A 55,051-nucleotide genomic window follows, 5' to 3' on the forward strand; every position below is an offset into this window, starting at 1 on the left:
TTGGGTTTCCGTTCCGGGTAGCGGTTGGCCATGTCGCGGCCCACCATGTCGCGGATGATCCGGTCCTCGGTGATCTCGTGCTTGTCCATGGTCGAAATCGAGGTGCCGTCGCGGATCACGGTGACCCTGTCCGCCACGCGGGCGATTTCGTTCAGCTTGTGAGAGATGATGATCTGCGTGACGCCCTGGGCCTTGAGTTCAAGCATCAGGTCCAGAAGCTTCGCCGAATCGTTCTCCTGCAAGGCGGCCGTGGGCTCGTCCAGGATCAAGAGCCGCACGTCTTTCGCAAGCGCCTTGGCGATCTCGATCAGCTGCTGCTTGCCCACGCCCAGCTTGCCCACGACGGCCGAAGGCGGCTCGGTCAGGCCGACCTTCTTCAGCCAGCCTTCCGCCTCCTTGAAGGCCTTGGGCCAGTTCATCACGCCGTTCTTGGCGATCTCGTTGCCCAGGAACATGTTCTCGGCGATCGAGAGCAATGGCACGAGGGCCAGCTCCTGGTGGATGATGATGATCCCCTTGGCCTCGGACTCCTTGATGTCGCGCAGGGCCAGCGGCCCGCCGTCATAGACGATCTCGCCCTCGTAGGAGCCATGCGGATAGACGCCCGAAAGCACCTTCATCAGCGTGGATTTCCCCGCGCCATTCTCTCCGCAGATTGCGTGAATCTCGCCCTGTTCCACCGTCAGGTTGACGTTGTCCAAGGCCTTGACGCCGGGGAAGGTCTTGGTGATCCCCCGCATCTCCAAAAGTGTCGGCATTGCGCATTCCCCCAAATCGGCCTTTGCGGCCCTTGTTACGGCAAGACCGCCGCCGGGAGCAGGGCGGCGGTCGAACTCCGTGAAGTGATGATAGCGCCAGCATGAGAGCCGACCAAGCGGCTTTCATACTGGCTCAAATATCCCACGGGAGGGTCCGGGAGGGCGTGAAGCCCTCCCGGGGGGCTGATCACTGCAGCTGGTCTTCGGTGTAGTAGCCGGCGCCGACCAGGACTTCCTTCCAGTTGGTGCCATCGACCGCGACGGGGGTCAGCAGGTAGGACGGAACCACCTTGTTGCCGTTGTCATAGGTCTTGGTGTCGTTGATCTCGGGCGTGCCGCCGGTCAGGACGGCGTCGACCAGAGCCACGGTGACCTTGGCCAGCTCGCGGGTGTCCTTGAAGACGGTCGAATACTGCTCGCCCGCGATGATCGACTTGACGGAGGGGATTTCCGCGTCCTGGCCGGTCACGATCGGCATCTTCATGTCGCCCGAGCCATAGCCCACGCCCTTGACCGAGGAGAGGATCCCGATCGACAGGCCATCATAGGGCGACAGCGCGCCATGCAGCGCCTTGTCGGCATAGTTCGAGGCCAGCAGGTTGTCCATGCGGGCCTGGGCGACCGAACCGTCCCAACGCAGGGTGCCGCAGACTTCCATGGTCATCTGACCCGACGGAATGGCGATCTCGCCCGCGTCGATCATCGGCTGCAGGACCGACATGGCGCCGTCGAAGAAGAAGAAGGCGTTGTTGTCGTCCGGCGAGCCGCCAAACAGTTCGACATTCCACGGCTTCACGTCGCCGAAGCGCTCTTTCAGACCGGCGACCAGCGAGTTGGCCTGCAGGACGCCCACCTGGAAGTTGTCGAAGGTGGTGTAATAGTCCACGTCCGGCGACTGGCGGATCAGGCGGTCATAGGCGATGACCTTGATGCCCGCAGCGGCGGCATTGGCCAGGGCGTTCGACAGGGTCGTGCCGTCGATCGCGGCGATGATCAGGGCCTTGACGCCCGAGGTGATCATGTTCTCGATCTGGGACAGCTGGGTCGGAATGTCGTCTTCGGCATATTGCAGGTCGGTGGCATAGCCAGCCGCCTGGAACTGCGCCACCATCGAATCGCCGTCCGAGATCCAGCGGGTCGAGGACTTGGTCGGCATGGCGATGCCAACGGTGCCCTTGTCCTGCGCCAAGAGCGCGGTCGGCAGAATCGAAGAAGCGGTGGTGGCACCAGCCAGCGCCAGAAGGGCGCGACGAGAAAGTTGCATTGTTGTCCTCCCATGCCGCAGAATGCGGCGACAAACAGCGGCCGGGATTTTGCCTCTCCGGTCGCGGATCGCAGGTTGCAGATTTGCGTCATATCCGTCAAATCATGTTTTGGGATGAAAACATGACAGGTTTGTGATGATTGCAACCGGAAGGCCTGATGCGCTGCTGCGCAAGGGCTTGAAGCTGAACCACCTGCGGCTCTTGGCCGCCCTGGCCGAGACCGGGCAGCTGACCCAGGCGGCGGGGATCGTGGGGATTTCGCAGCCCGCTGCCTCGCGGCTCGTGGCGGAAATCGAGGCGATCATTGACGCGCCTGTCCACCAGCGCACGGGGCGCGGCCTTGGTCTCACCGCCGAGGGCCGCGCGCTGGCGCAGCGCGCCCAACGCATCCGGCTGGAACTGGACGACGCCGCCCGCGACCTGGCCGAAATCGCCATGGGCGGCGTGGGCCAGGTCCGCATCGGCGCGGTGACGGGCCCCGCCATGGACCGCGTCCTGCCCGCCCTGCAAGCCGAGCGCCTGAACCATCCCAATGTCTCGGTCGAAGTCGTGGTCCAGCCCTCCGACCAGCTGTGCGAGCAGCTCCTCGCGGGCCGTCTGGATTTCGCCGTGGGCCGCCTGCCCGAGGGCCTGCGCGCCGAGCCCCTGACCTTCCGCCCCATCGAGGCCGAGCCCATCGCCCTGATCGCCCGCCGCGGTCACCCGCTCTTCTCGCGCCAAAGCCTGCGTCCGATCGAGGCCCTGGCCCATGACTGGGTCATGCCCGGCCCCGACAGCCTCCTGACCCGGGCCGTCCTGACCCGGCTCCAGGCCCTGGGCCTGCCGCGTCCGATGCAGCGGCTTTACACCTCGTCCTTCCTTCTGACGCTCGCCATGATCCAGCAATCCGATGCGGTGGCCGCCATCGCCCTCGCCTCGGCGCTTCAGGTCGCGCAGGGCGACAGTGCAGTGGTCGGCATCCTCCCCCTCGACCTCGGCATCGAGGTCGAACCCTTCGGCCTGATCACCCGCGAACGCGTCTCCCTCACCCCCGCCTCCCAACGCCTCGCCGACATCATCCTGGAAGGGTGAGGTCCGGAGAGGGGCAAGCCCCTCTCCGGGCAGGGGGTGCGGGGGGCGGCAGCCCCCCGCTTCCCTCGGAAAGCGCCCCCGCAGGCCCGCCTTCCACCAGACTGCAAAGCCCGCTCTAACGGAACCGATCCACCCGCAAGGCCGCCACCAACTCCGCCGCCAATCCCGGCGCCCGCCCAAGGGCCAGGTCCGCCACCAGCTGCGACGCCGCCGGAGAGGTCTGGAACCCATAGCCCCCCTGACCCGCCGACCAGATGAAATCGCGGTCCAGGGGATCGGGCCCCAGGCACAGCACCCGGTCCGGCGCAAAGGTCCTGAGGCCCGCCCAGGAGGAGATCAACCGCGTCACGGGCTCGCTCACCATCTCTTCGTACCGCGCCAGGCCCTCGGCCAGGACCATGTCATCGGCCCAGGCGTCATGCGGCTCCATCAGGTGCTCCTCCGCCGGAGACACGATCAGGGCCCCCGCATCGGGCTTGGCATACCAGCTCTCCCCGCAGCCAAAGAGCATCGGCCAGCGGCTGACATCATGGCCCCCCGGCGCCGGGATCCGCGCCATGGAGCGCCGATAGGGCGTGAAGCCGATGGCCGGCAGCCCCGCCATGACCGCGACCTGGTCCACCCAGGCTCCCGCCGCATTCACCAGCCGTCGGGCCGAGATCACCTCGCCCCCCGCCGTCACCCCCCAGCCCCCCGCGACCCGCGCGATCGCCGTCACCGGGGACTTCACCCGCACCTCGGCCCCATGGCCCCGCGCCGTCCGCAAGAACCCCTGCAACAACAGGTCGGTATCGATGTCCCAGGCATGATCGGCAAAGGCCGCAAAGGCCACCGCTTCGCCCAGCACCGGCACGATCTCCCGCGCCGCCGCGACCGAGATGCGCTCCATGCCAAAGCCCGTGATCTCGGTGGCGAACTCCGCCTCCTGGTCCGCCCGCGCAACGACCATCAGCCCCCGGGGCGACAGAACCCCCTCCGCCGCGCGAAAATACGCTTCCGATTCCAGCGACAGGCCCACCACCGGCGCCAGCCCATAGCGCGGCTCATAGAGCGCCGCCGACCGCCCCGAGGCGTGGTGCGCCAAGGCGCCCTCGGCCTCGACCAGCACGACCCGCCCCTCGGGCGCCAACCGCGCCGCTGCCGAGACCCCGGCAATCCCGCCGCCAATCACCAGGAAATCGCAGTCCATCCGCCCACCTTCGTCTTTCACCTTGGCCCAAATACTCCACGGGGGTCCGGGGGTGTGAAACCCCCGGGCCTTCCGCCCAAGCACCCTGACCAGATATGATCAAACCTTCAACCCCGCATGGCCGGGAAAACCAAAGCAAAAGGCCCGGGGTCTCCCCCGGGCCCAAAGCCAAAGCGAAACGGCTTACGAGGCGCTTTCGACGCCCTTGACGAACCAGTCCATGACCGCCAGCTCGCCGAGCGTCATCTTGACCCCCGCCGCGACGCGCTCGACCCCGTCCTGGTCGAAGATCGGCCCGGTGAAGATGTCGAAGGACCCGTCCATATAGCCCGCCTTGACCTTGTCGGCCTCGGCCGCAGCCTCGGGCGTCACGGCGGCGCTATAGGGCGAGATCACGACTTCGCCCTGGGCCATGCCGTCCCAGGTGTCGGTCGAGGCCCAGGTCCCGTCCAGGATCGCCTGGGCGCGCTGGATGTAATAGGGGCCCCAGATGTCCTCGATCGCGGTCAGGTGGGCATTGGGCGCAAAGGCCGACATGTCCGCACCCTGGCCGAAGCCGTAAAGCCCCTTCTGCTCCAGGATCTGCAGCGCGGCGGGGCTGTCGGTATGGGTCGTGACGATGTCGCAGCCCAGGTTGATCAGAGTTTCGGTCGCGGCGGCTTCTTTCGGCGGGTCGAACCAGCTGTCGATCATCACGACCTTGACCTTGGCATCGGGGTTCATCCGCTGCGCCGACAGGGCGAAGGAGTTCACGCCCAGGACCACTTCCGGGATCTTGAACGAGCCCAGGTAACCCAGCGTGCCCGACTTCGACATCTTGCCCGCGATGGTGCCCAGGACCGCGCGGCCCTCGTGGAAGCGCGAGTTGTAGGTCGCGACATTGTCGGCCCGCTTGTAGCCCGTGCAATGCTCGAACTTCACATCGGGGAACTCGGCCGCCACGGCAAGCGTCTGGTCCATGTAACCGAAGGAGGTCGTGAAGATCAGCTTGCAGCCCGCATTGCACAGGTCGCGGATCGCGGCCTCGGCCGAGGCGTCTTCGGGCACATTCTCGGTGTAGATCGTCTCGACCTTGTCACCCAGCGCGGCCTCGACGGCTTCGCGGCCCTTGTTGTGGGCCCAGGTCCAGCCATAGTCGCCGATCGGACCAAGGAAGATGAAGCCGATCTTGACCTTTTCCTGTGCGAAGGCGGGCAGGGCCATGCTGGCCAAGGGAGCCGCAGCGGCGCCCTTCAGAAGGTTGCGGCGGGAAATCGACATGGCAGTCTCCTCAGGTTGATGGGGTGAAGGGTTTGCCGAGACAGGCGGGCGCCGATGCGCCAGCCGTGCCACGGGAAGAGATGATGGCAAGGGCCACGACCGTCATGGCATAGGGCATAGCGGCCCAGAATTGCGACGGCAAGAACGAGAAGCCGGCTGCCTTGGCGTAAAGCTCCAAGGCCATCAGGATGCCGAAAAAATAGGCGCCCGCGAGAAGGCGCCCGGTGCGCCAGCCGGCAAAGACCACCAGGGCCAGCGCGATCCAGCCACGGCCCGCGGTCATCTTCTCGGCCCACATCGGCGTGATGACGAGCGAGAAATAGGCCCCCCCGATCCCCGCCATGGCCCCGCCAAAGGCGATGGCCATGTAGCGCACCTTGATGACCGAATAGCCGATGGAATGGGCGGAGAGGTCGTTTTCCCCGACCGCGCGCAGGATCAGCCCGGCGCGGGTCTTCTTCAGGAACCAGCCCACGACGAAGACCATGAGGATGGCGAAGTAGACGATGGGGGAATAGCCGAAGAAAAGCTTCCAGAACGGGTCCTTGGCCAGGACATCGGGAAAGACCGACCCGAAGGGTGCCACGATCCGGCCGGTGAAATTCACCCCGATCAAGGACGACAACCCGGTGCCGAAGATCGTCAACGCCAGCCCCGTGGCCACCTGGTTCGAGTTCAGCTGCAGGACCAGGACGGCAAAGATCAAGGAGGCGAGCGCGCCTCCGACCGCCGCCCCCACAACCCCCGCCCAGGGGTTGAAGGTAAAGACCGTGACGGCAAATCCGCTGATGGCGCCCACCAGCATCAGCCCCTCCACCCCCAGGTTCAGAACGCCCGATTTTTCAACGACCAGCTCGCCCAGGCCCGCCAAAAGAATGGGCGTCGTCAGGCCCACGATGGTGATGATGGCCGCAATCATGAAATCCATGGCTCAGGCCCTTTTCGCGATGCGATAGCGGATGAGGATGTCGGAGGCGAGGATCAGAAAAAGCATCATCGCCTGGAAGATCCCCGCCGTTGAATCGGGGATATGCACCGTGGTCTTGGCCAGTTGCCCGCCGACCGAGGTCACCGCCAGCACGATCCCCGCCAGGAGGCAGCCGAAGGGGTTCAAGCGGCCGAGGAAGGCCACGATGATCGCGGTAAAGCCGTAGCCGCTGGGAAAGCCAAGGTCGATCTTGTGCAGCGCGCCGGTCAGCTCCAAGGACCCTGCCAGCCCCGCCATGGCCCCGCCGATCAGCATGGTCGCCCAGATCGTTTGCTTGGCGTCAAACCCGCCATGCCGCGCCGCGTTGGGCGAAGAGCCCACGACCCGGACCTGGTAGCCAAAGGTCGAGCGCGACATCAAGAGCCAGAAGGCAAAGGGCAGGATCAGCGCCACGATGATGCCGAGATGCATGGTCGACCCTTCGAGGCTCGGCAGCATCTGGCTCTCGGGCAGGGGGGCGGTGGCGGGGAAGTTGCGCCCGTTGGGGTCCTTCCAGGGCCCGCCCACCAGGTAGCCCAGGACCTGGAGCGAGACATAGGTCAACATCAGCGAGGACAGGACCTCGTTGACCGAAAAGCGCGTGCGCAGGACCGCCGGGATCAAGGCCCAAAGGGCGCCGCCGATCACCCCGGCGGCGATCATCAGGAGGATGACGAAGAAGCCCCCGGCCTGCCCGAAGGCCAGCCCGACGCCCGCCGCACAAAGCGCGCCGATGATATACTGCCCCTCGGCCCCGATGTTCCAGACCTGCGCCCGGTTCCCCAAGGACAGCCCCAGCGCGATGATGACCAAAGGCGCGGCCTTGACCGCCACGTCCTGCCATTTGTGGCTGGCGAGAAGCGGCGTCAGGAAGATATCGCGCACCGCAGCCCAGCCATCGACGCCCAAGGCGTCAAAGGCCAGGATGCCGATCAGCATGGTGACGATGACCGAGGCCACCGGCGTCACGACCAGCATCGTGGTCGAGGGCTCGCGGCGTTTCTCGAGCTTATACCGCATGGGCAACCTCTCCCGGAGTTTGTTCGCCGTGAATGCCGCCCATGAGCAGGCCGATTTCGTCGATCTTGGCGTCAGAGACCGCCATCGGGGTCGAAAGCCTGCCGCCATTGATCACCGCCAGGGTGTCGCAGAGGGACAGAAGCTCGTCCAGGTCCTGGGAGATCACCACGATGGCCGAGCCCTCGGCCGCCAGGTCCACCAGGGCCTGGTGGATCGCCGCAGCCGCCCCGGCATCGACGCCCCAGGTCGGCTGGCTGACCACCAGAACCTGCGGTTTTTGCAGGATTTCCCGCCCCATGATGTATTTCTGAAGGTTCCCGCCCGAGAGGCTTTCGGCCATGGCCCCCGGCCCCGTGGCCTTGACCGAGAAAGCCTCGATGACCTCTCCGGCATAGGTCCGCGCGGCCTTGGCGTCCAGAAGACCGCGGTTCACCATCCCCAGCCGATCCCGCGCCGTCAGGATCGCATTGTCGGCCAAGGTAAAGACCGGCACCGCCGCATGGCCATTGCGCTCCTCGGGCACGGAAGAGACGCCTTGCCCCCGCCGATCCCGCGCCCGCATATGGCCGACCTCGGTGCCGTTGACCGTTACGGCATGGCGCGCCGTGGGCTCCTCGCCCGACAGCGCGAGGAGCAGCGCATTCTGCCCGTTCCCCGCCACGCCCGCGACGCCAAAGATCTCGCCCGCCCGCACGGTGAAGGAGATATCCTTCAAGGCCGTGCCAAAGGGCCCATCGGCGGGAAGGTTCAGACCCTTGACCACCAGCTTCTCGCCGCCAAGGCCGCGCCCCTCGCGCTTGATGTCCTTGAGACTGCCGCCGATCATCTTCTCGGCCATCGAGCGCGAGGTCTCGACCTTGGGTTCACAGGTATCGACCAGCTTGCCCCCGCGCAGGATCGTCGCCGTATCGCACAAGGCTTTGATTTCATGCAGCTTGTGGGAGATATAAAGGATCGAGCACCCTTCCGAGGCCAGCTTCCGCAGCACCACGAAAAGCTGATCGACCTCCTGCGGGGTCAGCACCGAGGTCGGCTCGTCCATGATCAGAAGCGAGGGGTTCAAGAGGAGCGCCCGCACGATCTCGATCCGCTGACGCTCGCCCACCGACAGGGTCGAGACCACGCGGGAGGGGTCGAGGAGAAGCCCGTATTGCGTCATGACGGCGCGGATCTTCGCTTCCAGCTCGCGGGCGGGGATATTGGCGTCCATGCCAAGGGCGATGTTTTCCAAGACCGTCAGCGCCTCGAAGAGCGAGAAGTGCTGAAAGACCATGCCGATGCCGAGCTTGCGCGCGGCCTTGGGGTTGGCGACCGTGATCCGGGCGCCGTTCCACAGGATCTCGCCCTCGTCGGGCTGCATGATGCCGTAGATCATCTTGACGAGGGTGGACTTGCCCGCCCCGTTCTCGCCCAGAAGCGCATGAATCTCTCCGGGCTGAACCGCAAAGCCCACATGGTCATTGGCCAGGACGCCCGGAAAGCGCTTGGTGATGCCCTTCAACTCCAGCCTTGCCGTCATGTGGCCCCCTTGGTTCGGCCCACAGGAGAAAGCGGATCGGCGGTTCTGACTATGCCGGTCGCATTTGAAGCAGCTTCACAAAAGCGCAACAAACCGCCGCAATTCCGGGCAAATGCCCCGATGCCGTGCCGCAAACCGTCCCCCTGGGTTTCGTCAGCCCTCTGATGTGACTGATCTTTGCCCAAAGGCTAGCCCCAGAGCCGGTGCGAGACAAGCAAAACCGCCCGATCTGCTCAAAGCCAAGGCAAAGGGCACCAGGCTGCCCGGGCTTTAGGCAAAGCCCCTTGCCGGGCGGGCGGGGGCGCGGCAGGCTGGCGGGAAAGGAGGCCCCCATGCCCGAACTTGACCACAAGGCCCTGTTGCGCCGCGCCATCGCCGAATCCGCCAAGGCACGCGAGGCGGGAAACCATCCCTTCGCCTGCATCCTGGTGGGGCCGGAGGGCGATGTGCTGATGGTGCAGCACAATGCCTATATGCCCGACCATGACATGACGGGCCATGCCGAGCGCGTGCTGATGACCCGCGCCTCGACCCAGTTGCCGCATGAGCTGTTGAAGGACTGCACGATCTATACCTCGGCCGAGCCCTGCGCCATGTGTTCGGGGGCGATCTATTGGACGGGGCTGAAACGGGTGGTCTATGGCCTGACGGAAAAGGCGCTGAAGGAGATCACCGGCAACCACCCCGAGAACCCGACGCTGGACCTGCCCTGCGAGGTCGTTTTCGCGGCTGGTCAGCGCAAGGTCGAGGTGATCGGTCCGATGCTGGAAGACGAGGCGGCGGCCGTCCACAAGGGCTTCTGGGGCTGATCCAGGGCCCCGGCCAGGCGGCGCGCCTGCCCCGTCCCGACGGTTCCGCTTGCGGCACGGTCGGACCTCGGGGCAGACCCGGTCAGGGGAGAAAGGCGGGGGCGCGGGGGGGCCTTGGCCCCCCCGCGCCCCCGCCTCCCCCCGCCCCCTGGGTCGGGGGCCATGAGAGAGGGGCAGCGCTGCGGCACGCGCGGAGGCCTAGATCTTGGACAGCAGCGCCGCTATGGCGCGGGCCTGGCCGTCGAGCTCTTCGGCCAGTTTCGCATGTTCTGATTTCCACAAGGGCGCCGCCTCGGTCACCACCTTGCGCCCCTCTTCGGTCAAGACCGGGCGGCGGATGCGGCCATCGGCCTCGTCGGGGGCCAGGGTCAGAAGCCCCCGCTTCTCCAGCGTCTTGACCGCCGCCGTCATCGTCGCCTGGTCCATGGCCAGGAACTGCGCCAGCTCTGAGAGCTTGGGCCGCCACTGCCCCGTCAGCGCCACCATCATCGAGAACTGCCCATTGGTGATCCCCAAGGGCGCGAAGAGCCGGTCGAAGCGCCGCGCCAGAACCCGGGCCGCGCGCTGTGTCGCCAGGCACAGGCAGCTGTCGCGGATCTGGTGGACCAGTTCGATGGTCAGCGGCGGAGCGCCGGGGCTTGCGTCAGTCATGTTCGTTTGATATCAAAGTTCGGCGCCCCGCACAAGCTTGACCCCCCGCGAGGGTGTCTCAGCCATGCGGCGCGTCAAGGTCATTCTGCTTTGGGGCCATAATTCATCGGGCCGCGAGACGAAAGGGCCCGGAATTCAGGGGCTGCAGTTTTGGGCCCTGGTGTCCTGGAAGGGGGGGAGATGGAACCGCGCTATCGTTGGGTCGTCGTGGTCGCAGGCGGCCTCATGGGCTGCGTCGCCATGGGCGCGCTTTTCGCCCTGCCGGTGGTCTTGCAATCGATGGACAAGGCCACGGGCTGGGGCGCGGCGGGGATCGGCTCGGCCATGACCTTCGCCTTCCTGGCCATGGCCGTGACCTCGATGGTCTGGGGCGGCCTTTCGGACCGCTTCGGCGCAAGGCCGGTCGTCCTGGTGGGGGCGGGCCTCTTTGCTGCAAGCCTCTGGGCGGCGGGGCAGGCGCAGACGCTGTGGCAGTTCCAGGTGATCTTCGGCCTCTGCGCAGGGGGCGCGGTCGCGGCCTTCTTCGCGCCGATGATGTCGACGGTCACGGGCTGGTTCACCACGAACCGGGGGCTTGCGGTCTCGCTCGTCTCGGCCGGCATGGGGCTGGCACCGGTCACCATGTCGCCCCTGGCGGCCAAGCTGATCGAAAGCCAAGACTGGCGCGGCGTCTTCACCACCATGGCCTTGATCGTGGCCGTCATCACCCTTCCCGCAGCGCTTTTCCTGCGCCGCCCGCCCGCCCAGACCGCGGCCCCCACCGAAGACGCCCCGCCCGAGACCATGACGGTGCGTGAGGCCGTGACCTCGGCCCCCTTCCTGACCTTGGTCCTGACCAATTTCTTCTGCTGCGCCACCCATGCCGGGCCGATCTTCCACACCGTCTCTTACGCCCAACTCTGCGGCCTGTCGGTCATGGCCGCCGTCTCGATCTATTCGGTCGAGGGCGTGGCGGGGATGTTCGGGCGCCTGGGCTTTGGCCTGATGGGAGACCGCTGGGGCGCCAAGCGCGTCCTGGCCACGGGGCTCATGGCCCAGGCCATCGGGGCGGCGGCCTATGCCTTTGCGGGCAGCCTCTGGCAGTTCTACGCCGTCGGAGCGCTGTTCGGCTTCATCTACGCAGGCATCATGCCGCTTTACGCCGTGCTGATCCGCGAGAATTTCCCGATGCGGATCATGGGGACGCTGATGGGCGGGACGGGCATGGCGGGGAGCCTCGGCATGGCCTCGGGGCCCTGGCTGGGGGGCTGGATCTACGACACGACGGGCGGCTATGGCGCGATGTATGCGACCTGCTTCGTCTTTGGCCTCGCCGCCTTTGCCATCATGATGACCTTCCGGCCCTTTCCGAAGCGCGAGATGTCGGCGCATCCGGCGGAGTGAGCAATCCCGGGGTATACCCCGGGCTACGGGGCGGAGAGCGCGCGCTTTCAGCCAGGCGCCGCGAGCGCGATGGCCGCATCGAAGAGCCCCCGGGCCGTCGGCTCATCCAGTGCTGTCCGGGCCAGGGCCAGGCCGGCCCGGTGGCGCAGGACCGGCAGATGGAGGACCCCTGCCGCCTTCGCAAGGCAGTCAAGGCCCTCAGGACCGTATCCCCCCAAGTCCTGGGTCAGCGCTGCGCGCAGGGTTTGCCGCGCCCATTCTCTCTCGCCGTCAGAGGCGCGGGCCTGGGCGGCGCAGGCTTGCAGGTCGGCCCTTTGGCCCGGCTCCAGCACCTTGGCGGCCTCGGCCAGAACAGCGGGGACGACCGCATCGGGCATGGGCCTTTCCAGCACCTCGAGCCAGTCCCAGAAGGGTCGCCTGTCGCCCGTGATCCAGGCGGCGGCCTGGCCCACCTCACCCAGCGCGGCGTGAAGGGCGGCCAGGTCCCGCCGCGCGCTGCGCGTCTCCCTGTCCCGTGCGGTCTGGCCCCCGGGCATCGCGGCCTCGGCCCGGGCCAGCGCGGCGCGTACCTCTTCCGGAGGCGCCCCCTTGGCCAGGAGCAACTTCGTCACGGTCAGATGGGGAAACTCCGCAGGGCCGCCCGGCAGCGCCTCGGCCAGCACCTCCAGACCGCGGGCAAGGATCAACCCGGCCTCGGGGCTGGCCCGGGCGACGAGGCGGCCAAGCCTGTCGATGTCCGGTCCGGGGGGGATTGCTGCGATCCGATCAAAGGCACGGTTCAGGGCGGCGAGGTCGCCCGGGTCCAGTGCGATGCGCATGGCATCCCGGCAGGTCTCGTCGTGGCAAAGCGTCAGGGCCTCGGGGCCGATGGCGCGGAGGGTCTCGGGGTCGAGGAGTTGGGGAAGCTCGGCCGCCTCGATCTTGCGCAGGGCGGCAAGGGCTTGCGCGGGCTGGCCCAAGAGGGCGCGGAGCCGGGCAGCATTGGCCAGCTGGGAGAGTCCTCTGGAGCGGGTTTCGACCAACCCGGCGAGGGTCGCCGCCTGGTCGGGGGAACCTGGAGCTTGGGCGACTTTGGGGCTGTAGGGCTCTTGGCCCAGAAGGTCGAGGGCGGCAAGATAGAGCTGGTCGGAGTTCAAGCCGCGGGCGGCGGTTTCGACGCCCTGGCCCTGCCGGATGGCAAAGGCCAGGAGGGGGGCGGCGAAGCGCCTGTCCGCCCGTCCGATGGCCTCGGCCGAGGAAAGCCCCTGCGCCTGCAAGAGCCTGATCTCCAGCGCCCGCGCCTGATCGCCGTAGCCAAGGGTGGCCAAGGCGTCGAGTTCGGGCAGGTGACTCGGCAGGGGAATGCGCATGGCCTCGGTGAAGCCGGCCTCGATCAGGCAATCGACCGTGGGGGCGGCGCGGCAGGCGGCGAGGGCCGCGCGGCGGGCGCGCTCGGCGGGCAGGAGGGCCTGCGCCAGGGGGAGGAGGGCAAGGGCAAGGAGCAGGACAAAGAAGAGCCGCGCGGGGCGCAAGGGAATGCCTTTCCACGAAACCCCCGGGCGCGCCGAGGTTAACAATTTCCTAACGAGACAGAGAAAACTGCTCTGTGTCAAGCACTTGTGCCCTCTTGCACGCGTGCAATCAATACTCGGGCGCAAAGCCCTGGCCCGGGTCGATCAGGGCCTCGCGGCCCGGAATCATCAGCTCCCCGATCCGGGGGGCGGTGCGGGCGATGACGCGGCCGCGCCGGATGACATGCAGCTTCACTGCCTTCAGCCGCAGGGCCTCGGCCGGGTCGCGGGCCTGAAGGACCACGAGATCGGCCTTGCAGCCCTTGTGCAGGCCATAGTCCTCCAGCCCCATGGTCCGCGCCGAATTCACCGTCAGCGCGTCGAAGATCGCGCTCTTGTCCGCGAGCGAGCCCATCTGCGCCACATGGATCGCCATGTGGCCGACCTCGAGCATGTCGCCCGAGCCCATCGCATACCAGGGGTCCATGACGCAGTCGTGCCCGAAGGAGACATTGAGCCCCGCCGCCATCAGCTCGCGCACCCGCGTCATGCCGCGCCTTTTGGGGTAAGTGTCGTGGCGGCCCTGGAGCATGATGTTGATCAAGGGGTTGGGGATGACATTCATCCGCGCCTCGACCATCAGGGGGATCAGCTTGGACACGTAGTAATTGTCCATCGAATGCATCGAGGTCAGGTGCGAGCCCGCGACGCGGCCTTGCAGCCCGTGGCGGATCGTCTCTGACGCCAGGGTCTCGACATGGCGCGAGAGGGGGTCGTCGGTCTCGTCGCAATGCATGTCGACGGGAAGGCCGCGGTCGGCGGCCAGGCGGCAAAGCGCTTCGACCGAGGCGCGGCCCGCCTCCATCGTGCGTTCGAAATGCGGGATGCCGCCGACGATATCGCATCCCATGTCCAGTGCGCGCGCCAGGGAGGCCACGCCGTCCTTGGCGCGGAAGTAGCCATCCTGCGGGAAGGCCACGACTTGCAGGTCGAGATAGGGCTTCACGAGGTCGCGGACCTCGAGCATGGCCTCGACCGTCACGAGGCGGGGGTCGGAGGTATCGACATGGGTGCGGATCGCCCCCATCCCTTGGGTGACGGCCAGGTCGATGTATTTCAGCGCCCTTTGGACCAGGGCCTCGCGGGTGAGACTGGGGCGCAATTCCCCCCAGAGCGCGATCCCCTCGAGGAGCGTGCCCGAGCGGTTCATCCGCGGCAGGCCCAAGGAGAGCGTCGCGTCCATGTGGAAATGCGGGTCGCAGAATTGCGGGCTGACGAGGCGGCCGGTGGCGTCGATGACCTCGCGCGCCTCGGCCGTGATGGCGGGCTCGATTGCGGCGATCCGGGTCCCGGAGATCGCGATGTCGATGTCGCGGCGACCGTCGGGGAGATTGGCGTGGCGGAGGATCAGGTCGAACATCAGGGTGCTTTCTTGCGGTTCCGTCCGGGGGGCACACCCCCGGACCCGAGGGAAAGCCGGGGGTTTCACACCCCCGGACCCCCGTGGGATATTTGGGCCAAGGTGAAAGGGGAAGAGGCGCGGGTGAGAAGGGTCCGCATCAGCTGATGCGCGACGCCGATGGCGATGGCCTGGGGATGTTTGCCAAGGCGCGGGTCGCCGATCGGGCAGGTGATGGCGGTGGGGTCCTGTCCCAGGGCCTGCAAGCGCGACCGGAATCGGGCCCATTTGGTTTCGCTGCCGATCAGGCCGCAGGAGGCGAACCCATGGGCAAGGAGGCGGTGGCAGAGTTCCAGGTCAAGCTGGTGCGAGAAGGTGACGATCAGGTGATGGGCCTCCCTGGGGGCCAGGGTCACGGCTGTCGCGGGGTCGGGGACCGGGAGTTGGGTCGTGTTCGGCTGCCTTGGGAAGCGGTCCTGGGCGATGTCGATCCAGGTGATACCCAGGTTTGGCAGGGGGGAGAGGGTGGCTGCGATGGCCCGGCCGACATGGCCCGCGCCCCAGAGCCAGACGGGGATGCGCGGCGGGGCGATGGGGTCGATCAGCCAGCCTTGCAGGATCTGCGTCTCGGGCAGGGCGCCTTGGGCGCGGGCCTGGGCCATGAGGCGCTTGACGGCCAGGGGCATGGGCGAGCCGTCCAGAGAGACGGCGTGCAGCGGGCCCTTGGGCAGCTCGGCCAGGGTCTCGGTCACGAGCGTCACGGCGCCGCCGCAGCATTGGCCCAGCGCGGGGCCGAGGGGGATGCGGCTGACCTGCGGCGGTCCCAGGTGGCGCCTTGCGGCCTGGGTCGCCTGATGCTCCAGCGCTCCGCCGCCGATCGTGCCATGGGTCCTCGTCGGGGTCACCAGCATCGAGGTGCCCGGCTCGCGCGGGGAGGAGCCGTCATGGGCGGCGATCAGGACCCGGGTCACCGGGCCTTCGCGCAGGGCATCCTGGAGGGCGGTCAGATCAAGCATTCAGCCCCCCTGTCGCCGGGGCTGGGCCGGGCCCGACCGCGCCGCGCAAAGACGGGTGCCGCGCGAAAGGGGCCGCGCCGCCCGGGCAAGGGCACTCAGCCATGGCGGACCCTTTCCACCGCCATCAGCACGCGCTCGGCCGTGGCGGGGGCGTCCAGCGCAGGATAAGCGGTTCCGCAGAAGGAAAGCGCGTGGCTCAGCGCCATCAGCGCCGAGATGCCAAGGTTGAAGGGCGGCTCGCCCACGGCTTTCGACTTGCCGACCGTGTCCTCCTGGTTGGGCTCGGTCCAGAGCGCGACGTTGAAGATGGCGGGGCGGTCGGAAACGGCGGGGATCTTGTAGGTCGAGGGCGCATGGGTCGCCAGGCGACCCTTCGCGTCCCAGACCAGTTCCTCGGTGGTCAGCCAGCCTGCGCCCTGGACATAGGCGCCCTCGACCTGGCCGATATCCAGCGCCGGGTTCAGCGACCTGCCACAGTCGTGCAGGATGTCCGTGCGCAGGATGCGGTTCTCGCCGGTCAGCGTGTCGATCACCACCTCGGTGACCGCCGCGCCATAGGCGAAATAGAGGAAGGGCCGGCCCTGGCCCCGCACCCGGTCCCAGGTGATCTTGGGCGTGGCGTAGAAGCCGGTGGAGGAGAGCGAAATCCGCGCCTGCCAGACCCATTCGGCGACGCGGGCGAAGGCGTGGCTTTCGCCCGCCACCAGGACCTCGCCGCCCTTGAAGCGCACTGTATCGGCGGCGACTCCGTATTTGCCCGCAAGGAACTCCGCCATCCGGGCGCGGATCGTCAGGGCAGCCGCCTCGGCCGCCTTGCCGTTCAGATCCGACCCCGAAGAGGCCGCCGTGGCCGAGGTATTGGGCACCTTGCCCGTATCGGCCGCCGTGATCTGGATGTCGCGCGCCGATAGCCCGAACACCTCGGCCACGACCTGGGCCACCTTCTGGTTCAGCCCCTGTCCCATCTCGGTCCCGCCATGGGACAGATGGACCGAGCCATCCTGGTAGACATGGACCAGGGCCCCCGCCTGGTTCAGGAAGGTCAGCGTGAAGGAGATCCCGAACTTCACCGGCGTCACCGCGATCCCGCGCTTTAACACCGGGCTGCCCGCATTCCACTCCGCAATCGCGGCCTTGCGGGCGTGGTAATCGCAATCCGCCAGAAGCTTGCCCACCAGCCGCCCCGAGACCGAATCCTCGACCTCCATCCCGTATTGCGTGGTCTGAACCTCGCCTTTCAACTTGGCGGAAATATCCTGGGGGCCCGGGGGTGAAACCCCCGGACTTGCCTTTGCGGGTGAACCCCCCGGCCGTTCCGCATAGAAATTCGCCTGCATGATCGCGACCGGATCCCGCCCCGTCGCATGGGCGAGGTGGTCGATGATCCGCTCCATCCCCACGATGCCCTGCGGCCCGCCAAAGCCGCGATAGGCCGTGGCGCTTTGGGTGTTGGTCTTCAGCCTGTGGCTTTCGATGCGGATGTTGGGAATGAAATAGGCGTTGTCGGCATGCAGCATGGCGCGGTCGGCCACCGCGAGGCTCAGGTCCTGGCTCCAGCCGCAGCGCATCAGATGCACGACCTCCATGGCGGTGATGCGGCCCTGCGCATCGCAGCCCGCCCGGTAGCGGATCTTCAGGTCATGACGCTTGCCGGTGATCATCATGTCGTCGTCACGGTCATAGCGCATCTTGGCGGGCCGCCCGGTGCGCGAGGCCACCACGGCGCAAGCCACGGCCAAGGCATTGCCCTGGCTCTCTTTCCCGCCAAAGCCGCCGCCCATCCGCCGCATCTCGACCCGGACCGCCGCCATGGGCAGGTGCAGGGCATGGGCGACCTTGTGCTGGATCTCGGTCGGGTGCTGGGTCGAGGCCATGACCTGGACCCCATCCTCCGTCGGGATCGCGGCGGCGACCTGGCCTTCCAGGTAGAAATGCTCCTGGCCGCCCACTTCCATCTCGCCCTCGACCACCGTCTTTGCCGCCGCAAAACCCGTGGAAAGGTCGCCGCGTGCCCAGGTGATCGGCCCGGTTTCAAAGCGGGAGCCCGCCGCAAGGGCCTCTTCGACCGTCAGGATGGCGGGCCTTTCGCGGTAGGTCACCTTTGCCAGCCGCGCGGCCTTGCGGGCCGCAAGGTGGCTGGTCGCGGCCACCAGGAAGACCGCCTGGCCAAGGTAATGGACGGTGCCATCGGCCAAGAGCGGCTCGTCCCCCGCCACGGGCGAGACATCCGGCACATGGTCGAAATCCTGCGCGGTCAGGACCAGAACCACGCCGGGGGCGGCGCGGACGGCCGAGAGGTCCAGGGCTTCGATCTCGGCATGGGCCACGGTCGAAAGGCCGAAGGCCAGGTGCAGGGCATCGCCGGGCAGCTTCAGGTCATCGACATAGGGCGCGCGGCCCGTCACATGCAGGGGGGCGCTGTCATGGGGAAGGGCGGCCCCGAGGGCTCCGGCTTGCTTTCTCATGGCGCGACCTCCAGCACCGAGGTGGGGATTCCCCCTGCCTCGAGCGCATAGCGGGTCAGGAGGTTTTGGGCGACCTTGAGCCGATAGGCGGCGGAGGCGCGCATGTCGGAAAGGGGCTGGAAGTCTTGGGCGAAGGCGGGCAGGGCGGGGGCGATGCCCTCTGGCGTCAAGGCGCGGCCGATGAGGGCTTGTTCCACCGCAAGGGCGCGTTTCGGCGTGCCCGCCATGCCGCCAAAGGCGATGCGGGCGGATCGGATGATGCCGCCCTCTGCCGCCAGGTCGAAACAGCCGAGAACCGCCGAAATGTCCTGGTCGAAGCGCTTGGAGACCTTGTAGCAGCGCAGGTTGGGCGCCGAGGCGGGGATCGTGACGCTTTCGACGAACTCGCCGGGCTGGCGGTCCTGTTTGCGGTAGGCGAGGAAGAAGTCCTCCAGCGGGATGGTCCTGCGGCTGGCGCCCTTGCGCAGGGTGAGCGTGGCGCCCATGGCGATCAGCGCGGGCGGGCCGTCGCCGATGGGCGAGCCATTGGCGATATTGCCGCCGATGGTCGCGGCGTTCCTCACCTGGAGCGAGGCATAGCGGCGCAGCATCCGGGCAAAACCGGGGTGAGAGGCGCTCAGCGCCTTGCGCAGGGTCTCGATGGTGACGCCCGCGCCAATGGTGAGGGCGGCGCCATCGGAGGTGATCTGGTTGAGTTCGGAAAGGGGGGCGAGGAAGACGGGTTTCGGCAGGTCGCGCAGTTGTTTCGTCACCCAGAGGCCGACATCGGTGGCCCCGGCGATCAGGGTGGCGTCGGGGTTCTCTTCATACCAGGTGGCGAAAGCGTCCAGCGAGGTCGGGGGGCTGCTCGCCCCCCGAACCCCCTCGCCCAAGGGGGGCACGCCCCCCTTGGGGAACCCCGTGGATATTTCGGCCAAATTGAAAGCGATATGCGGCGGTGAGGGGAGGTCTTTTGCGGCCTCGGCGGCCCTTATGATCGGCGCATAGCCCGTGCAGCGGCAGAGGTTGCCGGCCAGAACCATGTCGTGGTCGCGCTCGCCCGTCAGGTGGGCGGTGGCCAGCGACATGACGAAGCCTGGGGTGCAAAAGCCGCATTGCGACCCGTGATGGGTCACCATCGCCTCTTGCACCGGGTGGGGGGAGCCGTCGGGCGCGGTCAGGCCCTCGACCGTGGTGATCGCCTTGCCGTCGAGCTGGCCCATGAAGAGGATGCAGGCGTTCAGCGCCCTTGGCCCCTGGTCGTCCTGCACCATGACCGTGCAGGCGCCGCAATCGCCCTCGTTGCAGCCCTCCTTGGTGCCTTTCAACCCGCGGCTCTCGCGCAGCCAGTCGAGGAGCGTCACGGTGGGGGGGACATCCGTCAGACGGACCGGCGTTCCGTTCAGGAGAAACGCAAGCTCTGCCATGGTTCTGCCTCGCCGCGGTCTGGTCCTGCGCTTCGCCCCCCGATGCGGCGGAAAGGGGCGTGGCGCCTCCATTGGGCGATGGATTGGGCCGCTTGTCCAGCCTTGCCTGCGGGGGGCCTGCGAAAGCACTTTCCGGGAATGCCGGAAAATCGGGCAGGGGATGAAAAAACCGGCCCGAGTTTCCTCGGGCCGGAGGGACGCCAGGCGCTTTCGCGCCCAACAGGGAGACGGGATGGCCTGGCCTTGCGGCTCAGGCCACCTTTTCCAGCGCCACTTCCGGGGCCAGCCCCAGGGCGCGCACCACTTCCCGCGTCAGATGCGGGCGGTTGAGCGTGTAGAAATGCAAGGCGCCCACGCCCTCGGAGATCAGCCGGTCGCAGAGCGTCGTGCATTGCGCCAGCGCGAAGAGGTCTTCGCGGCCGTCGCGGGTGGCGACGGTGAAGCCCTCGTCCAGGCGGCCGGGGACATGGGCGCCGCAGCGCTGGGCGAAGCGTTTCGCGCCCTCCCAGGACTGGATCGGCAGGATGCCGGGGATGAGTTCGGCGGTGATGCCCTCCTTCACGCAGGCATCGCGGAAGCGCAGGAAGGTCTCGGCCTCGAAGAAGAATTGCGTGATGGCGGAAGTGGCGCCGGCATCGAGCTTGGCCTTCAGCCAGTGGATATCGGCGCGGGCGTCGGCCGCATCGGGGTGACGCTCGGGATAGGCGCCGACGCGGACCTTGAAGCCCTTGGCCGCCAGCGCGCCCACCAGTTCCGCCGCATGGGCAAAGCCCTGGGGATGGGGGGTGAAGCGGGGGGCGCCCTTGGGGGCATCGCCGCGCAGCGCCACGATCTCGGTCACGCCCTCGGCCTTGTAGGCATCGGCGATTTCCAGCGTTTCCGCCTTGGTCGCATCGACACAGGTCAGGTGGGCGGCCACGTTCAGCCCGTAGTTCCGGCGGATCGTGCCCACCGCCTCATGGGTCAGTTTCCGCGTCGTGCCGCCCGCGCCATAGGTGACCGAGACGAATTCGGGGGCCATCGGGGCCAGGGCCTGCACGGTCTCGAACAGCCGGAAGGAAGCGTCCAGCGTCTGGGGCGGGAAGAATTCGAACGAGATACGGGTCATGGCAGGCTCCTTTGCTTGACCCCTTATCCCAGATCGACGATTGTGAATCCAATTCATAGTTTTCACGAAGATGATGAGGTTGGACTCATGTACCTGGAGCTGCGGCACTTCCGGACGCTGCGGGCGATCCACCAGGCGGGGGGCTTGGCCAAGGCCGCCGATATCCTGAACACGACGCAATCGGCGCTGTCGCACCAGGTGGCGGGGCTGGAGGCGCAGGTCGGGATGGAGCTTTTCGTGCGCCGCTCCAAACCCATGCGGCTTTCGGCGGCGGGGGTCAGGATGCTGCGGGCGGCCGAACGGATCCTGCCCGAGGTGGCGGCGCTGGAGGAAGAGTTCCGCGCGCTGCAATCGGGCAAGACGGGGCGGCTGCATATCGCCATCCAGTGCCATGCCTGTTTCGACTGGCTGTTTCCGGTCCTGGAGATGTTCCGCCACGCCTGGCCCGAGGTCGATGTCGATATCCGCGCGGGGCTTGCCTTTGACAGCTTCCCGGCCCTGGTGCGGGAGGAGGTCGACCTGGTGATCTCCTCCAACCCCGAGGGGCTGGAGGGGCTGACCGCCCATCCGCTTTTTGACTATCACCCGACCTTCGTGGCCTCGTCGAAGAACCCGCTGGCCGCCAAGCCCATGATCGAGGCCGAGGATTTCCGCGACCAGGTCCTGATCACCTATCCCGTGGGCCGCGACAAGCTGGACATCTTCACCGAAATGCTCACCGAGGCGCGGGTAGAGCCCCGGGCGCATCGGACGGTGGAGCTGACGGCGGTGATCCTGATGCTGGTGGGATCGGATCGCGGTGTGGCGGTCTTGCCCGACTGGGTGATCCGCGATGTGAAGGCCCATGCGGACTATGTCACGCGCCCCCTTGGCCCCCAGGTCATCACCAAGCGCCTCTGCGCCGTGACCCGGGAAGAGGATGCGGCCAAACCCTATATGGCGCATTTCCTGCGGCTCTGCCGGTCAGAGCCGGTGAAGTTGCAAAGGGGGTAACAGAGAACCCGGGGTATACCCCGGGCTACGCAGCGCCACGGTATCACAATCTCCCCGCCGTCCCGGGCCTGACCCGGGACCTCGACGGCTTGGGGCAGCGCCTTGGGTCGAGGCCCCGGGGCACAAGCCCGGGGCGGCGGGGAGAGAGAGCTCAGGTCCAGGCCCCCAGCACCGCCGCCAGGTTCTCTCCGAGTTCGGGGCAAAGATAGCCGCCCTCCTGGACAATCAAGGTCGGCAGGCCCAAGGCGCGGATGTCGCGGCCGATTTGTGCAAAGCCCGGCGTCGTCACGGCGAGCCCCGCGAAAGGGTCTCCGATGAAGGCATCGAGCCCCAGGGCCAGGACCAGCGTATCCGCGCCCCAAAGCGTGATCCGCTCCAAGGCTTGCGCCAGCGCCCGGCGGAAGGGATCATCCGCGCTGCCCCGCTCCAGCGCGAGGTTCAGGTTCGCGCCCTCTCCGGCGCCGGAGCCATGCTCCCCGGGATAGCCCCAGAAGAAGGGGTAGAACCGCTCGGGATGGGCATGGAGCGAGACGGTCAGCACATCGGGCCGGTCATAGAAGATGCCCTGGGTGCCGTTGCCGTGGTGCAGGTCGATGTCGAGGATTGCCACCTTGCGGCCCGAAAGCGTCAGGGACTGCGCCGCAATCGCCGTGTTGTTCAGGTAGCAAAAGCCCCCCGCGAGTTCCGCGAAACAATGGTGGCCGGGGGGGCGGCAGAGCGCATAGGCGGCGCGGGCTCCGGCCATGATCTCCTCGGCCCCGGCGATGGCGCATTGGGCGGAGAGATAGGCGGCCTCATGGGTCTGCGGCCCGATGGGGCAGGAGGTGTCGGTCTGGTGGAACCCCGCCTGGCCCACGGCCGAGAGCGGGTAGCCATCGGTGCGGTTGGCGGGGTGGATATTGGGGATGACCTCGGGAGAGGCGCCTTCGATCTTCGTCCAGCGCTGGTGGATGGTCTGCAGGAAGGTCAGATAGCGGGAGGGGTGGATGGCGGCGATCGGGTCCAGGCCGAAGTCCTGGGGGAGGTCCGGCGTGATGGACAGCCGCGCGAGGCCGGAGAGGAGCGCATCGATCCGGGCGGGTTTCTCGGGGCAGGGGCGCGGGGCGCCGCTGGAGAGGAAGAACTGCGGGTCATGGGCGCGCTGGCCGGGGTGGTGGAAGGCTTTCACAGGGACTCGGGCTCCATATGGATCAGGGCCTCGGAGCCTCGGGATGCGAAGCCCGCCTTGGCATAGAAGGCGCGGGCGAGGTCGTTGTCATGGGAAACGGTCAGGGCGATGAAGCGCGCGCCCCAGTCCTGGTGGGCGAGCGTGGCTTTCAGAAGCGCCCGCGCCAGGCCCTGGCCGCGCGCCTGAGGTGCGACGTAGAGGTCCTGGACGAAGACACCGGGGAGGCCGCGATGGGTCGAGAACTCGGGGAAGTAGATCACCATGCCATGCTCGGCGATCAGGGCGCGGATCAGGGGGCGGGGGCCGAAAGCTGCGGCCTCCAGAGCCTCGAGGCTGGCCACGGCGGTCCCGCCCTCGTGGTCGGCCAGGGCCTGGAGCATCTCGCGCAGGCGGGGGAGGTCGGAAGGGGTGATGGGGCGGATCATGGGGTGGGGAGCATCTTGCAGATTGAGTGATCCCACTTGGCTAGGTCATCCATGCAGGCAACGATCAACTCTCGGATGTATCCGACTTGCAAGGCGCGCATCGCTACGAGAGGCAGAGTGTTTTCCAAGCCTCTGTTCAGACTTCGAAAGTTCGTCTCTTCATGGTCGAAAGGAAAGGTCATCTGGACATAGCTTGTCCATGCGGCCTGCTGCTCGTCGAAAGCTCGCCGCGCTGGGCCATCTGGGAGCCACTCCCGGATGTCCTTGATATCGCTCTCCAGCCTTTCGTTCCACACCTTCAGTTCTGCCTCGTAACACCAGTTCCAAGGCTCTATGGAGGGTTTGGGCGCCAGGAACACCGGCTTGATCGGCGCAAGCTCGGTTCTCAGACATGCCATCGCGGCCTGGCCGATGCAGCCCCATTGCTCTTGCAGGCAGGACTCCACAAGGGTCTGGACCGCAGCTTGCGCATCCTTCTCGGCGGCAAGGTCGATCTCCGCTTGCGCAACGGTGGGCAGGGCCATGAGAAGCAAGAGGGTCAGGCGGATCAAAACGCCACCTCGCTTGCGCCCTTCAGGCCCAGCATGGCCCTTGCCTCTTCCGGTGTGGCGGGGGTGCGGCCGAGGCGCTCCACGATCTCGCGGATCAGGGTGACTTGCGCGGCGTTGGAGGGGGCGAGGACGCCCTTCGCCAGGTAGAGGTTGTCTTCCAGGCCGACCCTCACATGGCCTCCCATGCTGGCCGCCATCGTGGCCATGGGGATCTGCTGACGGCCGGCGGCGAGGACGGAGAAGAGATAGTCCTCGCCGAAGAGCCGGTCGGCTTGGCGCTTCATCAGCATCAGGATATCGGGTTCGGGGGGCATGCCGCCGAGGACGCCGAAGACGAATTGCAGGAAGAAGGGCGGCTTGACCAGGCCTCGGTCGGCGAAATGGCGCAGCATGGTCAGGTGGCCGATGTCATAGCATTCGAACTCGAACCGCGCGCCGCGCCCGCCCATCTCGGTCAGGACATGGGCGATGTCGCGCGGGGTGTTCTTGAAGACCAGGTCGTCGGAGTTGCGCAGGAAGGGCTCTTCCCAGTCGTGCAGGAAGGTCTTGATGCGGTCGGCCATGGGGTAGAGCGCGAAGTTCATGCTGCCCATGTTCAGGCTGCACATCTCGGGCGCATAGGCTTTCGGCGCCGCAAGCCGTTGATCCAGCGACATGATCGCCGAGCCTCCGGTCGTCATGTTGACGACCGCATGGGGCTTGAGCGCGGGCAGGAAGGACCAATGCGCGGGGTCGGAGGAGGGGCGGCCGTCCAGCGGGTTGCGGGCGTGCAGGTGCAGGATGGCGGCCCCGGCGCGGGCGGCCTCGATGGCCTGGGAGGCGATGGTCTCGGGCGTCACGGGCAGGTGTGGCGACTGCGAGGGGACGTGGATCGAGCCCGTGACGGCGCAGGAGATGAGGATTTTCGACATGGGGCAAGGGTGGCACTTCTTTTGCCCTCCGACAACGGCGGTGAGGGGCGGCCAGCGATTTTTCGTGGAAATGTCGTCGGCAGGGTTACGATGGCTGCAGGCCGGATCGGGTTCTTGTTGAACGGTTGTTTAAGATATGTGACACTGCTGAGGGAGGTGCGCCATGGACCCTGCACATGCGATTCTGTTCGAACCCGTGCGGATCGGGCCCGTTGTGGCGCCGAACCGGTTCTACCAGACGCCCCATGCCACGGGCTTTGGCTGGCAAAGGCCGCAATCGGGGGCTGCCTTGCGAAAGGTCAAGGCCGAGGGCGGCTGGGGCGTGGTTTGCACCGAATATTGTTCGATCCATCCAACTTCGGACGACAGCCCCTATGCCTTTCTGACGCTGTGGGATGATGCCGATATCGCTCCGCTGGCCCTGACCGCCGAGGCGATCAAGGGGCAGGGGGCGCTGGCGGGGATCGAGTTGTGGCACGGCGGGGCCCATGCCTCCAACCGCATGACAAGGCTGCCGGCCATTGCGCCAAGGGTGCAGCCGGCGCTTTACCACCTGCCGACGACGGCGCGGGGGATGGACCTGGAGGATATCCGCAGCTTCCGCCGCTGGCAGCGTGACGCGGCCTTGCGCGCCAAGCGGGCGGGGTTCGACATCATCTATGTCTATGCCGGGCATGATTATTTGCCCTTCCAGTTCCTGTCGTCGCGCACCAACGACCGGGGCGACGCCTATGGCGGCTCTTTGGAGAACCGCACGCGGCTGTTGCGGGAAATGCTGGAGGAAACCCGCGAGGCCGTGGGTGACACCTGCGCCGTGGCGATCAGGCTCGCGGTGGATGAGCTGCATGGGCCCTCGGGCGTGACCTCGGAGGCCGAGGGGCGTGAGGCGGTGGCGCTTTTGGCGGAACTGCCGGACCTTTGGGATGTGAATATCGCGGGGGCCCTGGGCAATGACAGCAAGTCGGCGCGGTTCTCCGAGGAGGGCTTTCAGGAGGACTATATCCGCTTCGTCAAGGGCGTGACTTCGAAGCCCGTGGTTTCGGTGGGGCGCTTTACCTCGCCGGACCGGATGGTCAGCCAGATCAAGCGCGGCATCCAGGATTTCATCGGCGCGGCGCGGCCCTCGATTGCTGACCCCTTCCTGCCCATGAAGATCAAGGAAGGCCGGGCGGATGAGATCCGCGAATGCATCGGCTGCAACATCTGCCGGGCGGCGAACAACGAGGGCGTGGGGCTGCGCTGCACGCAGAACCCGACCATGGGCGAGGAATGGCGGCGCGGGTGGCATCCCGAGCGGGTGCCGCCCCACCGCCGCGAAAAGGCGCTGGTGGTGGGCGGCGGTCCGGCGGGGCTCGAGGCCGCGCTGACGCTGGCGCGGCGGGGGCTCGAGGTTCACCTGGCCGACCGCGACCGCCGCTTTGGCGGGCGGGTGAACCGGGAATCCACGCTTCCGGGGCTCGCGACCTGGGGGCGGGTGAGGGATCACCGGCTGCATATGCTGGGCAAGACCGACGCCATGCTTTACCCCGAAAGCGCGATGACCGCCCAGGATATCCGCGATTTTGGCGCCGATCACGTGGTGATCGCGACGGGGAGCCTTTGGCGCCGCGATGGGATGGGGGTCTTGGGCATGGGCGGCGCCTTCCTCGGGGCGCTGACGCCGGATGACCTTTTCGCCGGGGCGGTGCCGGGGCCCGAGGTCGTGATCTATGACGACGAGCACTACTTCATGGCCGGTGCCTGGGCCGAGAAGCTCGCCCGCGCGGGGCACCTTGTGACCTATGTGACGCCGCAGACCCTGGTCTCGTCCTGGACGGCCTATACCGATGAACAGGGCTTCATCCAGGCGCGGTTGATTGAGCTGGGGGTGAAGATCGTCACCGGCCAACTGGCGACGGGCTGGCGGGACGGGTTGCACACCGTCTGCGCCTATACCGGGCGCGAGGGCTTTGTCCCCGGCGAAAGCCTGGTCCTTTGCACCGGGCGCTTGCCGGTCACCACGCTTCATGATGAGCTGAAGGGCATGAGGGGCCTCGGCCTGGTGGGGGATGCGCTGCAACCCTCCTCCATCGCCGATGCGGTCCATTCCGCCCACCGCTTCGCCCGCGAGATCGACGGGCCAGAGCCCTTCCGCCGCGAAATGGCACCCTTGGGAGAGAGAGCATGAGGAAGCCCCGCCGCCAGGTCGCCCTCCCGCAGCCCGCCTGGGGCCAGGTGCCGCGCCCCTATGCGCCGATCAAGGTGATCAGCGACGACCAGGTGGAGGCGATCCACCAGGCGGGCCTGCGCATCCTGCGCGACCTCGGGATGAAGGTGCTGCATGGGCCTGCGCGTGAGGCCTTCCGCACCGCAGGGGCCAGGATCGAGGGCGAGATGGTGTTCTTCGACCCGGCGATGGTCGAAGAGACCCGCTCCACCGCGCCCGAGACCTTTACCCTTGCCGCCCGCAACCGGGCGAAGGATCTGAAGGTGGGCGGTGACCACATGATCTTTACCTCGGTCGGCGGGCCAGCCTATGTCATGGACCTCGACCGGGGCAGGCGGGACGGCACGCACCAAGACATGTGCGACTTCCTGCGGCTCTGCCAAAGCCTGAACGTCGTCCAGCAGGAATCGGGCGGACCCTTGGAGCCGATGGACCTTCCCGCCCGCACCCGTCACCTCGACCTGTATCACGCGCAGATCACGCTTCTGGACAAGTCCTGGGAGCTGAATGCCCTGGGGCGCGGCCGCACGATGGACGGGCTGGAGCTGGCCGCCCGGATGATGGGCTGGAGCCTCGATGACCTTTTGGCACAGCCGATCATGATGGGGGTGATCAACACCAACTCTCCGCGCCAGTTGGATATTCCCATGGCCGAGGGGCTGATGACCTTGGCCGAACATGGCCAATGCGCGGTGGTGACGCCCTTCACGCTGGCAGGCGCCATGGCTCCGGTGACGCTGGCCGGCGCCTTGGCGCTGCAACATGCCGAGGCGCTGTGCGGCGTGGTGTTGACCCAGCTGGTGCGCAAGGGCGCGCCGGTGGTCTATGGCGGGTTCACCTCCAATGTCGACATGAAGTCGGGGGCGCCCGCCTTCGGGACGCCGGAATATGCCAAGGCGGCCCAGGCCTCGGGGCAGCTGGCGCGGCATCTGCGGCTCCCGTTCCGCTCTTCGAACGTCACGGCGGCCAATGCGCTGGACGCCCAGGCGGCTTACGAGAGCCAGATGGCGCTTTGGGGCAGCCTGATGGGGGGCGCCAACCTTCTGATGCATGGCGCGGGCTGGATGCATGGCGGGCTGACGGCGAGCTATGAGAAGCTGATCCTTGATGCCGAGATGCTGGCGATGATGCAGGCCTATTTCACCCCCATCGAAGTCTCCGAGGCCTCGCTGGCCTTGGAGGCCATTGCCGAGGCGGGCGCGGGGGGGCATTTCTTCGGGACGCAGCACACGATGGAGCGCTTCGAGACCGCTTTCCATGCGCCGATGCTGTCGAATTGGGACAATTACCCGGCTTGGCTCGCCAAGGGGGGGGAGGAGGTCCCGGCCCGCGCCAACCGGATCTGGAAGGAGCTTCTGGGATCCTATGAGCAGCCCGCGCTGGACCCTGCAAGGCGCGAGGATGTCGAGGACTATATCGCGCGGCGCAAGGCCGAGGGCGGGGTCGAGACGAACTGAGGTTTTCTTTGGGGGGGAAGCGTCCACCCCAAGCCCCGGGCCAGGGCCGGGGACGGGGCGTCCGCTGTTGGTGCTGGCGGATCCCTTGTGCTTCAGGCCAGGGCTTGGGCGAGGGCGGCATGGCGGGCGCGCATCGCGGTCAGGAGACTTGCCATCTCCATCTCTTCGACCCGCACGAAATCGGTGAAGGCCTGGTTCAGGCTGCCGAAGATCATGTCGGCGAGGGGCGCCAAGGCCAGCCCCGGCCGTAGCTGCCCGCGACAGGCGATCAGGAGATCGGCCACCTGCGCCCTGAGCCGGTCATCCAGCCCCGCATAGATCAGCGAGAACCTTGTCCCCGGCGCGCCGATGGTCAGGGCAATCGCCTGCCGCCAGAGGTCCTTGGTCAGATAGGTCAGCGAGTGCTCGTAATAGCCCCCGATCAGCGCGTCCAAAGCCTCGGCCAGCCCCTCGGGCGGGGCGGCCACCACGGCGGCGCCAAGCTCCAGCACCTCCTCGACCTCCAGCGACACGAGCGCCAGGAGCACATCGCCCTTGGTCGCGAAATAATTATAGACCGTGCCCGTCGACACCTCGGCCGCCGCCGCTATGTCCTCCATGCGCACGGCGTCGAAACTGGCCTCATGGAACAGCGCCATGGCCTGCGCCAGGATCCGGTCGGCCCGCTCTGCCTTATGTTTCGCCCTTAAGCCCGCCAAGTTGGCCGCCCTTGAAGTTTGAAGTTGACTTCAAAAATGAACCGACCCCATCCTGAATGCAAGAACGACCTTCAGGAGAGAGAGATGACCCGCCGCTTTTCGACCAACCTGACCGCCCTTGCCCTGGTTCTGGCCTCGCCCGCCCTGGCCGAGGATCAGCTGAACGCGCTTGTCTGGTGCGACCATACCGACCCCGCGCTGCTGGAGCCCTTCGAGAAGGCCAACAACGTCAAGGTCAATGTCAAGGAATACGAGGGCACGGCAGCGGGGATGGCGATCCTGGACCAAAGCGCGCCCGGCGATTGGGATGTCATGGTGGTCGATTCGGTCGATGTGGCGCGCGTCGCCGCTGCGGGCCGCCTGGCGCCGATCCCGGCCGAGGCCCTGCCCACCGCCGATTTCTTCCCCGAACTGGTGATGGCCGCGCAGAATGTCATCGACGGCAAGACCTATGCCGTGACCGAGAAATACGGTTACAACACGATCTCTTTCGACAAGACCAAGGTCGATCCGGCGGATATGGAGGACATGGCCGCCCTGACCTCGGGGAAATATGACGGCAAGATCGGGATTTACGACTATTACCTTCCCGTTCTGGGCCTGGTGGGCCTGGGCCAGGGCGTGGCCACGGCGGACCTGAACGCCGGCGCGCTGGCGGGGCTGAAAGAGCCGCTGATGGCGCTGCGCAAGGCCTCGCGCCAGGTGTCCGACGTGGTCTCGTCGCAGACGGCGCTGGCCACCGGAGAGGTCGATATCGTCGTCGGCGGCGGCGAGTGGCTGACGGCGGTGCTGGCGGCGGACAATCCCAACCTCGACTGGACGATCCCCAAGCAGGGCGGCCTGCGCTGGAGCCAGTCCATCGGCGTGGTCGAGGGCGCGGCCAATCCCGATCTCGCGCTGAAGTTCGTGCAGTATATCGTCTCGCCCGAGGGTCAGGCGGCCCTGGCGCAGTCCTCCTGCTATTGGGGGATGCCTGCAAACATGAAGGCCGGCGACCTGCTCAGCGCAGAGGCCAAGGCCACGCTGCGGTGGGACCAGCAGCCGGATTACCTCGCCCGGGCGCAGCTTTACCCGATCCCGGATGCGGCGACCGATACGGCGATGCAGGACCTCTGGACCGAGATGCTGAACCAGTGAGCCGCGAGGATCGCCTCGGCTGGGGCCTCGTGGCCCCGGCGCTTCTGTGGACGGCGGCCTTTTTCGTCCTGCCCTTCCTTGCCATGCTGGCGCTGTCCTTTGCGCATATGGAGGGGCGGGAGGTCGTCCACGGCTTTTCCTTTGGCAACTATGTCAAGGCCTTCGGCGACTGGAGCCAGTTGAAGGCCCTGGTCAATTCCATCGAGATCACGCTGACCGTGACGGTCCTGTCGGTGCTCCTGGCCTGGCCCCTGGCCGCCACCATTGCCTGGAGCGTCCCCCCGCGCTGGCAGCGCGCGGCGCTCTTGGCGGCGATCCTGCCGTTCTGGACCTCTTACGTCGTGCGGTCTTATTCCTGGGCGCTGGTCCTGGGGAAAACCGGAGTCTTGAACCGGGGTTTCGGGCTGATCGGCCTTGGTCCCTACGAGATGGCCTCGACGCGGTTTGCCACGGTCATCGGCTTTACCCATTTCTTCGTCATGCTTCTGACGCTGACGATCTATGCCAACCTGGTGCAGCTTTCCCCCAATTACCTGAGGGCGGCCCAAGACCTTGGCGCCTCGCGTCTGCGGGCCTTCGTCCATGTCATATTGCCCCTGACCCTGCCGGGCATCGTGACGGGGGCCTTCGTGACCTTCACCCTATGCATCGGAGACTATATCACTCCGCAAATCCTGGGCGGAAACAACGAGTTGACCCTGCCGCAACTGATCATGCTGCAGATGGGACGGGGCGGAAACTTCCCCATGGCCTCGGCCTTGTCGGTCATCCTGATGGCGGTGGTGACCCTGGCCTATGCGGCTTGCGCGCGCTGGCTGAGGCTGGACCGGCTATGAAGCGGCTCTCTTTCCTGTACCTGGCGCTGGCTTACGCCTTCATCTTCCTGCCGGTGGCGGTGCTTGTGGTGTTTTCCTTCCAGGACGGGCGCTTGCCGGTGCCGCCGTTTCAGGGGGTGACCCTGAAATGGTATGAGAAGGTTCTGTCGGACGAGGGTCTGATGACGGCGCTGGGCCATTCTGCGCTGGTGGCCTTCGGGTCTTCGGGCGTGGCGCTGGCCTTGGGCTTTCTCGCCGCCCATGGCCTGGCGCGGGTGGCCCTGCCGGGGAGCCTGTTGATGCGCGGGCTCTTGATCGCGCCGATGACGGTCTCTTACCTGATCATCGGGCTGGGGCTTTTGACGGTGTTCAACCAGGCGGGGATCAAGCCCTCTCTGGTGGCCACGGGGATCGGCCATGTCGTCATCAACCTGCCGCTCTGCTTTGCCATCTGCTTCGCCGCCATGGGGGACCACCAGAAATCGGCCGAACGTGCCGCCCGCGACCTTGGCGCCTCCGAGGTCCAGGTCCTGTGGCACATCTCGGCCCCCATGCTGGCCCCCGCGCTTGCGGCGGCCTTCTTCCTCTCGGTCACCTTCTCCTGGGACGAGTTCATCATCGCCTTCCTTCTGACCCGCTTCGAGGTCACCCTTCCCGTGGAGATCTGGTCCATGCTGCGCTCTGGCCTCTCGCCTGCCACCAACGCCATAGGCTCCTTGGTCTTCCTGGTCTCTGCCCTGGTCGTGATCGTGCTGGAAACCCTGATGCGGAGGAAGGCATGACCGCCTCTGTCACCATCGACCGCGTGACCCAGACCTATGGCGGGGCCATGGCCCTGCATGACGTGTCCTTGCAGATCGCAGCCGGGGAGTTCGTGGTGCTTCTGGGTCCCTCGGGCTGCGGGAAGACCACGCTTTTGAACCTGATCGGCGGGTTTGCAGCGCCGGCAAGCGGCCGCATCCTGATCGGAGACCGCGATATGGCGGGGGTTGCGCCGGCGCAAAGGCCGACGACGACGGTCTTCCAGGACTACGCTCTGTTTCCGCACATGAGCCTGGCCGACAACGTGGGCTTCGGCCTGCGGATGCGTGGGGTCTCGCGGGGGGAGCGGCGGGCGAAGGCCGCGCAGATGCTGGCGCTGGTGGGCCTGCCGGGGCGCGAGGACCGCCGCCCGCATGAGCTCTCGGGCGGGCAGCGGCAGAGGGTGGCGCTGGCCCGGGCGCTGGCGGTCAGTCCGGATGTGCTGCTGCTGGACGAGCCCCTCGGCGCGCTGGACCTGAAGCTGCGGCGCCAGATGCAGGATGAGTTGAAGGCGATCCAGCGCCAGGTGGGCACGACCTTTGTCCATGTCACCCATGACCAGGAAGAGGCCATGGCGCTGGCCGACCGCATCGTGGTGATGTCGGAGGGCCGGATTGCCGACCAGGGCCCCCCGCGCGAGGTCTACCTCAGGCCCAGGAGCCTCTTCTCTGCCGCCTTCATGGGCGAGATCAACCAGGTCCCCGTGGTGCAGGGTCAAAGCGCCATCGGTCCCTATCCCGGGACCGGGATGCTTCTGATCCGCCCCGAGGCGATCAATGTGACCGGGGGCCTGCCCCTGGGCGAGGCGGTCGTCACCGACGCCGCCTTCTTCGGCACCCATGTCCGCGCCCATGCGCGTTTGGGCGACTTGACCCTGACCCTGCACTTGCCTCAGGGGTCCGACCCGCAGCCCGGCCAGGTCCTGGCGCTTTACGCCAGCGCCCATGCCTTCCTGGAGACAGAGTGATGTCCTTGCCCCAAGCCCAGAAGCAAGACTGGTGGCGCATCCGCCCCATGGGCGACGGTGTCACCCATATCGACGAGCCCCATATCCGCGAGTTCTACCGCTGCAATGTCTGGCATGTGCGGGGGCGGGATACGGATATGCTGGTGGATTCGGGCATGGGCGTGGTCTCCTTGCGCGACTGGGTGCCCCTGGTGACGGAAAAGCCCCTGCAGGCCGTGGCGAGCCATACCCATTTCGACCATATCGGCTGTCACCACGAATTCCCCTGCAGGCTTTGCCATGAGGCCGAGGCGCATCTGATGGCGGCCCCCACCCGCGAGAACACCTTCGCCGACAAATATGTGACGGATGAGATTTTCACCACGCTTCCGCCGCAGCCCTACCTGTCCTCGACCTATGCGGTTAAAGCCGCGCCCGCGACGCGGGTGCTGGTGGACGGCGATGTGGTTGACCTCGGCGACCGGCATTTCGAGGTGATCCATACGCCGGGGCACTCCCCGGGTGGCATCGCCTTATGGGAGGCGGCGACGGGGGTCCTGTTCTCGGGCGACATCGTCTATGACGGCGAGCTGATCGAGGGGACTTCGGCGCTGGAGCAGGCGCAATATGTGGCCTCGATGAAGCGATTGCTGGAGTTGCCGGTCCGGGTCGTGCATGGCGGGCATTTCCCGAGCTATTCCGGCGAGAGGCACCGGCAGATCATCCGCGACTGGCTGGTGGGCAAGGCCTGAGGGGGGGGGAGCGTCTGGCCGCCCTCGGGCCAAGGCCCGGGTCGGCCATCCGCTGGTCGGGGGCTTTGGCCCCCGACGGTCTCGCGGTGCGGGCGCGCTGTGGCCGAGGCAGTGCCTCGGCCTGGCGGGCCCCGATCAGCTTGCCAGGTGGCGCAGGCCCTGGGTCACATCGGTGCGGACGGCAAGGCGCAGTCCGGGCTCGTCCCCGGCCTTCAAGGCGGCCAGGATCAGGCGGTGGTGGTGGGGCACATCCCGGCGTCTCAGCTTGTCATACAAAGCCCGCATCGTGGGGCCGAGTTGCAGCCAGACCGTCTCGCAGATGGCCAGCATGGCAGGGGTCTGGGCGCGGAGATAGAGCGTGCGGTGGAATTCGAGGTTGGTGCGCACATAGGCCACGGCGTCATGGTTGATCACCGCCTCCTGGTTCTTGCCGTTGATCGCGGCCAGGCGGTCGATCAGGGCAAAGTGCGCGCGGGGCAGGGCGCGGGAGGCCATCTCGGGCTCCAGCATGGCGCGGATCGCGGCCAGTTCCTCGATCCGTTCGGGGGAAAGCTCCGGCGTCGTCACCCGGCCGGAGGAGGAGATCGTCAGGGCGCCCTCGGCCGCGAGCCGCCGGACGGCCTCGCGGGCGGGGGTCATCGACATGTCATGCGCCTCGGCCAGGCCCCGCAGGGTCAGGGAATGGCCGGGCGCCAGCTCGCCATGCATGATCTGCTGGCGCAGCAGCCGGTAAAGCCGCTCATGCGCCGGGGCGGAGGGGTCTGCAAGGCGCAAGCTGGCGGGGCGGGGATGGGGTTCGCTCATGGCCCAGCGTTCCCCCATGACGGGCCCCGGGTCAACTCTCAAACCGGATGGCATGCAGGCCTTGGCCCTGGGTGCGCAGCCAGTCGCGCTGGGTCTGCCAGCCGGGGTAAAGCCGCTCGACGACCTCCCAAAAGGCGCTGGAGTGGTTCATCTCGACCAGATGGGCGCATTCATGGGCGGCGACATAGGCAAGGACGGACGGAGGGGCCATGACCAGCCGCCAGGAATACATGAGAGCGCCGTCATGGGTGCAGGAGCCCCAGCGGCTTCGCGTGTCGCGCAGGGTGATCCGTTTGGGCTTGCGACCCAGAAGCCCCGCATAGTGATCCGAGGCCTGGGCCAGCCTGTCCCGCGCCTGGGCCTTGATCCAGGCCGCAACCCTTGCGCCAAGCTGCGCGGCCTCGCCGGGCACCAGGAGCCTGTCGCCCTCGACCCGTAGGCGGCCCGCCCCAGGCGTGAGCGTCAGCGCCCGGCCTTCAAAGGGAATGACCGCGCCCCAGTCCAGGCTTTGCACCGGCACCTGCCGGGCAAGCGCCTTCTTCAGCCAATCCTCGTGGCTGCGGGCGAAATCCAGCGCCTCGGCGACCCTTGCGCGCTTGGGCATGGACAAAGTCACCCGCCCGTCCAGCGCCGAGACCCGGAGCGAAAACCGCCTTGTTCGGGCCGAGCGGCGCAGGGTGATTTCCACCAGGGGAAGGCCGGGCAGGGTGACGGGGGAGGGGGGCGGCATGAGACCTCTTGCAACTGGCGTCCAGAATAGCCAGATTGCGCCCCAGAACAACCGGCTGGATGCCGCCCCAAAGCCTTTGACTCCGCCCTGAGTCTGTGGCATTGGGGCGCTCTCTGGCCCATAGCCGTTTGCAAGGATCACCATGCCCAAAGCTGAATGGGGCACGAAGCGCATCTGCCCGACCACTGGCAAGCGTTTCTATGACCTGAACCGCAGCCCGATCGTCAGCCCCTATACGGGCGAGGTCGTGGATATCGAATCGGCGCGCCGCAAGATGGCCGCCTCGGTCATCGCTCGCGTGGCCCCCGAGAAGGACGACGAACTCCTGGTCGACGACCTGGAAGCCGATGACGATCTGCTGGCCCCGGGCGTGGCAGACGACGCGGACCTGGACGACGAGCTTCTGGAAGAAGATGCCGACGACAATGTCTCGCTGGACGACCTGACGGAAGTCGCGGGCGACGAAGAAGAAGTCTGAGGCCGAAAGCCCGGACGGTGAAAGGGGTCGGCTTCGGTCGGCCCCTTTGCTTTTGGGCGTGCTTTCAAAGGCTTGGCGGGAAATCTGCGGAAAAATCGGGGGCTTTGCATTTTTCCTCTTGCGGCTCTCGGCGGGGTTCCATAAATAGCCCCTCACCGAAGGCGCCCAGCCAGAGGGACGGCGGAAACGCCGGGACGGTTGAACGGGGTCATAGCTCAGATGGGAGAGCGCTTGAATGGCATTCAAGAGGTCGGGAGTTCGATCCTCCCTGGCTCCACCAACCGAACACAAAGGCCCGTGCGCAAGCGCGGGCCTTGTTGTTTGGGGCGTCAGGGTTTCCTTTCACCCCAGCGCGACCTGCACCTTCAGCCCCAAGGCGAACAGCGCCACCACGGATTGCGGGGTCAGGACCGGGACCCGGCCTTCTAGGCGCGGGCGGGGGGAGTAGCCGGCAAAGCTCCAGTCATGAGGACCCTGCCACAGAAGGACCGGACCCGAGGGGCCCAGGACCATGGTCCCATCGGGCAGCTCGGCGATATCGGCCTGCCAGGTGACCTTCTGGCGCCGATGGATGCGCTGGGCGTGGAGGATTCGGTCGATCTCGCCGATGGTCATGGCGCCATGGGCCTGGGTCCAGGCCGCCACGAAGGCGCGGTAGGCCGCGCGGCGGCATTCGCCACAGGGGCGGTGGCCCGAAGCATAGGCCGTGGCCTCGTCGAGGAAGAAGAGCTCGGTATAGCGGCCCGGGGCCATCAGGGGGCGCTTGCGGCCCTTGAAGTCGAGGACACAGGTCACCCAATGCGGATGGCTATGGGTCTTGGTGACCTCGGCTCCCTTGTGCAGGATGCCGCGATTGCCCATCAGCCCGCCGCGTTCGGGTGCCGCCACGATCTGCCCCTGGGGATCGACGCGATTCTGCCGGGCCATGGTCACACGTCGAATCGGGTGGCGCCGCGGCGATGGGCGTCCACCGGCTCGGTCTGGATCATCGCCTGGTGGGCGCGCTGGTCGCAGCCCTGGCGCGGGCAGATGCGGCAGTTGATGCCGATCTGGGTGACGGGGGCGGAGAGGCTCAGCGCCTCGGCATAGCCCACGGCACCCGCGTGCTCGCTGGCGCAGCCCATGGCAACCGCCAGGCGGTTGTCCTGGGCGTGGCGGGCCCAGGTCGGGCGGTCGACCGTGCGGGAGAAGGTGAAGAAGCGGCTCCCATCCGGCATTTCCACATATTGCGGCACGATCCGGCCCGGGGTGCGGAAGGAGGTATGGACATCCAGCCGGGGGCAGGCGCCGCCATATTCGGCCAGGGGAAATTCGGTGGCGTTGAAGCGCTTGGTGACATTGCCGCCCTTGTCGATGCGCAGGAAGAAGAAGGGCACGCCTTGGGCGCCCTCGCGCTGAAGGGTCGTGGCGCGGTGGCAGGCCTGTTCGAAGCTGACGCCAAAGCGGGTGGCCAGGTGGTCGAAGTCGTATTTCGTGGCCCGGGCCTCGGCCAGGAAGGCGGCATAGGGCATCAGCACGGCTGCGGCGAAGTAGTTGGCCAGCTCGACCCGCAGCCGCGCCTGGACCGCCGCCCCGGCGACGCCCGAGGTCAGGCTGTCGAGAAGGTCGCGGTGCCCCAGCAAAGCGCACATATGGACCAGCTGGAAGGCGCGGTTGGGGTGGTCCAGCGCCTCGGAGAGCTGGATCTCGCGCCGCGCCTCGTCATAACTCCGCAGCGTGGCGGGCATTTCCTCGACCCGGGCGAGGCGCGTCGTCACGCCATGCATCTCGCGCAGGCGGGTCTTCAGCGCGGTATAGACCTCGTCGCGCGGCGGCGGGGTCCAGAAGCGCTCCGCCGCCTCCTCCAGCGCGGGGAAGTGGTTGCGGTGGCGGCGAAAGGCCAGGTGGACGGCGGCCTCGGGGCTGGGCAGGCTCTCGCTGTCGGTCAGGGCCGAGAGCCGGTCCATGGCGGCCCCTTGCGCCCGATGCAGCCGCAGAAAGGCCGAGACCAGGTCGGGCGCATGGACCATGGCCGCGCGCAGCTGGGTCAGGTCGGGGCGGCGGTCTGTAAAGAGCGGATCCTGCAAGGCCGCCCGCAGGTCCGAGAGGATCGCCGCGCTATCGTCCTTTTCGATAGACCGCCAATCGACGCCATAGGTCTCGAAGAGCCGCAAAAGCACCGCGACAGAGACAGATCTTTCGTTGTTTTCCAAAAGGTTGACGTAAGATGGCGAGATCCCCAGCGCCTTGGCCATGGCGCCTTGCGTCTCGCCCCGCTCTTGGCGCAGGCGTCTTAGTTGCGGTCCGAGGAAGGTCTTTTGCATACCGTTGCACACAAATCACATCTGTCAAGTTCACATTATGACAGAACATCGCTTCTGTAAATCTTTGCATTTACAGCGCGACCCGGGATCATTTGCCGGAATTTTAACCACGGCGCAAAGTCCCCCCAAGAGGGAGACAAACATGCGTACTGGGACCAATCACCTGTTCATTCCGGGGCCGACCAATGTCCCCGAATCTGTGCGCCGCGCGATGAACGTGGCGCAGGAAGACCAGCGGGGGCCGGAGTTCGGGGCCTTTGTCCTCGGGCTTCTGCGCGACCTGAAGCCGGTCTTTGGCACGAAGCAAAGGGTCATGCTGATCCCGGGTTCGGGCTCGGCGGCCTGGGAAGCCTCCATCGTCAACACGCTGCAACCGGGCGACCGGGTCTTGATGGCGCGGCATGGGCAGTTCTCGACGCTTTGGGCCAAGATGGCCATGGATCTGGGGCTGGATGTCGAGGTCGTCGACGTCTCCTGGGGGGCGGGGACGCCGGTGAACGAGTTCGCCCGGCGGTTGGGTGCCGACCGTGAGGGCAAGATCAAGGCGGTCTTCGTCACGCATAACGAGACGGCGACCGGGGTAACCTCTTCGGTCGCGGCGGTGCGGCGGGCGCTGGATGAGGCGATGCATGATGCGCTCTTGTTCGTCGATGGCGTGTCCTCGATCGGCTCGGTGCCCTTCGAGATGGACGAATGGGGCGTCGACCTGGCGGTGACGGGCAGCCAGAAGGGGCTGATGTGTCCCTCGGGCCTGGGGATTCTGGCGGTCTCGGACAAGGCGCGGGCGTGCAAGGGCATGCGGCGCGGCTTCTTCGCCTTCGAGGATTTCGAACTGCAAGCCGCCCAGGGCTACTTCCCCCATACCCCGCCGTCGCCCGTCCTGCACGGTCTGCGCGCCGCCTTGGACCGGATGGCCGCCGAAACCCTTCCGGCCGTCTTCGCCCGCCATGCGCGCCTGGCCCAGGGCATCCGCGCCGCCGTCGCCGCCTGGGGGCTGGAGACCTGCTGCGAGAGCCCGTCCTTGGCCTCCAACACCGTGACGGCGGTCAGAACGCCCCCGGGCGTCGATGCCCGGGACGTCATCCGGATCGGCTTCCAGCGCTATAACGCCTCCTTCGGCTCGGGGCTGGGGCCCCTGGCGGGCAAGGTTTTCCGGATCGGCCACCTGGGCGATCTGAACGAGGGCATGTGCCTGACCGCGATTGCGCTGGCCGAGATGTGCCTGCGCGAGGCGGGGGCCAAGGTCACCCTGGGTTCGGGCGTCGCGGCGGCGCAGGCAGTTTACGAGCCCCGGGCCGAAATGGCCCTGGCGGCGGAATGAGGAGGACATCATGAGCCACAGACTTTACCCTTTGAAGAAGCAGCGCCTGCAACGGTCGGAACTGGCGGTTCCGGCGTCCAATCCCACGATGATCGACAAGGCGGCGGAGGGGGCGGCGGATTACGTCTTCCTCGACCTGGAAGACGCGGTCGCGCCCCCCGAGAAGGAGCAGGCACGGAAGAACGCGATCCAGGCCCTGAACGACATCGACTGGGCGGGGAAGGGCAAGACGGTCTCGGTGCGGATCAATGGGCTCGACACGCATTACATGTACCGCGACGTGGTGGATGTGATGGAGCAGGCGGGCGACCGGGTGCATACGCTCCTGGTCCCCAAGGTCGGCGAGACCGGCGACCTCTACATGGTCGAGGCCATGGTCAACCAGATCGAGATGGCCAAGGGCTTCAAGACCCGGGTGGGGCTGGAAGCGCTGATCGAGACCGCGCTTGGCATGGCGAATGTGGAAGACATCGCCAGGTTCGGAGGCCGCTTGGAGGCCATGCATTTCGGCGTGGCGGATTTCGCGGCCTCGATGCGGGCGCGGACGGTGAACATCGGGGGCCTGAACCCGGTCTATCCGGGCGACCAATGGCATGCGGCGATTGCGCGGATGGTCACGGCCTGCCGGGCCTTCGGCCTGCGGGCGATTGACGGGCCCTTCGGCGATTTCAGCGACCCCGAGGGCTACAAGGCCGGGGCGCGGCGGGCTGCGGCTTTGGGCTGTGAGGGGAAATGGGCAATCCATCCCTCTCAGGTCGCCTTGGCCAACGAGGTCTTCTCGCCCACCGAGGCGGAAGTGACCAAGGCGCGCCGCATCATCGAGGAGCTGCGGGCGGCGGAGGCGAAAGGAAAAGGGGCGGCCAGCCTCGATGGCAAGATGATCGATGCGGCATCAGAGCGGATGGCGGCCAATGTCCTGGTCGTCGCCGATGCGATTGCGGGGAGGTAGGAATGGACATTCACGAATACCAGGCGAAAGAGATCCTCGCGCGCTTTGGCGTGCCGGTGCCTCGGGGCGGGCTGGCCTATAGCCCCGAACAGGCGGCCTACCGGGCGCGGGAGCTGGGCGGCTCGGCTTGGGTCGTCAAGGCGCAGATCCATGCGGGCGGGCGCGGTGCGGCGGGCGGGGTCAAGGTCTGCAAGTCGGTGGACGAGGTGCAGGGCTTCGCGGCCAGCCTCTTCGGCCGCCAGCTGGTGACCAAGCAGACCGATGCTTCGGGCAAGGGCGTCTACCGGCTTTGGGTCGAGGGCGCCTCGGATATCGCGCGGGAGCTCTATCTGGGCTTCGTGCTCGACCGGAAGTCCGAGCGCATCATGATCGTGGCCTCGGCCCATGGCGGGATCGAGATCGAGGACCTGGCCGAGGAAGACCCCGCAAGCTTGCGCCGCATGACCATCGACCCGGCGACGGGGCTCCTGGAGTATCAGGCGCGGGAGCTGGCCTTCGGGCTGGGCCTCACGGGCGGACAGGTGGCGCAGATGGTCACGATCCTGAAGGCCTGTTTCGCGGCCTACCAGGACATGGATGCGACCATGGTCGAGATCAACCCGCTGGTCATCACCGGCGCGGGCGACCTTGTGGCCCTGGACGCCAAGATGTCCTTTGACACCAATGCGCTCTATCGCCGTCCCGAGGTCGCCGAACTCCGCGACCGCAGCCAGGAAGACCCGCGCGAGTCGACGGCCGGAGACCATGGGCTCGCCTATGTGGGCCTCACGGGCGACATCGGCTGCATCATCAACGGCGCTGGGCTCGCCATGGCGACGATGGACATGATCAAGCTGGCGGGGGGCGAGCCTGCGAATTTCCTCGACATCGGCGGCGGCGCCTCGCCGGAGCGGGTGGTCAGGGCCTTCCGCACGGTCCTGGCCGACCCGGAGGTCCAGGTGATCCTGGTCAACATCTTCGCCGGCATCAACCGCTGCGACTGGGTGGCGGAGGGCGTGGTCAAGGCCTACCGCGAAGTGGGGATGACCATCCCGGTCGTGGTGCGCCTGGCAGGCACCAATGTCGAGGAGGGCCAGGCGATCCTGCGCGGCTCCGGTCTGCCGCTGATCACGGCCGATACCTTGGCCGAGGCGGCCGAACGCGCCGTTGCGGCGCGCGTAAAACTGGCGGCGTAAGGGAGGAACCCATGGCCATTCTCATCACGGAAAAGACCAAGGTGATCGTGCAGGGCATGTCGGGTCGGATCGGCCAGTTCCATGCCGCCGACATGATCAAGAACGGCACCCAGGTGGTTGGCGGCGTGACGCCCGGCAAGGGCGGGCAAAGCCTGCTGGAGCGCCCGCTCTTCAACACGGTGCGCGAGGCGGTGGAGGCGACCGGGGCAGATGCCTCCCTCATCTTCGTCCCCCCGCCCTTCGCCGCCGATGCGATCATGGAGGCGGCCGATGCGGGGATCCGCACGGCGGTCTGCGTGACCGACGGGCTGCCCTCGCAGGACATGATGCGGGTGAAGCGGTTTCTCCGCCGCTATCCTGAAAGCCGCAAGATGCGGCTGATCGGGCCGAATTGCGCGGGGGTCATTTCTCCGGGCGTGGGCTTCATGGGCATCATGCCGCCCCATATCTACATGAAGGGCCGGGTTGGGATCGTGGGGCGGTCGGGCACCTTGGGCTATGAGGCGGCCTCCCAGATGAAGGCCCTGGGGATCGGGGTTTCGACCTCGGTCGGGATCGGGGGCGACCCGGTGAACGGGTCGAGCTTCAAGGACATCCTGGAGATGTTCCAGGCCGATCCCGAGACCGATGCGGTGATGATGATTGGCGAGATCGGCGGCCCGCAAGAGGCAGAGGCCGCCGCCTGGGTCGCGCGCCATATGACCAAGCCCGTGGTGGCCTATATCGCGGGGCTTTCCGCGCCCAAGGGGCGCAAGATGGGCCACGCGGGGGCGATCATCTCGGCTTTCGGTGAAAGCGCGCAGGAGAAGGTCGAGATCCTGACCGCGGCGGGCATCGTCGTGGCGCCGAACCCCAGTGCGATGGGCGAGACCATGGCGCGGGTGCTCATGCGGCGCGCGGCGGCGTAAGGGGCCCCGGGGTCTACCCCGGGCTACGCAAAATGAAACAGAGCGCCCTTCCGACGAGGGGCGCTCTTTCGGCATCCGCGTAGCCCGGGGTAGACCCCGGGTTTACAGCGTCTCCGTGTCCATCCAGATCGTGACCGGCCCGTCGTTGTTCAAGGACACATCCATATCCGCGCCGAAGATGCCGTTTGCGACCGGCAGGGTCTCGGCCAGCTTGGCGGAGAAGTGGTCGTAAAGCCGCTTCCCCTCCTCCGGGGCGGCGGCATAGGAAAACCCCGGCCGGTTGCCGCGCAGATCGGCGGCGAGGGTAAACTGGCTGACGACCAGGGCGCTGCCTTGGGTATCCACCACGGATTTGTTCATCTTGCCCGCCTCGTCCTTGAAGATCCGCAGCTTCAGGATCTTGGCGGCGAGCTTGTCGGCCTCGGCCTCGGTGTCGCCCTGCATGGCACAGACCAGGATGAGGAGCCCGGGGCCGATCTCTCCGGTCACCGCGCCATCGACGGTCACCGAAGCCCGGCTGACACGTTGCAGAAGCGCCCTCACAATTCGTGCGCCCAGGGCGGGTTGGCGCCGGGGCGCGAGACGGTGACGGCGGCGGCCTTGGTGCCCAGCGTGAGGGCGGCGTCCAGTTCCGCATCGGTCACCGAAGCGATGCGCGCCTTGGTCAGCGCCCCTGCTTGGTGCAAGGCGCAAAGCGCGCCCGCGTTGAACGTGTCGCCCGCGCCGACGGTATCGGCAACGGTCACCTTGGTCGCGGCCACGAAGCGGTTTTGCGTCGCGGTGATCGCCCGGGCCCCCTCGGCGCCCTCGGTGATGAAGACGAGCTTCGGCCCCTTGGCGAGGATCTGACCCGCCAGCGCCGAGACATCGCCCTCGCCCATCAGCCAATGCAGGTCTTCGTCCGAGAGCTTCACGATATCGGCGGTGGCAATCATTCCCTTGATCCGGGCGCGGTATTGCGCCTCTTTGCCCGCGATGAAGCCGGGGCGGATATTGGGGTCGATCATGGTGACGCGGATGGCGGCTTCGCGGGCCTGCAGCGCGGCATAGGTCGAGGCGGCGGGGTCGTTGACCAGGGAGATGCCGCCGAAGAAGAGGGTGGAGATGCTTGCGGGCAGGACCGGCAGCTGATCCTGGGTCAGCATCAGGCCGGCCGTGTTCTCGTCGTAGAAAGCATAGGTCGCCTGGCCGTTCACCAGCTTGACGAAGGCCACGGTCGTCGGCCGACCGGACCGCGCGCAATACTGCGTATCGACCTTGGAGGCCTGGAGCGTATCGGCCAGGATCTCGCCCAGCATGTCGGTGGAGATGCCCGAAAAGAAGGCCGAGGGCGCGCCGAGGCGGCCCAAGGCGATGGCGGTGTTGAAGACCGCGCCTCCGGCATAGGGGGCGAAGGCGGGTTCGCCTTCGGTGGACATGCGGGGCAGCATGTCGATCAGGGCTTCGCCACAGCTGAGAATCATTCGGAACCTCCCGGGTTTTCGGCAGATTAGCCTTTCAGGGGCTGTTAGCGCAAACAGTCAGGCGAAAAAGGGCTGCAAAGCGGTTCGGATGCGCTCCAAGGGCGTGGCGCCGTTGAGGTCAGGGGTGAAACGCTCGCCGGTGATCGCCTCATAGGCCTGGATGTAGACGGCGCTGGTCTGTTCGATCATCGCCGCCGGGATCTCGGGGATCTCGTCCTTGTAGGGGTCGCAGCGGGCGGCGACCCAGGATCGGATCACGTCCTTGTCGAAGGAGGGCGGGCGGGTGCCAGCCTCGAAGGCCTGGGCATAGCCATCGGCCAGCCAATAGCGCGAGGAGTCCGGGGTGTGGATCTCGTCGGCGATCAGGATATTGCCCGCGAGATCGGTGCCGAACTCGTATTTCGTGTCCACCAGGATCAGCCCGCGCTCGGCCGCCATCTTCTGCCCGCGCTCAAACAGCGCCAGGGCGGCCTCGGAGACCTTGTCCCATTGCGCCTTGGTCAGAAGCCCCTGGGCGAGGATTTCAGCCGAGGTCAGGGGCTCGTCATGGCCGCCGTCGAAGGCCTTGGAGGTCGGCGTGATGATCGCCTGGGGCAGGGCCTGGTTGTCGCGCAGGCCCTCGGGGAGGGTATGGCCATACATTTGACGGACCCCCGCCCGGTATTGCGTGAGCACCGAGGTCGAGGTCGTCCCCGCCAGATAGCCACGCACCACGACTTCCACGGGAAGGATCGTCAAGCGCTTGCCGATGACCACATTGGGGTCGGGATAGGAGATCACGTGGTTGGGGAGGATATCGGCGGTGCGCTCGAACCAGAACCGCGCGATCTGGGTCAGGACCTGGCCCTTGAAGGGGATGGCAGCAAGGATGCGGTCGAAGGCGGAAATCCGGTCCGAGGCCACCAGGATGCGCCGGCCATCGGGGTTTTCCGCATCGGCGGGCAGGTCGTAACAGTCGCGGACCTTGCCGAAATAGGGATTGGGCAGCTCGGGAATGCGGGCGTGGTCAAGGGTGCGCATGTTTGCCTCCGGGGTTCAGGGCCATGTGCAACGGGACCGGGTCCATGTCAACGGGCAGGCGGGTCCGCCAGGGACCAGAGCGCCAAAGGCGCTTTGGTCCCTGGCGGAGGAGGCGGGGGCTGCCGCCCCCGCACCCCCGCTTCAAGGGGAGCACGCTCCCTTTGAAAATCCCCGTGGATATTTGGGCCAGTGTGAAAAGCAAGGGGCGCGGAGGTTTGGCGCCGCGCCTCTTTCAGCTTGGGTCAAATATTCATCTGGTGGCCTGGCATCAGGCGTTTTGCGTGACGTACCAGACCACGCCCGCCACCACGGCGGCAGCCAGCACGGCGAAGGCGATCTTCCAGACGGACCAGGGGCGTTCGCCCTGGACCTCGCCGGTCTGGCCGTTCACCAGGAAGCGATAGCTTTTGCCGTTGTACTTGTAGGCCGCCATCCAGATCGGCAGCAGGATGTGCTTGAAAGTCTCGTCCTGCCAATCGACATCCATCTTGTCGATCCGCTGTTCATCCCCGCCGATGTCGCGGCGGATGTCGCCCTGGATCACATATTCCATCTTCTGCCGCGCCACCTGGTGGCCATCGGCCAAGGCCACCGTATAGCCCTCGGCCGAAAAGCCTGCGAGGTAATCCGGGCGGTAGGGCTCCAGGAGCGAGAGGTCCCAGGGCTCCAGGTGCTCGGCCAGGTTGGTGGGGAGCGCCGTCGAGGCGATGGCCAGAACGTCGTCGAAATCGCGGGCGACATGGCCGCGCACATTCGACCAGCGGATCTTGCGGACCTGTTCCTGGCGCTGTTCGTTGCGGCCGTTGACATTGACCGTCACCGTGCGCGTCTCGTAATAGGCATCGCCGCGCTGGCCACGGTAATCGGTCTCGGTATCGGCGTCGAAGGTCCAATAGGGGACATAGATGCCGTTCATCTCGCGCCCCGAGCGGGTGTATTGCAGGAGCCCGTTGGGCGCGAACCACAAGGAGCCCAGCCAATCCAGCATCGCCTTGTGAGCGGTCTTTTCGTCCAGCTGGAAGGGCAGGACGGCCTGCGGCTTCAGCTTGCGTGTCGACCCGGTGTCCACCACGACCGGCGAGGCGCAGAAGGGGCATTCGGCCGCATGCTTGGCGCCGTCGAACTGCACCTGGGCGCCGCAATTGGGGCATTTCGTCGCCCGGACCTCGGCGGTCTGGGCCAGGGGCATGTCGTTGGAGAGGCCGCGCGCCAGGGGGATTTCCTCGAAGCGCTTGACCTTGGTGCCCGCGCCCCAGGGGCCCTTGGAGGCCTCGCCCGCGATCTCTTGCTCATGGCCGCAATGGGCGCATTTCAGGCGGGTAGCGCCGGGGGCAAAGCGCAGCTCTGCCCCGCATTGCCCGCAGGGATAGCGGTGTTCTTCGGCGATCATCTCAGACCCCGGGCGGAGGCGGCGGCGGCACCTGGCCGAAGAGACGGGTGAGCTCGGTCTCTCCGGCGGCTTTCCAGCCGTCCTGGCCGGCCGTCCAGACCATGGAGGCCCGCCCGAAGCCGGGCTGCTGGGTCAGCTGGGCCTCGGTGAAGGGCCCTTGCGTCTGGCCATTCACCGCCAGGTGCCATTGCTTGCCCATGGGCGGAGGGGGCGGCGGGGCGGCGGCAGGCTGGGCTCCCCAAGGCCCGGCGGCCTGGGCGCCCATATTGAACCCCATGCCCGCCCCCATGGCCGCGCCCATCGTGGCCCCCATGGCGGAACCGGGCTGAGCCATGCCCTCGGCCGCGTTGAACTGCATGTATTTGTTGAGGTCGCCCGCAATCCCCATAGAGGTGCGCTTGTCGAGCACCTTTTCGACCTCGTCGGGCAGCGAGATATTCTCGATGTAGAATTCCGGCAGGGTCAGGCCATAACCCGCCACCGTGGGCGCAATCGCCTGGCCCACCAGTTTCGCCAGGTCGACCGTATTGGCCGCCATGTCCAGGACCGGGATGCCGGATTTCGCCAGCGCCTGGCTCATCTGCTGGACGATGATGTTGCGGATCTGGGTCGAGACCTCATCGGCGGTGAATTCGCCATCGGTGCCGACGATCTCTTTCAGGAACAGGCCGGGGTCGGAGACCCGCATGGAATAGTTGCCGAAGGCGCGGATGCGGACCGGCCCGAACTCCGGGTCGCGGCACATGATCGGGTTCTGCGTGCCCCATTTCAGGTCGTTGAAGCGGGTGGTCGAGACGAAATAGACCTCGGCCTTGAAGGGCGACTGGAAGGCGTGGTCCCAGTGCTGCAGGGTCGTCATGATCGGCATGTTGTTGGTCTGAAGCTCGTAGAGCCCCGGGCCGAAGACATCGGCGATCTGGCCCTCGTTGACGAAGACCGCCGCCTGGCCCTCACGCACCGTCAGCTTGGCGCCGTATTTGATCGCATTGTCGCGCCGTTCAAAGCGCCAGACCATCGTGTCGCGGGTGTCATCGGTCCAGGAAATGACGTCGATGAACTCGCCTTTGAGAAATCCGAAAACCATGGGTCACCTCCGGGGTCAGGTTTGACCGTCCATCAGACGGGTTGCAAGGCTTTCCACCACGGGCCGCGCCTCTTCGGCTGTCATGCCGGGGCGCAGGTCGGGGGAATAGAGGATCCGCAGCATCAGCTCGTCCATCCGCGTCAGAAGCGCGAATTCCTGGTCGTCGTTGAAGATCGAGGGCCGGGCGATGTTGCTGTCATTGGGCAGGCCAAGTGCCTGGGCCAGTTCCTCATGCAGGCAGGTCTGCATCAGGAGGAGCGGGTGTTCGGCGGGGATCACGGCGGCGGCGCGGGTATAGATCGGGCTGTCGCCATCGGACTGGCTGAGCACCTGACAATAGGCGCTGTCGGGCATATGGGTGGCCGCCGCAAGCTGGCTGTCGGTCAGGCCCGGCATCTCGGCGGCGATCTTCGGCCCCAGGGCCGCACGTTCTTCCAGGCTGCCGATATGGATGAAGAAATTCGGGTTGCTTGCGTTCAGCGTGATCGGCAGGCCGGTCAGCCGCGAGAGGCGGGCGAGGTAAGAGCTGACCATGACCCGATCCGCCGCCGCCTGGTCCGGGGGCACCGAGGCGCCGATCTGCAAGGACACGCGGATCGGCCCGTTCCAGCGCTGCAAGGGGATGGCGTTGCGCTGGCCCGTGATCTCGCCGCCCGAAAACTCCTCGAAGAAGGCGACCGAGAGGAAGGCGCGGGCCAGCATGGCATCGGTGAAGGGCGTGTCCTCGCCGCCGCCATCGGTGCGCAAGAGGCCGTTGTCCAAGAGCCGGGCCTGGACGGCGGCATAGCGCGCCGACAGCGCCTGGCTTGCGGCCGAGGCCACGGGAGCGGGCGGAGGGGCCGCCATGGGCGCGGGGGCCCGTGGTGGCTGCACCGGCGCGCAGGCCGCGAGGGCCAAAAGCCCAGCCGCCAGCGCGCCCCCTGCCCAAAGGGTCCTTCCGTCGCGCATCAGCCCGAGATCGCCCCGCCCGCCGTCGCCCGGGACCGAGAGGCCGAGAGCGTGTCGCGCAGCTGGGTCTCCATCTTGCCGAGCTCTTCTTCGGCGGCGATGCGCTTGGCCTTGCCCTCGTCGGCGATGCGAAGGCTATCCTCGATCGTGGCGATGAGGGTGTCGTTGGCCTTCTTCACCGCCTCGATGTCGAAGATGCCACGCTCCATCTCGGTGCGGACGATCTGGTTCGCCTCGCGCAGGTTCTCGGCGTTCTTGGTCAGAAGCTCGTTGGTCAGGTCATTGGCATCCTTGATCGCCTCGGCCGCATCGCGGCTCCGCTGGATGGTGACGGCCTGGGCGAGCTGGGTCTCCCAGAGCGGAACGGTGTTCAGAAGCGTCGAGCTGATCTTGCCGACCAGGCTCTTGTCATTCTCCTGCACCAGGCGGATCGAGGGCAGGGACTGCATCGTCACTTGCCGGGTCAGCTGCAGGTCCATCACGCGACGTTCCAGGTCGTCGCGGGCGGCGCGGATGTCGCGGAGCTCTTGCGCTTTCTTGACCTGGTCGTCAGCCGGGGCGGCGGTCACCGCAGCCTCGGCGGCGGGGATGGTCTTGGTGTCCAGTTCCGCGATCTTGGCCTTGCCAGCGGCGATGTAAAGGCCCAGTTCATCGAAGAAGGTCAGGGTCTTGGCGTAAAGGATGTCCAGCGCCTTGATGTCTTTCAGCAAAGCGGTCTGGTGGCCCATCAGGTTGCCCGTGATCTTGTCGATCTGGGTCTGGACCTCTTCATAGCGCTCCATGAACTGCACCACGGGCGTCGCGGCGCCGGTCAGCTTTTCCCACCAGGACCGCTCGCGGCCGGGGTCGAGCTCGCTGCCCGAAAAGCCGCGGATCGTCGCCACGATCTCGGTCAGGGCGGCGCCCGCCGGGCCCACGTCCTTGTTCTTGACGCCGTTCAGCATCTCTTGGGAGATGACCTGAAGCTCGGCCTGGGCGCCTGCCCCGAAAGAGATGATCGATTGCGTGTTGGTCAGGTCGATTTCCGCCATGCGCTTTTCGATCTCGGCGGCTTGCGGGGCGGTGGCGGCTTCCAGCGCCACGACCTCGGAGACCGGGACGGGCAGGATCGCCCGGGTCACTTGTTCGACCTCGGCGAGCGCGGTGGTGGCGGCGGCTTGGATGGTCTCGGACATGGTAAACCCCTATCAGGCTTGAAATTTGAGACGGTCGCGGAGGACCTGGATTTCGATGTCCAAACCGGTCTGGTCATTGGACAGAAGCTTTTGCGTGCGGTCGGCGAAGTTGGTTTCAAGATCGGTCAGAAGCGCCTCGTAATCGGCGCGGGCCTTCGGGTTGGGACCTGCGGCCAGGAGGTCCGCAAGCTTGATCGTCGCATCCCGCGCGCCTTGCAGATAGACCGACAGATAGGCGCGGGCGGCGCTGAGGTCGCGGGGGTCGTTCTCCACCTGTCGGAAGAGCTTGCGGGCGGCCTGGGAGAAGCTTTCGACGCGGGATTCCAGGGCGCCGTCGCGGGCGCGCAGGATGGCGTCCTTCATCTGGGCCAGGGTCGCCTCGGCCTCCGAGACCGCGCGGGCGACGCGGTCGGTCTGGTAGAGGTCGACACCCTCCATCCCCTTGTCCTTCAAGGGGTCGATGCCGAAGGCGCCCAGGTGCAGCCCCGCGCCGATCATGCCGATGGCGAAGAGCGCCAGGGGATTGACCTGCCAGAGGAAGGCGCCCGCCATCAGCGCGGCTCCGGTCAGGCAGGCGGCGAGGATCTTGCGCGGCAGGGCCGGGCGGCGCGAGACGCGCCGCGCCTGGTATTCGGCCTCGGCCTTCAGCCCCTCACGGGTCAGCCAGGCGGCAAGGATCATGAGGCCCGCGGCCAGGAGGCCCGAGAACAGCGCGGGCGTGCCGCCCGAGAAGGCCTTGAACAGGAAGGGAAAAGCCAAAGCGAACATCAGGCCCGACTTCAGCCCCGTGCCAGAGGGCGGCGGGGTGGCCGGAACGGTCGTATCTCCCTGCGGCGCCCCGGGGGAATATTTGCCGACGATCCTGCGGGCCATCAGAGACCTCCTCCGAAAGCGGTGTAGAGCGTCAGGGCGATCAGGACGAGGAAAGACAGGGTCTGCAAGGCTTTGACCGACATTCCGGGCTCCCCAGTTAGGTCGGGGCGAATATAGGGGGCAGCTTGCGGCTTGGCTATGGGCTTGGGGGAAATCCGCCGGGGGGAATGGGGGGAAATATTCCCCCCGTCAGGGTTTGCGTGGCCGGGGCGTCGAGGGCTTGCGCGGCCCGCCATCGGCTTTCGGCCCGGCGCCTGCGGGGCGCGGGGCCTTGGGCGCGCCGGGGCGGGCGCCAGGGGACTTGAAGGCGGCCCCCCTTGCGGCGGACTTCTCGCGCGGGCTTTCCAGCCGGGTCATGCCCGCCCGGTCTTGGCCAGAGCGGTCGGGACGCGGCTTCAGGCTGCGTTTGCCCTCGGGCTTGGGCTTGTCCTCGGGCAGGTCCGAGGCATCGCCGGTCAGCCCCAATTGGTCGCGCATGACGCGGGTCTTGACCTCGGTCACCTGGCCGGGCTCGAGCTCTCCAAGCGAGAAGGGCCCGTAGGAGGTGCGGATCAGGCGGTTCACCTGAAGGCCTATGGCCGACATGGCGCGGCGGATCTCGCGGTTCTTGCCCTCGCGGAGGCCCACGGTCAGCCAGGCATTGGCGCCCTGGATGCGGTCAAGCGAGACGATCATCGGCTGGAACTTCTCGCCATCCACGACGATGCCCTTGCGCAGCGGATCGAGGTCCGGGTCCATCGGGTTGCCATTGACCCGCACGCGATACTTGCGCAGCCAGCCGGTCGAGGGAAGCTCCAGCCGCCGTTTTATCTCGCCGTCGTTGGTCAAGAGGAGCAGGCCCTCGGAGTTCAGGTCAAGCCGTCCCACGGTCATGACCCGGGGCAGGTCCTCGGGCAGGTGGTCGAAAACCGTGTCGCGGCCCTTTTCGTCGGATTCCGAGGTCACGAGGCCATCGGGCTTGTAGTAGAGCCACAGCCGGGGCGGCTCGGGCGCGCCGATCGGGTGGCCGGAAACGGTGATCTTGTCCTTCGCGGTGACGTTCAGCGCCGGAGAGGTGATGAGCTTGCCGTTGACCGTGACCTCGCCCGCCTCGATCATGCGCTCGACCTCGCGGCGCGAGGCCACGCCCGCGCGGGAGAGGACCTTGGCGATGCGCTCGCCCTCGGGCGGCTTTGCGGCGGGTTTGGGCGGGGCGGAGGGCTTGGACGCCGTCGCTTTCTTCGGTGCGGGCTTTTCTTCGGCGGCCATAATTGTCATCCTTGGCCCTGGTGGCCGGCTTCGGGGGTTGTCTGCCCTCCGCTTGTCAGCTTTTCGGCTGACAAGCCAGCCGAAGATGCCCCCGAGAGATATTTGAGCCAGTATGAAAGAGCAACCTGCCTTCCTGAGTTTCATGAATCTCGCGCTGGAGGAGGCGCGGGCGGCGGACGCGCGTGGCGAAGTGCCGGTGGGGGCGGTGGTGGTGTTCCAAGGCCAGGTCGTGGCGCGGGCGGGGAACCGGACGCGGGAGCTGTCCGATCCGACCGCCCATGCCGAGGTCCTGGCGATCCGGGCGGCCTGCGCGGCCCTGGGGTCAGAGCGGCTGGTGGGGCATGATCTTTACGTCACGCTGGAGCCTTGCCCCATGTGTGCGGCGGCGATTGCGGCGGCACGGGTAGCGCGGGTCTATTATGGCGCCTCGGATCCCAAGAGCGGGGGCGTGGCCCAGGGGCCGCGGGTTTTCTCCCATCCGCAGTGCCATCATGTGCCGGAGGTCTATGACGGGATCGGGGCCCAGGCCTCGGAAGAGCTTTTGCGGGCGTTTTTCTCGCGCCTGCGGTGAAATTCCATTTTGGAAACCGCGAGAGCCGTGGTAACGGCTGCATGTCCACAACCAGAGGGAGGGCATCAGATGATCCAATGCATGCGCTCCGCAGGTCCTGTCGGGCAGGCCTATCGACGCGTCTGACGCGCGAGAGCCATCGGGGCCGAGGCTCCTTCCTGAAACCGTGATGTGATCTTCCGCCTGCGGGCGAGGTCCGTCCATTTTCCCCAAGAGGCATGCCCGTGATCCGGGCATGGAACATCATGACGTTGCACGAAACGGATCTTCCGTTGCCCTCCCTGCGGGCGCTGATCGATCAGCACGGGACCCTGTCGGTGGGCTGGGCCTATCTCCGGGCGGCGCTTGCCCGCAGAAAGCATCCCCCGGACCTGCGGGCCGAGACCCTGTCCCTGCATATAAGGCGGGACATCGGGCTTGACCGGACCGGCTGGGAATAGGCCCGCCGGGCCGATCCCCGCCCAGACCTGCGAGACCCCATGGGCTTCGCGGGCCTGGGTGGGGGCTTCTCGGCAGAAGGGTCAGAGCGTGATGGGCTCCATGACCTGGGGCTCGATCACCTTCACGCCGGGCAGGGCATCGGCCAGGACCTGGGCCGATTGCTCCAGCGCCGGGAAGGTCCGGTAGTGGCAGGGGATCACGGTCTGGAAGTTGAAATAGCGGCGGGCCGCATAGGCGGCGCGGGCCATGTCCATCGTGTAATGGCCCCCGGCGCTGAGGATGCCCACGGTTGGCCTGTGCAGGTCGCCCATCCAGTCCATGTCAGCCATGATATCGGTATCGCCCGAGACATAGATCACATGGCCCTCACCGGCGATCATGAAGCCCGCTTCCGAGCCGATGGGCACCCCGTCGAAGGTCGAGGAGTGGCTGGCATTGACCATGGTCACCTTTGCGCCGCCCGCATCCACCGTGCCGCCCTTGTTGAAGCCGATGATCTCGACCCCATGCTTCTGCGCGAGATGGCCCATCAGGTCATAGATCCCTGCCATGGGGATGTTCAGCTCCTTGGCAATCGCCGGGCCATCGCCGGTGTGATCGCCGTGGCCATGGGTCAGGAAGACATGGGTGGCGCCCTGGATCGCCTCGGCCCGGCGTTCGGCCGGGAACATCGGGTTGCCGGTCAGCCAGGGGTCGATGAGCAGGACGGCGCCTTCGATTTCGATGCGGAAGCCGGAATGGCCAAGCCAGGTGATGCGCATGATGGGTCTCCTTTGGATGCCAACCTAGGGCGCCCGGCCAAAAACCCAAGCGCTTCTTGCACTGGCGCGGCCCCTTGGCTAAACGGAGCCGATCATCACCGGAGAGTTCCCCATGTCCATCGACATTGCGACCGCGGCCAAGGTGGCCAAGCTCGCCCGCATCCGCGTCGAGGAAGACCAGTTGCCCAAGTTGGCCGAGCAGCTTTCGGGCATCCTGGGCTTCATGGAGCAGTTGAACGAGGTCAATGTCGACGGGATCGAGCCCATGGTCTCGGTCACGCCGATGCGGCTTGTCCGCCGCAAGGATGCGGTGACCGATGGCAATATCCAGGCCCAGGTGTTGAAGAACGCGCCCGATGCGCGCGAGGGCTTTTTCGCTGTGCCGAAGGTGGTGGAATGAACGCTAATGAACTGACCATCGCGGCGGCGCGGGATGCGCTGCGCAAGCGCGAGATCTCGGCTGTCGACCTGACCATGGCCTGCCTGACCGCCATCGACGCGGGCGATGCGCTGAACGCCTTTGTCCACAAGACGCCCGAGATCGCGCTGGATCAGGCGCGGGCGGCGGATGAGCGGCTGAAGGGCGAGGCGCCGGACCTGTGCGGGATTCCGCTGGGGATCAAGGACCTCTTCTGCACCAAGGGGGTGCCGTCTCAGGCGGCCAGCGGCATCCTGAAGGGCTTCAAGCCGGAATATGAATCGACCGTGACCTCGAAGCTTTTCGATGCGGGCGCGGTCATGCTGGGCAAACTCAACATGGACGAGTTTGCCATGGGGTCCAGCAATGAGACCTCGGTCTATGGCAATGCGGTCAACCCCTGGAAGGTCGATGACCGCAAGCTGACGCCGGGCGGCTCCTCGGGCGGCTCGGCGGCGGCGGTGGCGGCGGACCTTTGCCTTGGGGCGACGGGGACGGATACCGGCGGCTCGATCCGCCAGCCTGCGGCCTTCACCGGCATCACGGGCATCAAGCCGACCTATGGGCGTGTGAGCCGCTGGGGCATCGTGGCCTTCGCCTCCAGCCTCGATCAGGCGGGGCCGATGACCAAGTCGGTGCGCGATGCGGCGATCCTTCTGCAGGCCATGTCGGGCCATGACCCGAAGGATTCGACCTCTGCCGATATCCCGGTGCCGGATTTCGAGGCGGCCCTGACCGGCGACATTCGCGGCAAGAAGATCGGGATTCCGAAGGAATACCGCATGGATGGCATGCCGGCCGAGATCGATGCGCTTTGGGCCCAGGGCATCGCCATGATGAAGGATGCCGGGGCGGAGATCGTCGACATCTCCTTGCCGCATACGAAATACGCGCTGCCCACCTATTACGTGATCGCCCCGGCCGAGGCGTCGTCGAACCTCGCCCGCTATGACGGGGTGCGCTATGGCCACCGGGCCAAGCTCGCGGCGGGGGATGGCATCACCGACATGTACGAAAAGACCCGGGCCGAGGGCTTTGGGCCGGAGGTTCAGCGCCGGATCATGGTCGGGACCTATGTCCTGTCGGCGGGCTTCTACGACGCCTATTACAACCGTGCGCGCAAGGTGCGGGCCCTGATCAAGCGCGACTTCGAGCAGGTCTTTGCGGCGGGGGTCGATGCGATCCTGACGCCCGCGACGCCGTCGTCTGCCTTTGGGTTGGGCGAGATGGCCAATGCCGATCCGGTCGAGATGTATCTGAACGACGTCTTCACCGTGACGGTGAACCTGGCCGGTCTGCCGGGGGTTTCCGTGCCGGTGGGGCTGGATTCCAAGGGCCTGCCCCTGGGTCTGCAG

At 66.8% G+C, this 55,051-nt stretch carries 53 protein-coding genes and 1 tRNA gene (2 of these 54 only partly in view); 21 read left to right on the plus strand and 33 right to left on the minus strand.

What is annotated here, in order from left to right:
• A protein-coding gene (gene mmsA / locus GV832_RS13570; RefSeq protein ID WP_168775426.1) for a multiple monosaccharide ABC transporter ATP-binding protein crosses the window boundary here: on the minus strand, positions 1-758 show its start. It extends 769 nt beyond the left edge of the window; only the first 758 of its 1,527 coding nucleotides appear in the window; it begins with the start codon at positions 756-758; the stop codon falls past the left edge of the window.
• 187 nt (positions 759-945) lie between these two features.
• Complete coding sequence (gene chvE, locus GV832_RS13575; RefSeq protein WP_168775427.1) at positions 946-2,022, minus strand: multiple monosaccharide ABC transporter substrate-binding protein; 1,077 nt, start codon at positions 2,020-2,022, stop codon at positions 946-948.
• 136 nt (positions 2,023-2,158) lie between these two features.
• Between chvE and GV832_RS13580 the strand changes: the two genes are divergently transcribed.
• Positions 2,159-3,094, plus strand: coding sequence for a LysR family transcriptional regulator (locus GV832_RS13580; RefSeq protein ID WP_168775428.1), 936 nt, complete (start codon positions 2,159-2,161; stop codon positions 3,092-3,094).
• A gap of 115 nt (positions 3,095-3,209) precedes the next feature.
• On the opposite strand, the gene GV832_RS13585 is transcribed toward GV832_RS13580, so the two are convergent.
• The 5 genes from GV832_RS13585 to GV832_RS13605 all read right to left on the minus strand — a co-directional run bounded on the left by GV832_RS13585 (position 3,210) and on the right by GV832_RS13605 (position 9,049).
• Complete coding sequence (locus GV832_RS13585) at positions 3,210-4,283, minus strand: NAD(P)/FAD-dependent oxidoreductase (protein WP_168775525.1); 1,074 nt, start codon at positions 4,281-4,283, stop codon at positions 3,210-3,212.
• A gap of 183 nt (positions 4,284-4,466) precedes the next feature.
• Positions 4,467-5,543, minus strand: a complete 1,077-nt coding sequence (locus GV832_RS13590) for a BMP family ABC transporter substrate-binding protein (RefSeq protein ID WP_168775429.1) — start codon at positions 5,541-5,543, stop codon at positions 4,467-4,469.
• Between the two features lie 10 nt (positions 5,544-5,553).
• Positions 5,554-6,471 carry an ABC transporter permease gene (locus tag GV832_RS13595; protein ID WP_168775430.1) on the minus strand — a complete coding sequence of 306 codons (918 nt, stop codon included), beginning with the start codon at positions 6,469-6,471 and terminating at the stop codon, positions 5,554-5,556.
• 3 nt (positions 6,472-6,474) lie between these two features.
• Positions 6,475-7,530: an ABC transporter permease gene (locus GV832_RS13600; protein WP_168775431.1), complete on the minus strand. Its 1,056-nt coding sequence runs from the start codon at positions 7,528-7,530 to the stop codon at positions 6,475-6,477.
• Positions 7,520-9,049 carry an ABC transporter ATP-binding protein gene (locus GV832_RS13605; RefSeq protein ID WP_168775432.1) on the minus strand — a complete coding sequence of 510 codons (1,530 nt, stop codon included), beginning with the start codon at positions 9,047-9,049 and terminating at the stop codon, positions 7,520-7,522. The genes GV832_RS13600 and GV832_RS13605 overlap by 11 nt, the downstream gene beginning before the upstream one ends.
• A 332-nt stretch (positions 9,050-9,381) precedes the next feature.
• Here GV832_RS13605 and GV832_RS13610 point away from each other — a divergent pair, with 332 nt between their 5' ends.
• Entirely contained in the window at positions 9,382-9,858 is a 477-nt protein-coding gene (locus GV832_RS13610; RefSeq protein WP_168775433.1) for a nucleoside deaminase, read from the plus strand.
• Positions 9,859-10,056: 198 nt separating this feature from the next.
• Here GV832_RS13610 and GV832_RS13615 read toward each other — a convergent pair whose 3' ends face one another.
• Positions 10,057-10,509, minus strand: a complete 453-nt coding sequence (locus GV832_RS13615) for a MarR family winged helix-turn-helix transcriptional regulator (protein WP_168775434.1) — start codon at positions 10,507-10,509, stop codon at positions 10,057-10,059.
• A gap of 180 nt (positions 10,510-10,689) precedes the next feature.
• Between GV832_RS13615 and GV832_RS13620 the strand changes: the two genes are divergently transcribed.
• Positions 10,690-11,892, plus strand: coding sequence for an MFS transporter (locus GV832_RS13620; protein ID WP_168775435.1), 1,203 nt, complete (start codon positions 10,690-10,692; stop codon positions 11,890-11,892).
• Between the two features lie 47 nt (positions 11,893-11,939).
• Here GV832_RS13620 and GV832_RS13625 read toward each other — a convergent pair whose 3' ends face one another.
• From GV832_RS13625 to metF, 6 genes are all read right to left on the minus strand, one after another.
• A complete protein-coding gene (locus GV832_RS13625) occupies positions 11,940-13,448 on the minus strand; it encodes a hypothetical protein (protein ID WP_168775436.1) in 1,509 nt (502 codons plus the stop codon).
• Between the two features lie 64 nt (positions 13,449-13,512).
• Complete coding sequence (locus tag GV832_RS13630) at positions 13,513-14,802, minus strand: amidohydrolase family protein (protein WP_168775437.1); 1,290 nt, start codon at positions 14,800-14,802, stop codon at positions 13,513-13,515.
• Between the two features lie 65 nt (positions 14,803-14,867).
• Positions 14,868-15,797 (minus strand): xanthine dehydrogenase accessory protein XdhC, encoded by a 930-nt coding sequence (gene xdhC, locus GV832_RS13635; RefSeq protein WP_168775438.1) that lies wholly within the window; start codon positions 15,795-15,797, stop codon positions 14,868-14,870.
• A 95-nt stretch (positions 15,798-15,892) separates the two neighbouring features.
• Entirely contained in the window at positions 15,893-18,262 is a 2,370-nt protein-coding gene (gene xdhB, locus GV832_RS13640; protein ID WP_168775439.1) for a xanthine dehydrogenase molybdopterin binding subunit, read from the minus strand.
• On the minus strand, positions 18,259-19,668 hold the full coding sequence (gene xdhA, locus GV832_RS13645) for a xanthine dehydrogenase small subunit (RefSeq protein ID WP_168775440.1): 1,410 nt from the start codon (positions 19,666-19,668) through the stop codon (positions 18,259-18,261). The genes xdhB and xdhA overlap by 4 nt, the downstream gene beginning before the upstream one ends.
• Positions 19,669-19,918: 250 nt before the next feature.
• Complete coding sequence (gene metF / locus GV832_RS13650) at positions 19,919-20,776, minus strand: methylenetetrahydrofolate reductase [NAD(P)H] (protein ID WP_168775441.1); 858 nt, start codon at positions 20,774-20,776, stop codon at positions 19,919-19,921.
• Positions 20,777-20,863: 87 nt separating this feature from the next.
• Between metF and GV832_RS13655 the strand changes: the two genes are divergently transcribed.
• Complete coding sequence (locus GV832_RS13655) at positions 20,864-21,769, plus strand: LysR family transcriptional regulator (protein WP_168775442.1); 906 nt, start codon at positions 20,864-20,866, stop codon at positions 21,767-21,769.
• A 151-nt stretch (positions 21,770-21,920) separates the two neighbouring features.
• Here the strand turns inward: GV832_RS13655 and GV832_RS13660 are convergent, their stop codons facing one another.
• The 4 genes from GV832_RS13660 to kce are packed head-to-tail and all read right to left on the minus strand — an operon-like array spanning position 21,921 to position 24,824.
• Positions 21,921-22,937, minus strand: coding sequence for a histone deacetylase family protein (locus tag GV832_RS13660; RefSeq protein ID WP_168775443.1), 1,017 nt, complete (start codon positions 22,935-22,937; stop codon positions 21,921-21,923).
• Positions 22,934-23,362 carry a GNAT family N-acetyltransferase gene (locus GV832_RS13665; protein ID WP_168775444.1) on the minus strand — a complete coding sequence of 143 codons (429 nt, stop codon included), beginning with the start codon at positions 23,360-23,362 and terminating at the stop codon, positions 22,934-22,936. The genes GV832_RS13660 and GV832_RS13665 overlap by 4 nt, the downstream gene beginning before the upstream one ends.
• Positions 23,359-23,913, minus strand: coding sequence for a hypothetical protein (locus GV832_RS13670; RefSeq protein WP_168775445.1), 555 nt, complete (start codon positions 23,911-23,913; stop codon positions 23,359-23,361). The genes GV832_RS13665 and GV832_RS13670 overlap by 4 nt, the downstream gene beginning before the upstream one ends.
• Positions 23,910-24,824 carry a 3,5-dioxohexanoate:acetyl-CoA acetone transferase gene (kce, locus tag GV832_RS13675; RefSeq protein WP_168775446.1) on the minus strand — a complete coding sequence of 305 codons (915 nt, stop codon included), beginning with the start codon at positions 24,822-24,824 and terminating at the stop codon, positions 23,910-23,912. The genes GV832_RS13670 and kce overlap by 4 nt, the downstream gene beginning before the upstream one ends.
• 163 nt (positions 24,825-24,987) lie before the next feature.
• On the opposite strand from kce, the gene GV832_RS13680 reads away from it, so the two are divergent.
• Both GV832_RS13680 and GV832_RS13685 read left to right on the plus strand, forming a co-directional pair.
• Positions 24,988-26,991, plus strand: coding sequence for an oxidoreductase (locus GV832_RS13680; RefSeq protein WP_168775447.1), 2,004 nt, complete (start codon positions 24,988-24,990; stop codon positions 26,989-26,991).
• Positions 26,988-28,487, plus strand: coding sequence for a trimethylamine methyltransferase family protein (locus GV832_RS13685; RefSeq protein WP_168775448.1), 1,500 nt, complete (start codon positions 26,988-26,990; stop codon positions 28,485-28,487). The genes GV832_RS13680 and GV832_RS13685 overlap by 4 nt, the downstream gene beginning before the upstream one ends.
• A 92-nt stretch (positions 28,488-28,579) precedes the next feature.
• Here GV832_RS13685 and GV832_RS13690 read toward each other — a convergent pair whose 3' ends face one another.
• Positions 28,580-29,185, minus strand: a complete 606-nt coding sequence (locus GV832_RS13690) for a TetR/AcrR family transcriptional regulator (protein ID WP_168775449.1) — start codon at positions 29,183-29,185, stop codon at positions 28,580-28,582.
• Positions 29,186-29,269: 84 nt separating this feature from the next.
• Between GV832_RS13690 and GV832_RS13695 the strand changes: the two genes are divergently transcribed.
• From GV832_RS13695 to GV832_RS13715, 5 genes are read left to right on the plus strand one after another with little or no spacing between them, the layout of a single operon-like run.
• The gene (locus tag GV832_RS13695) at positions 29,270-30,322 is read left to right on the plus strand and encodes an extracellular solute-binding protein (protein WP_168775450.1); all 1,053 of its coding nucleotides are present in this window, start codon (positions 29,270-29,272) and stop codon (positions 30,320-30,322) included.
• Positions 30,319-31,158, plus strand: coding sequence for an ABC transporter permease (locus GV832_RS13700; protein WP_354001966.1), 840 nt, complete (start codon positions 30,319-30,321; stop codon positions 31,156-31,158). Before GV832_RS13695 ends, GV832_RS13700 begins: the two co-directional genes overlap by 4 nt.
• Entirely contained in the window at positions 31,155-31,919 is a 765-nt protein-coding gene (locus GV832_RS13705; RefSeq protein WP_168775451.1) for an ABC transporter permease, read from the plus strand. The genes GV832_RS13700 and GV832_RS13705 overlap by 4 nt, the downstream gene beginning before the upstream one ends.
• Positions 31,916-32,905: an ABC transporter ATP-binding protein gene (locus GV832_RS22535; protein ID WP_168775452.1), complete on the plus strand. Its 990-nt coding sequence runs from the start codon at positions 31,916-31,918 to the stop codon at positions 32,903-32,905. Before GV832_RS13705 ends, GV832_RS22535 begins: the two co-directional genes overlap by 4 nt.
• The gene (locus GV832_RS13715; RefSeq protein WP_168775453.1) at positions 32,905-33,636 is read left to right on the plus strand and encodes an MBL fold metallo-hydrolase; all 732 of its coding nucleotides are present in this window, start codon (positions 32,905-32,907) and stop codon (positions 33,634-33,636) included. Before GV832_RS22535 ends, GV832_RS13715 begins: the two co-directional genes overlap by 1 nt.
• Before the next feature lie 135 nt (positions 33,637-33,771).
• Here GV832_RS13715 and GV832_RS13720 read toward each other — a convergent pair whose 3' ends face one another.
• Together GV832_RS13720 and GV832_RS13725 are read right to left on the minus strand one after the other, a co-directional pair.
• Positions 33,772-34,440, minus strand: a complete 669-nt coding sequence (locus GV832_RS13720) for a GntR family transcriptional regulator (RefSeq protein WP_168775454.1) — start codon at positions 34,438-34,440, stop codon at positions 33,772-33,774.
• 31 nt (positions 34,441-34,471) lie between these two features.
• Positions 34,472-35,170, minus strand: coding sequence for a M48 family metallopeptidase (locus GV832_RS13725; protein WP_168775455.1), 699 nt, complete (start codon positions 35,168-35,170; stop codon positions 34,472-34,474).
• A gap of 142 nt (positions 35,171-35,312) precedes the next feature.
• On the opposite strand from GV832_RS13725, the gene GV832_RS13730 reads away from it, so the two are divergent.
• Together GV832_RS13730 and GV832_RS13735 are read left to right on the plus strand one after the other, a co-directional pair.
• Complete coding sequence (locus GV832_RS13730) at positions 35,313-35,648, plus strand: TIGR02300 family protein (protein WP_168775456.1); 336 nt, start codon at positions 35,313-35,315, stop codon at positions 35,646-35,648.
• Positions 35,649-35,852: 204 nt separating this feature from the next.
• Positions 35,853-35,928 (plus strand) — tRNA-Ala (locus GV832_RS13735).
• Between the two features lie 62 nt (positions 35,929-35,990).
• Here the strand turns inward: GV832_RS13735 and GV832_RS13740 are convergent.
• A complete protein-coding gene (locus GV832_RS13740; RefSeq protein ID WP_168775457.1) occupies positions 35,991-36,575 on the minus strand; it encodes a hypothetical protein in 585 nt (194 codons plus the stop codon).
• A gap of 2 nt (positions 36,576-36,577) precedes the next feature.
• Positions 36,578-37,951 (minus strand): helix-turn-helix domain-containing protein, encoded by a 1,374-nt coding sequence (locus GV832_RS13745; protein WP_168775458.1) that lies wholly within the window; start codon positions 37,949-37,951, stop codon positions 36,578-36,580.
• A gap of 142 nt (positions 37,952-38,093) precedes the next feature.
• Between GV832_RS13745 and GV832_RS13750 the strand changes: the two genes are divergently transcribed.
• Genes GV832_RS13750 through sucD form a run of 4 tightly spaced genes read left to right on the plus strand, consistent with a single transcriptional unit; the run spans position 38,094 to position 42,304 of the window.
• A complete protein-coding gene (locus GV832_RS13750; RefSeq protein WP_168775459.1) occupies positions 38,094-39,272 on the plus strand; it encodes a pyridoxal-phosphate-dependent aminotransferase family protein in 1,179 nt (392 codons plus the stop codon).
• Positions 39,273-39,282: 10 nt separating this feature from the next.
• Positions 39,283-40,221, plus strand: coding sequence for an HpcH/HpaI aldolase/citrate lyase family protein (locus GV832_RS13755; protein WP_168775460.1), 939 nt, complete (start codon positions 39,283-39,285; stop codon positions 40,219-40,221).
• Between the two features lie 2 nt (positions 40,222-40,223).
• Positions 40,224-41,396, plus strand: coding sequence for a malate--CoA ligase subunit beta (locus GV832_RS13760; protein ID WP_168775461.1), 1,173 nt, complete (start codon positions 40,224-40,226; stop codon positions 41,394-41,396).
• 11 nt (positions 41,397-41,407) lie between these two features.
• On the plus strand, positions 41,408-42,304 hold the full coding sequence (sucD, locus tag GV832_RS13765) for a succinate--CoA ligase subunit alpha (protein ID WP_168775462.1): 897 nt from the start codon (positions 41,408-41,410) through the stop codon (positions 42,302-42,304).
• Positions 42,305-42,406: 102 nt separating this feature from the next.
• Here sucD and dtd read toward each other — a convergent pair whose 3' ends face one another.
• The 9 genes from dtd to GV832_RS13810 form a co-directional block, all read right to left on the minus strand.
• Entirely contained in the window at positions 42,407-42,847 is a 441-nt protein-coding gene (gene dtd / locus GV832_RS13770) for a D-aminoacyl-tRNA deacylase (RefSeq protein ID WP_168775463.1), read from the minus strand.
• On the minus strand, positions 42,844-43,767 hold the full coding sequence (locus tag GV832_RS13775) for a carbohydrate kinase family protein (protein WP_168775464.1): 924 nt from the start codon (positions 43,765-43,767) through the stop codon (positions 42,844-42,846). The genes dtd and GV832_RS13775 overlap by 4 nt, the downstream gene beginning before the upstream one ends.
• A 57-nt stretch (positions 43,768-43,824) precedes the next feature.
• Positions 43,825-44,787, minus strand: a complete 963-nt coding sequence (locus tag GV832_RS13780; protein ID WP_168775465.1) for a phosphoribosylaminoimidazolesuccinocarboxamide synthase — start codon at positions 44,785-44,787, stop codon at positions 43,825-43,827.
• Between the two features lie 268 nt (positions 44,788-45,055).
• Positions 45,056-46,174, minus strand: coding sequence for a primosomal protein N' (replication factor Y) - superfamily II helicase (locus tag GV832_RS13785; RefSeq protein WP_435531764.1), 1,119 nt, complete (start codon positions 46,172-46,174; stop codon positions 45,056-45,058).
• Between the two features lie 4 nt (positions 46,175-46,178).
• The gene (locus GV832_RS13790; protein WP_168775467.1) at positions 46,179-47,261 is read right to left on the minus strand and encodes an SPFH domain-containing protein; all 1,083 of its coding nucleotides are present in this window, start codon (positions 47,259-47,261) and stop codon (positions 46,179-46,181) included.
• A 15-nt stretch (positions 47,262-47,276) separates the two neighbouring features.
• Positions 47,277-48,209 carry a DUF2927 domain-containing protein gene (locus tag GV832_RS13795; protein ID WP_168775468.1) on the minus strand — a complete coding sequence of 311 codons (933 nt, stop codon included), beginning with the start codon at positions 48,207-48,209 and terminating at the stop codon, positions 47,277-47,279.
• Positions 48,209-49,384, minus strand: a complete 1,176-nt coding sequence (locus GV832_RS13800) for a toxic anion resistance protein (RefSeq protein ID WP_168775469.1) — start codon at positions 49,382-49,384, stop codon at positions 48,209-48,211. Before GV832_RS13800 ends, GV832_RS13795 begins: the two co-directional genes overlap by 1 nt.
• Before the next feature lie 12 nt (positions 49,385-49,396).
• A complete protein-coding gene (locus tag GV832_RS13805; protein ID WP_168775470.1) occupies positions 49,397-50,257 on the minus strand; it encodes a 5-bromo-4-chloroindolyl phosphate hydrolysis family protein in 861 nt (286 codons plus the stop codon).
• 189 nt (positions 50,258-50,446) lie between these two features.
• On the minus strand, positions 50,447-51,505 hold the full coding sequence (locus GV832_RS13810; RefSeq protein ID WP_227754417.1) for a pseudouridine synthase: 1,059 nt from the start codon (positions 51,503-51,505) through the stop codon (positions 50,447-50,449).
• 112 nt (positions 51,506-51,617) lie between these two features.
• Between GV832_RS13810 and GV832_RS13815 the strand changes: the two genes are divergently transcribed.
• Together GV832_RS13815 and GV832_RS13820 are read left to right on the plus strand one after the other, a co-directional pair.
• Positions 51,618-52,076 carry a nucleoside deaminase gene (locus GV832_RS13815; protein WP_168775472.1) on the plus strand — a complete coding sequence of 153 codons (459 nt, stop codon included), beginning with the start codon at positions 51,618-51,620 and terminating at the stop codon, positions 52,074-52,076.
• A 245-nt stretch (positions 52,077-52,321) separates the two neighbouring features.
• Entirely contained in the window at positions 52,322-52,516 is a 195-nt protein-coding gene (locus tag GV832_RS13820) for a hypothetical protein (protein WP_168775473.1), read from the plus strand.
• 81 nt (positions 52,517-52,597) lie between these two features.
• On the opposite strand, the gene GV832_RS13825 is transcribed toward GV832_RS13820, so the two are convergent.
• Positions 52,598-53,278, minus strand: a complete 681-nt coding sequence (locus tag GV832_RS13825; protein ID WP_168775474.1) for a metal-dependent hydrolase — start codon at positions 53,276-53,278, stop codon at positions 52,598-52,600.
• Positions 53,279-53,390: 112 nt separating this feature from the next.
• Between GV832_RS13825 and gatC the strand changes: the two genes are divergently transcribed.
• Positions 53,391-53,678 (plus strand): Asp-tRNA(Asn)/Glu-tRNA(Gln) amidotransferase subunit GatC, encoded by a 288-nt coding sequence (gatC, locus tag GV832_RS13830; RefSeq protein WP_168775475.1) that lies wholly within the window; start codon positions 53,391-53,393, stop codon positions 53,676-53,678.
• On the plus strand, positions 53,675-55,051 hold the 5' portion of the coding sequence (gatA, locus tag GV832_RS13835) for an Asp-tRNA(Asn)/Glu-tRNA(Gln) amidotransferase subunit GatA (RefSeq protein ID WP_168775476.1). Its footprint extends 99 nt past the window's final position; only the first 1,377 of its 1,476 coding nucleotides appear in the window; its start codon is at positions 53,675-53,677; its stop codon lies beyond the right edge, outside the window. The genes gatC and gatA overlap by 4 nt, the downstream gene beginning before the upstream one ends.

Source organism: Stagnihabitans tardus (genome assembly GCF_009925085.1).
GTDB classification, from domain to species: Bacteria; Pseudomonadota; Alphaproteobacteria; order Rhodobacterales; family Rhodobacteraceae; genus Stagnihabitans; species Stagnihabitans tardus.

Bases quoted from the DNA above. Each gene is read 5' to 3' on its own strand.
- chvE (WP_168775427.1), bottom strand. From the start codon at position 2,022: ATGCAACTTTCTCGTCGCGCCCTTCTGGCGCTGGCTGGTGCCACCACC.
- GV832_RS13580 (WP_168775428.1), top strand. From the start codon at position 2,159: ATGATTGCAACCGGAAGGCCTGATGCGCTGCTGCGCAAGGGCTTGAAG.
- GV832_RS13585 (WP_168775525.1), bottom strand. From the start codon at position 4,283: ATGGACTGCGATTTCCTGGTGATTGGCGGCGGGATTGCCGGGGTCTCG.
- GV832_RS13590 (WP_168775429.1), bottom strand. From the start codon at position 5,543: ATGTCGATTTCCCGCCGCAACCTTCTGAAGGGCGCCGCTGCGGCTCCC.
- GV832_RS13595 (WP_168775430.1), bottom strand. From the start codon at position 6,471: ATGGATTTCATGATTGCGGCCATCATCACCATCGTGGGCCTGACGACG.
- GV832_RS13600 (WP_168775431.1), bottom strand. From the start codon at position 7,530: ATGCGGTATAAGCTCGAGAAACGCCGCGAGCCCTCGACCACGATGCTG.
- GV832_RS13605 (WP_168775432.1), bottom strand. From the start codon at position 9,049: ATGACGGCAAGGCTGGAGTTGAAGGGCATCACCAAGCGCTTTCCGGGC.
- GV832_RS13610 (WP_168775433.1), top strand. From the start codon at position 9,382: ATGCCCGAACTTGACCACAAGGCCCTGTTGCGCCGCGCCATCGCCGAA.
- GV832_RS13615 (WP_168775434.1), bottom strand. From the start codon at position 10,509: ATGACTGACGCAAGCCCCGGCGCTCCGCCGCTGACCATCGAACTGGTC.
- GV832_RS13620 (WP_168775435.1), top strand. From the start codon at position 10,690: ATGGAACCGCGCTATCGTTGGGTCGTCGTGGTCGCAGGCGGCCTCATG.
- GV832_RS13630 (WP_168775437.1), bottom strand. From the start codon at position 14,802: ATGTTCGACCTGATCCTCCGCCACGCCAATCTCCCCGACGGTCGCCGC.
- xdhC (WP_168775438.1), bottom strand. From the start codon at position 15,797: ATGCTTGATCTGACCGCCCTCCAGGATGCCCTGCGCGAAGGCCCGGTG.
- xdhB (WP_168775439.1), bottom strand. From the start codon at position 18,262: ATGAGAAAGCAAGCCGGAGCCCTCGGGGCCGCCCTTCCCCATGACAGC.
- xdhA (WP_168775440.1), bottom strand. From the start codon at position 19,668: ATGGCAGAGCTTGCGTTTCTCCTGAACGGAACGCCGGTCCGTCTGACG.
- metF (WP_168775441.1), bottom strand. From the start codon at position 20,776: ATGACCCGTATCTCGTTCGAATTCTTCCCGCCCCAGACGCTGGACGCT.
- GV832_RS13655 (WP_168775442.1), top strand. From the start codon at position 20,864: ATGTACCTGGAGCTGCGGCACTTCCGGACGCTGCGGGCGATCCACCAG.
- GV832_RS13665 (WP_168775444.1), bottom strand. From the start codon at position 23,362: ATGATCCGCCCCATCACCCCTTCCGACCTCCCCCGCCTGCGCGAGATG.
- kce (WP_168775446.1), bottom strand. From the start codon at position 24,824: ATGTCGAAAATCCTCATCTCCTGCGCCGTCACGGGCTCGATCCACGTC.
- GV832_RS13680 (WP_168775447.1), top strand. From the start codon at position 24,988: ATGGACCCTGCACATGCGATTCTGTTCGAACCCGTGCGGATCGGGCCC.
- GV832_RS13685 (WP_168775448.1), top strand. From the start codon at position 26,988: ATGAGGAAGCCCCGCCGCCAGGTCGCCCTCCCGCAGCCCGCCTGGGGC.
- GV832_RS13695 (WP_168775450.1), top strand. From the start codon at position 29,270: ATGACCCGCCGCTTTTCGACCAACCTGACCGCCCTTGCCCTGGTTCTG.
- GV832_RS13705 (WP_168775451.1), top strand. From the start codon at position 31,155: ATGAAGCGGCTCTCTTTCCTGTACCTGGCGCTGGCTTACGCCTTCATC.
- GV832_RS22535 (WP_168775452.1), top strand. From the start codon at position 31,916: ATGACCGCCTCTGTCACCATCGACCGCGTGACCCAGACCTATGGCGGG.
- GV832_RS13715 (WP_168775453.1), top strand. From the start codon at position 32,905: ATGTCCTTGCCCCAAGCCCAGAAGCAAGACTGGTGGCGCATCCGCCCC.
- GV832_RS13720 (WP_168775454.1), bottom strand. From the start codon at position 34,440: ATGAGCGAACCCCATCCCCGCCCCGCCAGCTTGCGCCTTGCAGACCCC.
- GV832_RS13725 (WP_168775455.1), bottom strand. From the start codon at position 35,170: ATGCCGCCCCCCTCCCCCGTCACCCTGCCCGGCCTTCCCCTGGTGGAA.
- GV832_RS13730 (WP_168775456.1), top strand. From the start codon at position 35,313: ATGCCCAAAGCTGAATGGGGCACGAAGCGCATCTGCCCGACCACTGGC.
- GV832_RS13740 (WP_168775457.1), bottom strand. From the start codon at position 36,575: ATGGCCCGGCAGAATCGCGTCGATCCCCAGGGGCAGATCGTGGCGGCA.
- GV832_RS13745 (WP_168775458.1), bottom strand. From the start codon at position 37,951: ATGCAAAAGACCTTCCTCGGACCGCAACTAAGACGCCTGCGCCAAGAG.
- GV832_RS13750 (WP_168775459.1), top strand. From the start codon at position 38,094: ATGCGTACTGGGACCAATCACCTGTTCATTCCGGGGCCGACCAATGTC.
- GV832_RS13755 (WP_168775460.1), top strand. From the start codon at position 39,283: ATGAGCCACAGACTTTACCCTTTGAAGAAGCAGCGCCTGCAACGGTCG.
- GV832_RS13760 (WP_168775461.1), top strand. From the start codon at position 40,224: ATGGACATTCACGAATACCAGGCGAAAGAGATCCTCGCGCGCTTTGGC.
- sucD (WP_168775462.1), top strand. From the start codon at position 41,408: ATGGCCATTCTCATCACGGAAAAGACCAAGGTGATCGTGCAGGGCATG.
- GV832_RS13775 (WP_168775464.1), bottom strand. From the start codon at position 43,767: ATGATTCTCAGCTGTGGCGAAGCCCTGATCGACATGCTGCCCCGCATG.
- GV832_RS13780 (WP_168775465.1), bottom strand. From the start codon at position 44,787: ATGCGCACCCTTGACCACGCCCGCATTCCCGAGCTGCCCAATCCCTAT.
- GV832_RS13790 (WP_168775467.1), bottom strand. From the start codon at position 47,261: ATGGTTTTCGGATTTCTCAAAGGCGAGTTCATCGACGTCATTTCCTGG.
- GV832_RS13795 (WP_168775468.1), bottom strand. From the start codon at position 48,209: ATGCGCGACGGAAGGACCCTTTGGGCAGGGGGCGCGCTGGCGGCTGGG.
- GV832_RS13800 (WP_168775469.1), bottom strand. From the start codon at position 49,384: ATGTCCGAGACCATCCAAGCCGCCGCCACCACCGCGCTCGCCGAGGTC.
- GV832_RS13805 (WP_168775470.1), bottom strand. From the start codon at position 50,257: ATGGCCCGCAGGATCGTCGGCAAATATTCCCCCGGGGCGCCGCAGGGA.
- GV832_RS13810 (WP_227754417.1), bottom strand. From the start codon at position 51,505: ATGGCCGCCGAAGAAAAGCCCGCACCGAAGAAAGCGACGGCGTCCAAG.
- GV832_RS13815 (WP_168775472.1), top strand. From the start codon at position 51,618: ATGAAAGAGCAACCTGCCTTCCTGAGTTTCATGAATCTCGCGCTGGAG.
- GV832_RS13820 (WP_168775473.1), top strand. From the start codon at position 52,322: ATGACGTTGCACGAAACGGATCTTCCGTTGCCCTCCCTGCGGGCGCTG.
- GV832_RS13825 (WP_168775474.1), bottom strand. From the start codon at position 53,278: ATGCGCATCACCTGGCTTGGCCATTCCGGCTTCCGCATCGAAATCGAA.
- gatC (WP_168775475.1), top strand. From the start codon at position 53,391: ATGTCCATCGACATTGCGACCGCGGCCAAGGTGGCCAAGCTCGCCCGC.